General features: G+C 65.9%; 53 protein-coding genes and 4 tRNA genes (1 of these 57 cut by a window edge). 41 read left to right on the top strand and 16 right to left on the bottom strand.

Features of this window, described 5'->3' with window-relative positions; translation table 11 throughout:
- The 4 genes from WS49_RS29670 to ftsB all read left to right on the top strand — a co-directional run.
- Positions 1–589, top strand: the final stretch of a protein-coding gene (locus WS49_RS29670; RefSeq protein WP_059535827.1) for a CTP synthase. Its footprint begins 1,070 nt before the window's first position; the window shows 589 of its 1,659 coding nt (coding positions 1,071–1,659); its start codon lies off the left edge, out of view; the stop codon is at positions 587–589.
- Positions 586–1,440: a 3-deoxy-8-phosphooctulonate synthase gene (gene kdsA, locus WS49_RS29665; RefSeq protein ID WP_014896643.1), complete on the top strand. Its 855-nt coding sequence runs from the start codon at positions 586–588 to the stop codon at positions 1,438–1,440. The genes WS49_RS29670 and kdsA overlap by 4 nt, the downstream gene beginning before the upstream one ends.
- 106 nt (positions 1,441–1,546) lie before the next feature.
- Complete coding sequence (eno, locus tag WS49_RS29660) at positions 1,547–2,830, top strand: phosphopyruvate hydratase (protein ID WP_011885396.1); 1,284 nt, start codon at positions 1,547–1,549, stop codon at positions 2,828–2,830.
- Between the two features lie 82 nt (positions 2,831–2,912).
- Positions 2,913–3,338, top strand: coding sequence for a cell division protein FtsB (gene ftsB, locus WS49_RS29655; RefSeq protein WP_059535825.1), 426 nt, complete (start codon positions 2,913–2,915; stop codon positions 3,336–3,338).
- Positions 3,339–3,432: 94 nt separating this feature from the next.
- Here ftsB and WS49_RS29650 read toward each other — a convergent pair whose 3' ends face one another.
- The 3 genes from WS49_RS29650 to WS49_RS29640 all read right to left on the bottom strand — a co-directional run bounded on the left by WS49_RS29650 (position 3,433) and on the right by WS49_RS29640 (position 5,431).
- Complete coding sequence (locus tag WS49_RS29650; protein WP_059535824.1) at positions 3,433–3,792, bottom strand: hypothetical protein; 360 nt, start codon at positions 3,790–3,792, stop codon at positions 3,433–3,435.
- A 138-nt stretch (positions 3,793–3,930) separates the two neighbouring features.
- On the bottom strand, positions 3,931–4,881 hold the full coding sequence (gene hslO / locus WS49_RS29645) for an Hsp33 family molecular chaperone HslO (protein WP_059535822.1): 951 nt from the start codon (positions 4,879–4,881) through the stop codon (positions 3,931–3,933).
- 25 nt (positions 4,882–4,906) lie between these two features.
- The gene (locus tag WS49_RS29640; protein ID WP_059535820.1) at positions 4,907–5,431 is read right to left on the bottom strand and encodes a gamma carbonic anhydrase family protein; all 525 of its coding nucleotides are present in this window, start codon (positions 5,429–5,431) and stop codon (positions 4,907–4,909) included.
- Between the two features lie 144 nt (positions 5,432–5,575).
- Here WS49_RS29640 and WS49_RS29635 point away from each other — a divergent pair, with 144 nt between their 5' ends.
- From WS49_RS29635 to WS49_RS35780, 11 genes are all read left to right on the top strand, one after another.
- The gene (locus WS49_RS29635; protein ID WP_059535818.1) at positions 5,576–6,433 is read left to right on the top strand and encodes a ferritin-like domain-containing protein; all 858 of its coding nucleotides are present in this window, start codon (positions 5,576–5,578) and stop codon (positions 6,431–6,433) included.
- Between the two features lie 199 nt (positions 6,434–6,632).
- A complete protein-coding gene (locus tag WS49_RS29630) occupies positions 6,633–7,523 on the top strand; it encodes an alpha/beta fold hydrolase (RefSeq protein WP_059535816.1) in 891 nt (296 codons plus the stop codon).
- Positions 7,524–7,605: 82 nt separating this feature from the next.
- Entirely contained in the window at positions 7,606–8,436 is an 831-nt protein-coding gene (locus tag WS49_RS29625) for a 3',5'-nucleoside bisphosphate phosphatase (protein WP_059535814.1), read from the top strand.
- Between the two features lie 72 nt (positions 8,437–8,508).
- Positions 8,509–9,141, top strand: coding sequence for an L-threonylcarbamoyladenylate synthase (locus WS49_RS29620; RefSeq protein ID WP_059535812.1), 633 nt, complete (start codon positions 8,509–8,511; stop codon positions 9,139–9,141).
- Positions 9,142–9,186: 45 nt separating this feature from the next.
- Entirely contained in the window at positions 9,187–9,849 is a 663-nt protein-coding gene (locus tag WS49_RS29615; RefSeq protein WP_059535810.1) for a site-2 protease family protein, read from the top strand.
- 8 nt (positions 9,850–9,857) lie between these two features.
- On the top strand, positions 9,858–11,060 hold the full coding sequence (locus WS49_RS29610; RefSeq protein WP_059535808.1) for a tryptophan--tRNA ligase: 1,203 nt from the start codon (positions 9,858–9,860) through the stop codon (positions 11,058–11,060).
- Positions 11,061–11,069: 9 nt separating this feature from the next.
- Positions 11,070–11,672 carry a class I SAM-dependent methyltransferase gene (locus tag WS49_RS29605; RefSeq protein ID WP_059535806.1) on the top strand — a complete coding sequence of 201 codons (603 nt, stop codon included), beginning with the start codon at positions 11,070–11,072 and terminating at the stop codon, positions 11,670–11,672.
- A 47-nt stretch (positions 11,673–11,719) separates the two neighbouring features.
- Positions 11,720–12,622, top strand: coding sequence for a 4-hydroxy-tetrahydrodipicolinate synthase (gene dapA, locus WS49_RS29600; protein ID WP_059464169.1), 903 nt, complete (start codon positions 11,720–11,722; stop codon positions 12,620–12,622).
- A gap of 111 nt (positions 12,623–12,733) precedes the next feature.
- Positions 12,734–13,879 carry an outer membrane protein assembly factor BamC gene (gene bamC, locus WS49_RS29595; RefSeq protein WP_059535804.1) on the top strand — a complete coding sequence of 382 codons (1,146 nt, stop codon included), beginning with the start codon at positions 12,734–12,736 and terminating at the stop codon, positions 13,877–13,879.
- A 4-nt stretch (positions 13,880–13,883) separates the two neighbouring features.
- Entirely contained in the window at positions 13,884–14,660 is a 777-nt protein-coding gene (locus WS49_RS29590; RefSeq protein WP_059535802.1) for an MBL fold metallo-hydrolase, read from the top strand.
- 114 nt (positions 14,661–14,774) lie between these two features.
- Positions 14,775–14,957 (top strand): hypothetical protein, encoded by a 183-nt coding sequence (locus WS49_RS35780; protein WP_162499716.1) that lies wholly within the window; start codon positions 14,775–14,777, stop codon positions 14,955–14,957.
- Between the two features lie 20 nt (positions 14,958–14,977).
- Here WS49_RS35780 and WS49_RS36595 read toward each other — a convergent pair whose 3' ends face one another.
- Together WS49_RS36595 and WS49_RS29585 are read right to left on the bottom strand one after the other, a co-directional pair.
- Entirely contained in the window at positions 14,978–15,223 is a 246-nt protein-coding gene (locus WS49_RS36595) for a hypothetical protein (protein ID WP_011657350.1), read from the bottom strand.
- 54 nt (positions 15,224–15,277) lie between these two features.
- A complete protein-coding gene (locus WS49_RS29585; protein ID WP_059535800.1) occupies positions 15,278–16,498 on the bottom strand; it encodes a cupin domain-containing protein in 1,221 nt (406 codons plus the stop codon).
- Positions 16,499–16,530: 32 nt separating this feature from the next.
- On the opposite strand from WS49_RS29585, the gene WS49_RS29580 reads away from it, so the two are divergent.
- On the top strand, positions 16,531–17,073 hold the full coding sequence (locus tag WS49_RS29580; RefSeq protein WP_059535798.1) for an FKBP-type peptidyl-prolyl cis-trans isomerase: 543 nt from the start codon (positions 16,531–16,533) through the stop codon (positions 17,071–17,073).
- On the opposite strand, the gene WS49_RS29575 is transcribed toward WS49_RS29580, so the two are convergent.
- Together WS49_RS29575 and mutS are read right to left on the bottom strand one after the other, a co-directional pair.
- Positions 17,053–18,324 carry a hypothetical protein gene (locus WS49_RS29575; RefSeq protein ID WP_059535796.1) on the bottom strand — a complete coding sequence of 424 codons (1,272 nt, stop codon included), beginning with the start codon at positions 18,322–18,324 and terminating at the stop codon, positions 17,053–17,055. The genes WS49_RS29580 and WS49_RS29575 overlap by 21 nt on opposite strands.
- Complete coding sequence (gene mutS, locus WS49_RS29570) at positions 18,305–20,962, bottom strand: DNA mismatch repair protein MutS (protein ID WP_059535793.1); 2,658 nt, start codon at positions 20,960–20,962, stop codon at positions 18,305–18,307. Before mutS ends, WS49_RS29575 begins: the two co-directional genes overlap by 20 nt.
- 450 nt (positions 20,963–21,412) lie before the next feature.
- Between mutS and WS49_RS29565 the strand changes: the two genes are divergently transcribed.
- Positions 21,413–22,303, top strand: a complete 891-nt coding sequence (locus WS49_RS29565; protein ID WP_059535791.1) for an amino acid ABC transporter substrate-binding protein — start codon at positions 21,413–21,415, stop codon at positions 22,301–22,303.
- A gap of 116 nt (positions 22,304–22,419) precedes the next feature.
- On the opposite strand, the gene WS49_RS29560 is transcribed toward WS49_RS29565, so the two are convergent.
- The 3 genes from WS49_RS29560 to WS49_RS29550 form a co-directional block, all read right to left on the bottom strand.
- Positions 22,420–23,325 carry a helix-turn-helix transcriptional regulator gene (locus WS49_RS29560; protein WP_059535788.1) on the bottom strand — a complete coding sequence of 302 codons (906 nt, stop codon included), beginning with the start codon at positions 23,323–23,325 and terminating at the stop codon, positions 22,420–22,422.
- Between the two features lie 237 nt (positions 23,326–23,562).
- Positions 23,563–25,185 (bottom strand): NAD(P)/FAD-dependent oxidoreductase, encoded by a 1,623-nt coding sequence (locus tag WS49_RS29555; protein ID WP_059535785.1) that lies wholly within the window; start codon positions 25,183–25,185, stop codon positions 23,563–23,565.
- A 123-nt stretch (positions 25,186–25,308) separates the two neighbouring features.
- Positions 25,309–26,112 carry an inositol monophosphatase family protein gene (locus WS49_RS29550; protein ID WP_059535783.1) on the bottom strand — a complete coding sequence of 268 codons (804 nt, stop codon included), beginning with the start codon at positions 26,110–26,112 and terminating at the stop codon, positions 25,309–25,311.
- A 279-nt stretch (positions 26,113–26,391) separates the two neighbouring features.
- Here WS49_RS29550 and WS49_RS29545 point away from each other — a divergent pair, with 279 nt between their 5' ends.
- Together WS49_RS29545 and cysE are read left to right on the top strand one after the other, a co-directional pair.
- Positions 26,392–27,216: an RNA methyltransferase gene (locus tag WS49_RS29545; protein WP_059535781.1), complete on the top strand. Its 825-nt coding sequence runs from the start codon at positions 26,392–26,394 to the stop codon at positions 27,214–27,216.
- Positions 27,217–27,529: 313 nt separating this feature from the next.
- The gene (cysE, locus tag WS49_RS29540) at positions 27,530–28,303 is read left to right on the top strand and encodes a serine O-acetyltransferase (RefSeq protein ID WP_059535780.1); all 774 of its coding nucleotides are present in this window, start codon (positions 27,530–27,532) and stop codon (positions 28,301–28,303) included.
- A gap of 39 nt (positions 28,304–28,342) precedes the next feature.
- Here cysE and WS49_RS29535 read toward each other — a convergent pair whose 3' ends face one another.
- The 4 genes from WS49_RS29535 to WS49_RS29520 form a co-directional block, all read right to left on the bottom strand.
- Positions 28,343–29,143 (bottom strand): UDP-2,3-diacylglucosamine diphosphatase, encoded by an 801-nt coding sequence (locus WS49_RS29535; RefSeq protein WP_059535778.1) that lies wholly within the window; start codon positions 29,141–29,143, stop codon positions 28,343–28,345.
- A 27-nt stretch (positions 29,144–29,170) separates the two neighbouring features.
- Positions 29,171–29,662 (bottom strand): peptidylprolyl isomerase, encoded by a 492-nt coding sequence (locus WS49_RS29530; RefSeq protein WP_006483987.1) that lies wholly within the window; start codon positions 29,660–29,662, stop codon positions 29,171–29,173.
- A gap of 88 nt (positions 29,663–29,750) precedes the next feature.
- Complete coding sequence (locus WS49_RS29525) at positions 29,751–30,326, bottom strand: peptidylprolyl isomerase (RefSeq protein ID WP_012364186.1); 576 nt, start codon at positions 30,324–30,326, stop codon at positions 29,751–29,753.
- A 39-nt stretch (positions 30,327–30,365) separates the two neighbouring features.
- Positions 30,366–31,088: a tetratricopeptide repeat protein gene (locus tag WS49_RS29520; protein WP_059535775.1), complete on the bottom strand. Its 723-nt coding sequence runs from the start codon at positions 31,086–31,088 to the stop codon at positions 30,366–30,368.
- Between the two features lie 234 nt (positions 31,089–31,322).
- Here WS49_RS29520 and cysS point away from each other — a divergent pair, with 234 nt between their 5' ends.
- The 8 genes from cysS to WS49_RS29480 all read left to right on the top strand — a co-directional run bounded on the left by cysS (position 31,323) and on the right by WS49_RS29480 (position 41,493).
- Entirely contained in the window at positions 31,323–32,720 is a 1,398-nt protein-coding gene (gene cysS / locus WS49_RS29515) for a cysteine--tRNA ligase (protein WP_059535773.1), read from the top strand.
- 43 nt (positions 32,721–32,763) lie between these two features.
- A complete protein-coding gene (locus WS49_RS29510; RefSeq protein ID WP_059535770.1) occupies positions 32,764–33,633 on the top strand; it encodes a DNA-3-methyladenine glycosylase family protein in 870 nt (289 codons plus the stop codon).
- Between the two features lie 99 nt (positions 33,634–33,732).
- Positions 33,733–34,704: an acetyl-CoA carboxylase carboxyltransferase subunit alpha gene (locus WS49_RS29505; protein ID WP_006478433.1), complete on the top strand. Its 972-nt coding sequence runs from the start codon at positions 33,733–33,735 to the stop codon at positions 34,702–34,704.
- A gap of 43 nt (positions 34,705–34,747) precedes the next feature.
- A complete protein-coding gene (gene tilS / locus WS49_RS29500; RefSeq protein WP_059535768.1) occupies positions 34,748–36,154 on the top strand; it encodes a tRNA lysidine(34) synthetase TilS in 1,407 nt (468 codons plus the stop codon).
- Between the two features lie 341 nt (positions 36,155–36,495).
- Positions 36,496–37,749: an aspartate kinase gene (locus tag WS49_RS29495; protein WP_040144529.1), complete on the top strand. Its 1,254-nt coding sequence runs from the start codon at positions 36,496–36,498 to the stop codon at positions 37,747–37,749.
- Positions 37,750–37,859: 110 nt separating this feature from the next.
- A tRNA-Ser gene (locus WS49_RS29490) sits at positions 37,860–37,953 on the top strand.
- Positions 37,954–38,138: 185 nt separating this feature from the next.
- Positions 38,139–39,512, top strand: a complete 1,374-nt coding sequence (locus WS49_RS29485; protein WP_059535766.1) for a hypothetical protein — start codon at positions 38,139–38,141, stop codon at positions 39,510–39,512.
- A gap of 454 nt (positions 39,513–39,966) precedes the next feature.
- A complete protein-coding gene (locus WS49_RS29480) occupies positions 39,967–41,493 on the top strand; it encodes an NADH-quinone oxidoreductase subunit M (RefSeq protein ID WP_059535763.1) in 1,527 nt (508 codons plus the stop codon).
- Positions 41,494–41,750: 257 nt separating this feature from the next.
- Here the strand turns inward: WS49_RS29480 and WS49_RS36270 are convergent, their stop codons facing one another.
- On the bottom strand, positions 41,751–41,954 hold the full coding sequence (locus WS49_RS36270; RefSeq protein ID WP_223965077.1) for a hypothetical protein: 204 nt from the start codon (positions 41,952–41,954) through the stop codon (positions 41,751–41,753).
- Between WS49_RS36270 and cyoA the strand changes: the two genes are divergently transcribed.
- From cyoA to WS49_RS29425, 10 genes are all read left to right on the top strand, one after another.
- Positions 41,854–42,660 (top strand): ubiquinol oxidase subunit II, encoded by an 807-nt coding sequence (gene cyoA, locus WS49_RS29470; RefSeq protein WP_223965072.1) that lies wholly within the window; start codon positions 41,854–41,856, stop codon positions 42,658–42,660. The genes WS49_RS36270 and cyoA overlap by 101 nt on opposite strands.
- 3 nt (positions 42,661–42,663) lie before the next feature.
- The gene (gene cyoB, locus WS49_RS29465; RefSeq protein ID WP_059535761.1) at positions 42,664–44,670 is read left to right on the top strand and encodes a cytochrome o ubiquinol oxidase subunit I; all 2,007 of its coding nucleotides are present in this window, start codon (positions 42,664–42,666) and stop codon (positions 44,668–44,670) included.
- On the top strand, positions 44,670–45,278 hold the full coding sequence (gene cyoC / locus WS49_RS29460; protein ID WP_059535759.1) for a cytochrome o ubiquinol oxidase subunit III: 609 nt from the start codon (positions 44,670–44,672) through the stop codon (positions 45,276–45,278). The genes cyoB and cyoC overlap by 1 nt, the downstream gene beginning before the upstream one ends.
- The gene (cyoD, locus tag WS49_RS29455) at positions 45,279–45,611 is read left to right on the top strand and encodes a cytochrome o ubiquinol oxidase subunit IV (RefSeq protein WP_059535756.1); all 333 of its coding nucleotides are present in this window, start codon (positions 45,279–45,281) and stop codon (positions 45,609–45,611) included.
- 575 nt (positions 45,612–46,186) lie between these two features.
- Positions 46,187–46,549: a hypothetical protein gene (locus tag WS49_RS29450; RefSeq protein WP_059535918.1), complete on the top strand. Its 363-nt coding sequence runs from the start codon at positions 46,187–46,189 to the stop codon at positions 46,547–46,549.
- 201 nt (positions 46,550–46,750) lie between these two features.
- A complete protein-coding gene (locus tag WS49_RS29445; protein ID WP_059535754.1) occupies positions 46,751–48,634 on the top strand; it encodes an extracellular solute-binding protein in 1,884 nt (627 codons plus the stop codon).
- 52 nt (positions 48,635–48,686) lie between these two features.
- The gene (locus tag WS49_RS29440; protein ID WP_059535752.1) at positions 48,687–49,730 is read left to right on the top strand and encodes a microcin C ABC transporter permease YejB; all 1,044 of its coding nucleotides are present in this window, start codon (positions 48,687–48,689) and stop codon (positions 49,728–49,730) included.
- A gap of 75 nt (positions 49,731–49,805) precedes the next feature.
- A complete protein-coding gene (locus tag WS49_RS29435; protein ID WP_059535750.1) occupies positions 49,806–50,903 on the top strand; it encodes an ABC transporter permease in 1,098 nt (365 codons plus the stop codon).
- Positions 50,900–52,522, top strand: a complete 1,623-nt coding sequence (locus WS49_RS29430; protein ID WP_059535748.1) for an ABC transporter ATP-binding protein — start codon at positions 50,900–50,902, stop codon at positions 52,520–52,522. The genes WS49_RS29435 and WS49_RS29430 overlap by 4 nt, the downstream gene beginning before the upstream one ends.
- A gap of 128 nt (positions 52,523–52,650) precedes the next feature.
- Entirely contained in the window at positions 52,651–53,325 is a 675-nt protein-coding gene (locus WS49_RS29425; protein ID WP_059535746.1) for a C40 family peptidase, read from the top strand.
- A 129-nt stretch (positions 53,326–53,454) separates the two neighbouring features.
- Here the strand turns inward: WS49_RS29425 and WS49_RS29420 are convergent, their stop codons facing one another.
- Entirely contained in the window at positions 53,455–54,381 is a 927-nt protein-coding gene (locus WS49_RS29420) for a patatin-like phospholipase family protein (protein ID WP_059535744.1), read from the bottom strand.
- Between the two features lie 280 nt (positions 54,382–54,661).
- Between WS49_RS29420 and gltX the strand changes: the two genes are divergently transcribed.
- From gltX to WS49_RS29400, 4 genes are all read left to right on the top strand, one after another.
- Complete coding sequence (gltX, locus tag WS49_RS29415; RefSeq protein WP_059535742.1) at positions 54,662–56,071, top strand: glutamate--tRNA ligase; 1,410 nt, start codon at positions 54,662–54,664, stop codon at positions 56,069–56,071.
- Positions 56,072–56,198: 127 nt separating this feature from the next.
- Positions 56,199–56,274: transfer RNA gene (locus WS49_RS29410), tRNA-Ala, on the top strand.
- A gap of 140 nt (positions 56,275–56,414) precedes the next feature.
- Positions 56,415–56,490, top strand: a tRNA-Glu gene (locus WS49_RS29405).
- Positions 56,491–56,573: 83 nt separating this feature from the next.
- Positions 56,574–56,650, top strand: a tRNA-Asp gene (locus WS49_RS29400).
- Positions 56,651–56,767 lie beyond the last annotated feature (117 nt).

Here is a 56,767-nt window from a genome sequence, read left to right as displayed (position 1 = left end):
CGGCCGTCGCGGCACGGAAGGCAAGATCGCCGCGATCCGCTACGCGCGCGAGTCGAAGGTGCCGTACCTCGGCATCTGCCTCGGCATGCAGCTCGCGGTGATCGAATTCGCACGCGACGTCGTCGGCCTGAAGCAGGCGAACAGCACGGAATTCGATCCGGACACGCCGGAACGCGTGGTCGCGCTGATCACCGAGTGGTACGACCGCGAAGGCAAGGTCGAGACGCGCACCGAGGAATCCGATCTCGGCGGCACGATGCGCCTCGGCTCGCAACGTTGCCCGATCAAGCCCGGCACGATGGCCGAAGAGATCTACGGCAAGGACGTGAACGAGCGCCACCGCCACCGTTATGAAGTCAATAACCGCTTCGTGCCCCAGCTCGAAGCCGGCGGCCTTATCATCAGCGCCCGTACCCCGAGCGAGGATTTGCCGGAAATGATGGAGCTGCCGCGTTCGATGCACCCGTGGTTCGTCGGCGTCCAGTTCCACCCGGAATTCACGTCCACGCCGCGTGACGGTCATCCCCTGTTCAAGTCGTTCGTCGAAGCCGCGCTCGCCAACAAGCAGGCGCGTGGAGTGCAAGCATGAAGCTGTGCGATTTCGAGGTCGGTCTCGACCAGCCTTTCTTCCTGATCGCGGGTACCTGCGTCGTCGAATCGGAGCAAATGACGATCGACACGGCGGGCCGCCTGAAGGAGATCTGCGAGAAGCTGAACGTTCCGTTCATCTACAAATCGTCCTACGACAAGGCGAATCGCAGCTCGGGCAAGTCGTTTCGCGGCCTCGGAATGGACGAGGGGCTGCGGATCCTCGGCGAGGTGAAGCGCCAGCTCGGCCTGCCGGTGCTGACCGACGTGCATTCGATCGAAGAGATCGAGCAGGTCGCATCGGTCGTCGACGTGCTGCAGACGCCCGCGTTCCTGTGCCGCCAGACCGACTTCATCCACGCGTGCGCGCGCTCGGGCAAGCCCGTCAACATCAAGAAGGGCCAGTTCCTCGCGCCGCACGACATGAAGAACGTGATCGACAAGGCGCGCGACGCGGCGCGTGAAGCCGGTCTGTCGGAAGACCGCTTCATGGCGTGCGAGCGCGGCGTCTCGTTCGGCTACAACAACCTCGTGTCCGACATGCGTTCGCTCGCGATCATGCGCGAGACGAGCGCGCCGGTCGTGTTCGACGCGACCCACTCGGTGCAACTGCCGGGCGGGCAGGGCACGAGCTCGGGCGGCCAGCGCGAATTCGTGCCGGTGCTCGCGCGTGCCGCGGTCGCGACGGGCGTCGCGGGCCTGTTCATGGAAACGCACCCGAATCCGGCCGAAGCGAAGTCCGACGGCCCGAACGCGGTGCCGCTGAACCGGATGGGCGCGCTGCTGGAGACCCTCGTCACGCTCGACCAGGCGGTGAAGCGCAATCCGTTCCTGGAAAACGATTTCAACTAAAGATCGAATGAACCTTGCGGCGGCTTCGCGCGTCAGTAGCGTAGGCGGTTTCGGCGCGCGTGCCATCGCAGTTTGAAGAATCCATCGTCATTCTCAGAGGAAACCCATGAGTGCAATCGTAGATATCATCGGCCGCGAGATTCTGGATTCGCGCGGCAACCCCACCGTCGAATGCGACGTGCTGCTCGAATCGGGCACGATGGGCCGCGCGGCGGTGCCGTCGGGCGCGTCCACCGGCTCGCGTGAAGCGATCGAACTGCGCGACGGCGAAGCCGGCCGCTACAACGGCAAGGGCGTGCTGAAGGCAGTCGAGCACATCAACACCGAAATCTCCGAAGCCATCATGGGCCTCGACGCGTCGGAACAGGCGTTCCTCGACAAGACGCTGCTCGAGCTGGACGGCACCGACAACAAGTCGCGCCTCGGCGCGAACGCGATGCTGGCCGTGTCGATGGCCGTCGCGAAGGCAGCGGCTGAAGAAGCCGGCCTGCCGCTGTACCGCTACTTCGGCGGCTCGGGCGCGATGCAGCTGCCCGTCCCGATGATGAACATCGTCAACGGCGGCGCGCACGCGAACAACAGCCTCGACATCCAGGAATTCATGATCGTCCCGGTGAGCCAGCCGACGTTCCGTGAAGCCCTGCGTTGCGGCGCGGAAGTGTTCCACGCGCTGAAGAAGATCCTGAGCGACCGCGGCATGAGCACGGCAGTCGGCGACGAAGGCGGCTTCGCGCCGAACTTCGGCAGCAACGACGAGTGCCTGTCGACGATCCTGCAGGCGATCGAGAAGGCCGGCTACCGTGCCGGCGAAGACGTGCTGCTCGCGCTCGACTGCGCGGCATCCGAGTTCTACCACGACGGCAAGTACCAGCTCGCGGGCGAAGGCCTGCAACTGTCGTCGGCCGAATTCACCGACTACCTCGCGACGCTCGCCGACAAGTTCCCGATCGTGTCGATCGAGGACGGCATGCACGAAGGCGACTGGGACGGCTGGAAGCTGCTGACCGAGCGCCTCGGCAAGAAGGTGCAGCTCGTCGGCGACGACCTGTTCGTCACGAACACGCGCATCCTGAAGGAAGGCATCGAGAAGGGCATCGCGAACTCGATCCTCATCAAGATCAACCAGATCGGTACGCTGACCGAAACGTTCGCGGCAATCGAAATGGCGAAGCGCGCCGGCTACACGGCCGTGATCTCGCACCGCTCGGGCGAAACGGAAGATTCGACGATCGCGGACATCGCGGTCGGCCTGAACGCCGGTCAGATCAAGACGGGTTCGCTGTCGCGCAGCGACCGCATCTCGAAGTACAACCAGCTGCTGCGCATCGAGGAAGACCTCGGCGATATCGCGAGCTACCCGGGCAAATCGGCTTTCTATAACCTGCGCTAACGCGCTACTATCGGGTTCGTCATCTCGACGCCGCTCTGTGCATGTTGCGCGGAGCGGCGCTTCTTATATCTGCGTCTCCTACATGCGGCTTGTCACTGTCGTCCTGATTGCCTTGCTGGCGCTCATTCAGTACCCCCTATGGTGGGGACACGGCGGCTGGTTGCGGGTGCACGAATTGCGCCAGCAGCTCGGCGATCAACTGCAGAAGAATGCGGACGAGAAGCTGCGCAATGAACGGATCGCGGGCGAAGTGCAGGATCTGCAGGGCGGTACCGCGGCCATCGAGGAGCGCGCGCGCTACGAGATGGGCATGGTCAAGGACGGCGAAGTATTCGTGCAGTTCGTGTCGCCGAATGCGCCGGCCGCGCCGCTGAACAACACGCCTTCGAGCACGTCGACGCGCGGTACGGTGTCCGCGGCGCCCGTGCGCGTCGTGCCGAACCCGCAATCGATCGCGAAGCCGTCGCGGCATCACGGCGGCGAGAAGGGCAAGGCCGCGCATCACTGAGCGCGGGAGTCCGAACCATTGAAAAAGCGCGGGAAATGCCGCGCTTTTTTATTTCCTGTCAGTCTTCAATCGAGTCGGTCGACGCGATCACGCATCACCACCACCAGCCCGGGTAACCGTAGCCATAACCGATGCCGGTGCCCCACCGGTTTCCCCAACCGCCGCCGTAATAGCCGCCGTAGACGGTCACGGGGGGCGGCGAGTAATACGCCCAGGCGCGCGCGGCGGCCTCGGCCGCCATCGCGTCGTTCTGCTCGCGCAGCACCTGCCGGTCGATTTCGTCGTAGCGTTTGCGCTCCGCGCTCGACAGCGCGGGCGGCTGGCCGCCCGATGCGCCCGGTTCGGGCAGCCGGCTCAGGATCGTCGACGAAGGCGGCTGCACCGCGCAGCCGGCGAGGGCCAGTGTGCTGGCGGCGACACTGGTCAGGACGAGGGTGCGGAATGGGCGATTCATGTATTTCTCCAGCAGCGCGCCGACAGCGGAAAGCGGTTTGCGCCAAAGGCGGGACCTCCGGCGCCTGAGCCGTGCGTGCGACGCTCGTGCGTCATTATGCGCCCGCGCGCGCATGGCTCGCACGGGCGCGCCGCTCACTCAGTGACGCTGATCGGTCGCGGGCGTGATGCCGGTCGCGAGTTCCGGCGCGGCGAACAGCTGCGCGACGTCGACGGGATCAAACTCGTAGCGCTGGTTGCAGAACTCGCAGTGGATCTCGACGTGACCGCGCTCGACGATCACGCTGTCGACTTCGTCGCGGCCGAGCATGCGCAGCATCGCGCCGACCTTCTCGCGCGAGCATGAGCACTGGAAGCGCGTACCGGCCGGGTCGAAGTGCTGCACGTTTTCCTGCCAGAAGAGCCGGCGGAACACGACTTCCGGTTCGACCTCGAGCAGTTCCTTCGCGGACAGCGTGCCGCCGAGCGTGCAGACGCGCTCCCACGTGTCGGCGTCGGTCTCGGCGTTGCGCGGCACGATGCCGCCGTCGCCCGGCAGCTTCTGCAGCAGCATGCCGACCGCGCGGTCGCGATCGGCCGCGAGCCACAGCCGCGTGTCGAGCTGCTCCGAGTGATGCATGTAATGCTCGAGCACTTGCGACACCGATTCGAGCGGACCGTCGACGCCGTTCAGCGGCACGATGCCCTGATACGGCTGCTGGCCCGGCAGCTTCTCGGCCGGATCGAGCGTGATCACGCAACGGCCGTGGCCGCTCGCGTTGACGAGCGACGCGAAGTGCGTGTCGTCGCCGATCGTCTGCGCAACGTCGCCGGCGAACTTGGCCGTGGCGCGCATCGACAGGTCCGAGCCGCACTGGACGACCAGCATCTGGACCGGCCCGTCGCCGAAGATCTGCATGATCAGGGTGCCGTGAAATTTCAGGTTCGCGGACAGCAGCGCACACGCGGCCATCATCTCGCCGAGCACCGTGCGCACCGGGGCAGGGTAGTCACGGCGGGAAAGCACCTCTTGCCACGTGTTGCGCAGCGACACGATCTCGCCGCGCACGGGTGCCGAATTGAACATGAATTTCTGTAACTGGTCGCTCACTCTTCTTCCTTGAAATCCGCGCGAATCAGCCGATTCGCACGAGTTGCTCCTTGAAATGCGCGCGTCGTTCGACGTACGTCTTCGCATTTGCGCGCAGCCGCGCGACGTCGTCCGCCGACAGCTCGCGCACGACCTTCGCCGGGGCGCCGAGAATCAGCGAATTGTCCGGGAACGTCTTGCCTTCCGTCACCACCGCGCCGGCACCAACCAGACAATTGCGGCCGATGACCGCACCATTCAAGACCACCGCCTGAATCCCGATCAGCGAACCTTCGCCGATCGTGCATCCGTGCAGCATCGCCTGGTGCCCGATCGTCACGTTCTCGGCAATCGTCAGAGGAAAGCCGGGGTCCGTATGCAGGACCGCGCCTTCCTGGACGTTGCTGCCGGCACCGACCGTGATCGTCTCGTTGTCGCCGCGAATCGTCGCGCCAAACCATACGCTCGCGTTTTCCTCGAGCACGACCTTGCCGATGATGGCCGCCGTATCGGCGACGAATACGCTTTCGTGGATCGTCGGGGCCGTCTCGCCCAGTTTGTAGATCGTCACGGAGTCTCCTGGTCTCTTCGGTGATGGGCGCCGGTAGAATGGCGCGTCTGGCGTGCCGGGCGCATTGCGTGACGGCACAAACGCATATTGTAAACCGTCACGTGCATGCGCTCCCGCGATGCGCACGGGCGGTGCCCCCGCTTGATGAACATGGAGCCTTCTACTTTCATGGCTGCGCCGCACTGCGTGCGACGCACCGCGCTCGACGCGCTGCGGATGTCCGAGCCGGCCGCGAAGGCCGCTCGGGTCCGCGCGCTGCACGACGCGCTGCTGGCCGGGCAGGCCGCGATCGCACCGGTGCTCGATCTGGACGAACCGACTGACCTGCCCGGCCGTCCGGCGCGCCCGCCGCTCGTCGAGCCGCGCCAGCTCGAGCGCCGCAGCATGCGCTCGCCCGCGGGGCGCGCGGTGCTGCTGCACGCCCTCGCGCATATCGAATTCAACGCGATCAACCTCGCGCTCGATGCTGTGTGGCGCTTCGCCGGGATGCCCGACGCATTCTATGCGGACTGGCTGCAGGTCGCGGCCGAGGAGGCCCATCACTTCACGCTGCTGTCCGAGCGGCTTGCCGAATTCGGGCATGCATACGGTGATTTTCCCGCGCACAACGGGCTGTGGGAGATGTGCGAGCGGACCAAGGCCGATGTGCTCGCGCGGATGGCGCTCGTGCCGCGCACGCTCGAGGCGCGCGGGCTCGACGCGTCGCCGCCGATCCGTGCGCGGCTCGTGCAGGCGGGCGACGACGCGTCCGCGGCGATCCTCGACGTGATCCTGCGCGACGAGATCGGCCATGTCGCGATCGGGAATCGCTGGTTCCGGTACTTGTGCGACGAGGCAGGCCGTGATCCGGTGTCGGCCTACCGCGAGCTCGCCGAGCAGTACCATGCGCCGCGACTGCGCGGCCCGTTCAATTTCGACGCGCGTCGCATCGCGGGGTTCGAGCAGGCGGAGCTGGACGAACTCGCCGCGCAGGACGCGGCGGACGGCAAGGCGGCCGGTTAGCGCGGCCGGCCGCCGCGGGCTCCCGACGGGCGGGCGAAGGCTGTCGCGCGCCGGCCTCGCGGATCGTTCGGCGGCATGTCCGCGGTGTCCGACATGCCGATTCCAGACGCCGGCGCTAGAGAGCTGCCTCGACTGCCAGGCGCCGGAACGGAAGCGCCATCGCTATAATCGAACGATCATTCTTTTTTTGGCGGCTGCAATGAGTGCCTCGAGTTCTGTTTCCGATTTCGTCACGGTGCGCGGCGTCAAGCTGCATGTGCGGCGCTGGGGCCGGCCCGATGCGCCGACGCTGTTCATGCTGCACGGCTGGATGGACGTCGCGGCATCGTTCCAGTTCGTCGTCGACGCACTCGCGGGCGACTGGCAGGTGATCGCGCCGGATGCGCGCGGCTTCGGCCTGTCCGACTGGCCGGTCGCGAGGCAGGGCGGCGGTCATTACTGGTTCCACGAGTACCTGGGCGACCTCGATGCGCTCGTCGATCACTATGCGCCCACCGGCGAAGTCAATCTGATCGGGCACAGCATGGGGGCGAACGTCGTGTGCCTGTATGCGGGCGCGCGCCCGGAGCGCGTGCGGCGCGTGGTCGACCTCGAAGGGTTCGGGCTCGCCCCCGCGCGGGCCGAACAGGCGCCGCGCCGGCTGCGTGGCTGGCTCGACGAGCTGCGCGAGCCGCCGGTGTTGCGCCCGTACGCGTCGCTCGACGACGTGGCGGCCCGGCTGATCAAGACCAATCCGCGGCTCGAACCGCGCAGGGCCGCATTCCTTGCCGCGCACTGGTCGAAGCGTGGCGACGACGGCCTCTACCACCTGCTGGCGGATCCCGCGCACAAGATGGCGGGCCCGCAGCTGTACCGGCTCGACGAGGTGATGGCCGTCTGGAAGCAGGTGCGTGCGAAGGTGCTGCACGTCGAGGCCGTCAATTCGCCGACGCTCGCGTATCTCGCCGGCGACATCCCGCTGCCGGAGTTCAAGGCGCGCTTCGACGCGTTCCCCGACTGGCGCGAAAAGCTCGTCGAGGATGCCGGCCACATGGTTCATCATGACCAGCCGGAGCAGATCGCGGCGCTGATCGAGGCGTTTTGCGCGTAGGCCGGCGGCGGCGGCGGCGGGGCAGGCGGGCGGCGCAATTGCCGCATTGCAGTAGAATGAAGCTTCACCTGCCATACCGACAATGAACGCTGATCTCCACTGCCATTCGAATGTTTCCGACGGGTTGCTGTCGCCTGCCGACGTCGCGCGCCGCGCCCATGCCGGCGGCGTGACCCTGTGGGCGCTGACCGATCACGACGAAATCGGCGGCCAGGCGGCGGCGCGCAGCGAGGCGGAGGCGCTGGGGATGCGCTACCTGAGCGGCGTCGAGATTTCGGTTACGTGGGCGTCGCGCACCGTGCATATCGTCGGGCTGCACATCGATCCGTCGAACCCGACGCTCGTGGACGGCCTCTACCGCACGCGCCACGGCCGCGCCGCCCGTGCGCGGGCGATCGCCGCGCAACTCGAGACGCTCGGCATTCCCGGCGCGTACGAAGGCGCACTCAAGTACGTATCGAATCCCGACCTGATCTCGCGCACCCACTTCGCGCGCTTCCTGGTTGAGAACGGTCATGCCGAATCGACCTCCGATGTGTTCGACCGCCTGCTCGGCGACGGCAAGCCCGGGTTCGTCCCGCACCGCTGGGCGACGCTGTCCGACGCCGTTGCATGGATTCGCGCGGCGGGCGGCGAGGCCGTGGTCGCGCACCCGGGCCGCTATCGCTACACGCCGGTCGAATTCGATGCGTTTTTCGGCGAATTCATCGATCTGGGCGGCCGCGCGATCGAGGTCATTACGGGCAGTCACACGCCCGACCAGTACCGCGAATACGCGGACGTCGCGCGCCGCTTCGGCTTCGAGGTGTCGCGCGGCTCGGATTTCCATGCGCCGGGCGAGGGCCGCATCGAGCTCGGTAGCCTGCCGCCATTGCCGCCCGACCTGAAACCGCTCTGGGAGCGCTGGCTCTGACGTACCGCGGCCGCTTGCCGCCGGCGCTGCCGCCCAGGCGCGCATCCGACTTCTCCCTCTTTACGTGTCCCCATGTCCCAGTTCTTCAGGATTCATCCGGATAATCCGCAGCCGCGCCTGATCAAGCAGGCCGCGGACATCGTCAGCAAGGGCGGCGTGATCGCGATGCCGACCGATTCGAGCTACGCGCTCGCGTGCCACCTCGACGACAAGGACGCGGTCGAGCGCGTGCGTCGCATCCGTGGCCTCGACGAGAAGCAGCATCTTTCGCTGCTCGTGCGCGACCTGTCGGAACTGGCGAACTTCGCGATGGTGGACAACCGTCAGTACCGGCAGATCAAGTCGGTGACGCCGGGCCCGTACGTGTTCATCCTGCAGGCGACGAAGGAAGTGCCGCGCCGGCTGTCGCACCCGTCGCGCAAGACGATCGGGCTGCGCGTGCCCGACCACGCGATCACGCTCGCGCTGCTCGAGTCGCTCGGCCAGCCGCTGCTCGGCACGACGCTGATCCTGCCGCCGGACGACGAGCCGCTCAACGATCCCGACGACATCCGCGCGCGGCTCGAGAAGCAGGTCGATCTCGTGATCGACGGCGGCGCGTGTCCGCGCGAGCCGTCGACGGTGATCGACCTGACGGGCGACGAGCCGCAACTCGTGCGCGCGGGGCGCGGCGCGCTCGAACCGTTCGGGCTTTCGGCCGCGTAAGCGCCTTTCATTTTTGCGCGAGTGCGCTTGTTACAATAACGCGATATGGACGCTTCCCTGATACAGACCATCGCCGTCTACGCGCTGCCCGTGATCTTCGCGATCACGCTGCACGAGGCCGCGCACGGCTATGCCGCACGCCTGCTCGGCGACAACACCGCCTACATGATGGGGCGCGTGTCGTTCAACCCGATGCGCCACATCGATCCGATCGGCACGATCGCGATCCCGCTCGCGATGTATTTCCTGACGGGCGGCGCTTTCCTGTTCGGCTATGCGAAGCCGGTGCCGGTGTCGTTCGGCAACTTGCGCGATCCGCGCTGGGGCAGCCTGTGGGTGTCGCTGGCGGGCCCGGCCTGCAACTTCGTGCAGGCACTGATCTGGGGCGTGCTGACCATCGTGCTGCCCGCTGCCGGCATCGACGAGCCGTTCTTCACGCGGATGGCCTACGCAGGCGTCAGCGCGAACCTGGTGCTCGGCGTGCTGAACCTGTTTCCGCTGCCGCCGCTCGACGGCGGCCGCATCCTGGCGGCGCTGCTGCCGCCGAAGCAATCGATCGCGCTGTCGCGCATCGAGCCGTATGGTTTCCTCATCGTCCTCGTGCTGGTCATGACGGGCGTGCTGACGAACTTCTGGCTGCGTCCGCTCGTGAACGCCGCGGCCGGCGTGCTGAGCGCCATCCTGTCTCCCTTCGCCTCGCTTTTCTAACGACAATCATGTTCCCAGATCGTATTTTCTCCGGCATGCGACCCACCGGGTCGCTGCACCTCGGCCACTACCACGGCGTGCTGAAAAACTGGGTGAAGCTGCAGTCCGAGTACCCGTGCTTCTTCTGCGTGGTCGACTGGCATGCGCTGACGACGCACTACGAAACACCCGAGGTCATCGAGAAGAACGTGTGGGACGTGCTGATCGACTGGCTCGCGTCCGGCATCGATCCGGCGCAGGCGACGCTGTTCATCCAGAGCAAGGTGCCCGAGCATGCGGAGCTCGCGCTGCTGCTCGGCATGAGCACGCCGCTCGGCTGGCTCGAACGCGTGCCGACCTACAAGGAGCAGATGGAGAAGCTGAAGGACAAGGACCTGTCGACCTACGGCTTCCTCGGCTACCCGGTGCTGATGGCGGCCGACATCCTGCTGTATCGCGGCTCGCTCGTGCCGGTCGGCGAGGACCAGGTGCCGCACGTCGAGATGACGCGCGAGATCGCGCGCCGCTTCAACTACCTGTACGGCCGCGAGCCGGGCTTCGAGGAGAAGGCGCTCGAAGCCGCGAAGAAGCTCGGCGGCAAGCGCGCGAAGCTTTATCACGAGCTGCGCAACGCGTATCAGCAGGAAGGTGACGACGAGGCGCTCGAACAGGCGCGCGCGATGCTGCAGGAATCGCAGAGCCTGTCGATGAGCGACCGCGAGCGCCTGTTCGGCTATCTCGAAGGCGCGCGCAAGATCATCCTGGTCGAGCCGCAGGCGATGTTGACCGAAGCGTCCCGGATGCCGGGCCTCGACGGCCAGAAGATGTCGAAGTCGTACGGCAATACGATCGGCCTGCGCGAGGATGCGGAGACGATCACGAAGAAGGTGCGCACGATGCCGACCGATCCGGCGCGCGTGCGCCGCACCGATCCGGGCGATCCGGACAAGTGCCCGGTGTGGCAGCTGCATCAGGTCTATACGGACGAAACGACGCACCAGTGGGTGCAGAGCGGCTGCCGCTCGGCGGGCATCGGCTGCCTCGACTGCAAGCAGCCGGTCGTCGAAGGGATCCTGAGCGAACAGCAGCCGATGCTCGAGCGCGCACAGAAGTACATGGACGATCCGTCGCTGCTGCGTGCGATCGTCGCGGACGGCTGCGACAAGGCGCGCAAGCACGCGGTCGAGACGATGCGCGACGTGCGCGAGGCGATGGGCCTGTCGTACACCTGACCTGACGGCATGCGCGAACCTGTCATTGCCGCCGCGGGCGGCCACGTCGCCCAGACCGAACCGTCGCGCTGGGTCGCCCGCTGGTCGCGGCTCGTCCCGGCGGGCGGCGCGGTGCTCGACGTCGCCGCGGGCGGCGGCCGCCATGCACGCTGGTTTGCGTCGCAAGGGCATCCGGTCGTCGCGCTCGACCGCGATCCGGCCGCGCTGGCCGCATTGCGCGCGATTGCCGGCGTCGATGTGCGCGACGCCGATCTCGAAGGCGCGCCCTGGCCGCTGCCGGCCGGCGCGTCGTTCGCGGCAGTGATCGTCACCCATTATCTGCATCGCCCGCTCTGGCCCCAACTGCTCGATGCGGTGGCGCCGGGTGGCGTGCTGATCTACGAAACCTTCGCGCAAGGAAACGAAACGGTCGGCAAGCCGTCCAATCCCGCGTTCCTGCTCGCCCCGGGCGAGCTGCTGGACGCGGTGCGCGGCCGCCTGCGGGTGGTCGCGTACGAGGACGGATTCGTCGCCGCGCCGCGCGAGGCGTTCGTGCAGCGCGTCTGCGCGGTACGCGAGGGCGCGACCCCGACGGCGGGGGCGGGAATTCCACGTTACGAACTGCCCGGCTAATCCGCTACAATCTCAACGTTTACCGGTACATCAATCAATCGCGTTTCATGGCTAACGGCACCCAAGACGGCATTCAAATCCGCGGCAGCATCCCCGCGATCGTCACCCCGATGCTCGAAGACGGCAGTCTCGACCTGCCGGCGTTTCGCAAACTGATCGACTGGCACATCGCGGAAGGCACCGACGCACTCGTCGTGGTCGGCACAAGCGGCGAGTCGGCAACGCTCAACGTCGAAGAGCACATCCTGATGATCCGCACGGCGGTCGAGCATGCGGCGAAGCGCATCCCGATCATCGCGGGCGCGGGCGGCAATTCGACCGCCGAGGCGATCGAACTGACGAAGCATGCGAAGGCCGTCGGCGCCGACGCGACGCTGCAGGTCGTGCCGTACTACAACAAGCCCACGCAGGAAGGGATGTACCGGCACTTCAAGACGATCGCCGAAGCGGTCGACCTGCCGGTGATCCTCTACAACGTGCCCGGCCGGACGGTCGCGGACATGGCGCACGAGACGACGCTGCGCCTCGCGCAGGTGCCGGGCATCATCGGCGTGAAGGACGCGACCGGCAACATCGATCGCGCCGCGCACCTGATCAAGGCCGCTCCGAAGCATTTCGCGATCTACAGCGGCGACGATCCGACCGCGATCGCGTTGATGCTGCTCGGCGGCCACGGCAACATTTCGGTGACGGCGAACGTCGCGCCGCGCGCGATGAGCGACCTGTGCCGCGCGGCGCTGGCCGGCGACGTCGCAACGGCGCGCGAGCTGCACATGAAGCTCCTGTCGCTGCACAAGAATCTGTTCGTCGAGGCGAACCCGATTCCGGTGAAGTGGGCGCTGCAGGCAATGGGCAAGATGCAGGGCGGCATCCGCCTGCCGCTCACGCCGCTCGACGAGCGCTGTCACGATGTCGTGCGTTCGGCCCTCGTCGAGGCCGGCGTCCTCTGATGCTCAGGCGGCCGTGTCCTGCGGCCGCCGGCTCGACCCCTCATCAACCCGCACCGGCCGGCTCCGTCCGGCGCCGCTCCTGACGAGCGTTCTAGCAAGACGAAGGATTTCATGAAACGTTTCGCCTTTTCCTCTCGCGCCATCCAGGTTTCGGTGGTGGCGCTGGCGCTGGGCGCGCTCGCCGGCTGCGATACGCTGAACGATTATCTGGCTCCTGACCGGGTCAACTACAAGAACACGGGTTCGGCGCCGCCGCTCGCGGTGCCGAGCGACCTGAAGCCGGTGCCGACGACCCAGCAGTTCGTCGCGCCGCCGAGCAACGCCGGTCTCGGCACGCTGCCGCCGCGGGCGACGACCGCCGCCGGCAACGCGACCGACGGTGTCCCGAGCGCGCAGGATCCGCTCGGCATGCATATCGAGCGCGACGGCGACCGCCGCTGGCTCGTCGTGGACGGGCGCACGCCCGAGCAGCTGTGGCCGATCCTGAAGGAATTCTGGCAGGAGAACGGCTTCTCGCTGAAGACCGACGCACCGTCGACCGGCATCATGGCCACCGACTGGGCCGAGAACCGCGCGAACATTCCCGACGACTGGTTCCGTCGCACGATCGGCAAGGTCATCGACTTCGCTTACTCGTCGGGCACGCGCGACCGTTTCCGCACGCTCGTGAACCGCACGCCGGACGGCAACACCGACATCTCGATCACGCACAGCGCGATGGAGGAAATGATGGTCGGCCCGCAGGGCGGCACGTCGTCGCGCTGGGAAGAGCGTCCGCGCAATCCGGTGCTCGAGGCCGTGTTCCTGTCGAAGCTCATGCAGAAGTTCGGCCTGAGCGACGCGCAGGCGAAGCAACTGCTGACCGATGCGCGTCCCGCGACGGCGCCGGCGCAGGTCAGCGATACGAGCAGCGGTGCCGCGACGCTGCAGCTGGCGGAATCGTTCGACCGTGCATGGCTGCGCGTCGGTCTCGCGCTCGACCGTACCAACTTCGCGGTCGACAATCGCGACCGCGAGAAGGGCGTGTACACGGTCCGTTATGCGAATACGATGGAAGAGCTCAAGCGCGACGGGCTGTTCGGCAAGCTGTTCTACGGCGGCCCGTCGGCGGCCAAGCCGGGCAAGGAATACCTGGTCAACGTGCGCGCGCAGGGCAGTGGCGGCACGCAGGTCGCGGTGGTCGACGCGAACGGCAAGGTCGACAACTCGTCGGACGCGCAGCGGATCATTTCGCTGCTGCACGCCCAGTTGAACTGATCGCGTGCGCTTCGCCAGCCTCGGTAGCGGCAGCGAAGGCAACGCGCTGGTCGTCGAGGTCTCGAGCGGCACGACGACCACCCGCGTGCTGCTCGACTGCGGTTTTTCAGCGAAGGAGGTCGAGCGCCGCCTCGGCCGCCTGAATCTCGCCATCGACGATCTCGATGCGATCCTCATCACCCACGAACACAGCGACCACGTTGGCAGCGCGCTGACGCTCGCGCGGCGCGGGTCGCTGCCGCTCTACATGAGCTGGGGCACGGCACGCGCGGTGGGCGCGGACGAAGCCGATGTCGATCTCCACGTATTGTGGGGTGACGAGACGGCCGCGATTCGCGATCTGGCCGTGATGCCCTATACGGTGCCCCATGACGCGCGGGAACCGCTCCAGTTCGTCTTCATGGACGGTTGCAGCCGACTCGGCGTGCTGACCGACGTCGGAATGGCCACACCGCATATCACGGCCGTTCTGAGCGGTTGTGACGCGCTGGTGCTCGAATCCAACCACGATACCGAGATGCTCGCCGGGAGCCGCTATCCGCAGTCGCTGAAGGCGCGGATCGGCGGCAATCACGGCCACCTGAGCAACGACGCCGCCGCGGGCATCCTCGCATCGCTCGAACGCAGCCGCCTCCAGCACTTGGTCGCGGCGCACCTGAGCCAGCAGAACAACCGGCCCGAGCTGGCCCGCCAAGCATTGGCCGGCGTGCTGGGAACGGACGGGGAGGAAGTCGTCGTGGCCACGCAGGACGCGGGCTTCGACTGGCTGACGCTCGGCTGAGCGGGTGCAGGTAGGGCGTACAGGACGGCTCCTGGCCGGCCTGGCTGCCGGAAATGATGCGCGTAACCGACAGACGTAAAAAAACCGGCCCGAAGGCCGGTTTTTTTTCAGCTGATGCTGAGGCTTACTGGCTTGCGCCCGAAGCCGGAGCAGCCGTCGCTGCCGAAGCAGCCGACGCCACAGCAGCAGCTGCGTCGCTCGCAGCAGCCGTCGCCGACGAAGCAGCAGCCGAAGCGTCGCTCGCAGCACCAGCAACTGCCGAAGCAGCCGACGAAGCAGCAGCCGATGCGTCGCTAGCAGCCGACGAAGCAGCTTGATCAGCGCTCTTGTTGCAAGCAGCCAGTGCAACAGCAGCCAACAGGGAAGCTACGAGGAGGGATTTCTTCATGATCACGTCCTTTTATGGTTAAAGGTAAGCAACAGCGCGAAACAATACCGGTAATGTGCTCCAACACCGACCTGGGCCGCTGGTGGAGACGCACTTCTAGAGCGTGAATCTTCCCTACGGCTTGGGCGGAAATTATATGCACTTTCCTATCGACCGTCGACAAATGCGGGGTCAATACGTTGTCTTTCCCATACAGAATTTGATCTGCACGGGCATACGGGGAGGCTCACTAAATCCGGTTTCCGACCCGTATCCAGCCCGCACAATACCACTCGTGCAGCAAGGCTGTCATTGAGGGAACCCGGGATAGTGTTACAAACCGTTTCGCCTCCATGTGGCGCAGATTGGCCAGTTCGGGCAGCCATTCGCCGGCCTGCTCGAGCGGTTCTTCCTCGCCATTAATGAAGTACGAGCGCGCGTTATACATCAATGCGGCCCGTCTGTCGAGATACACGCCCCGGCGCGACGCCTGTGCGACGAACGCGGCCTCCGACAGCGGACGCGCCGGCGGCTCGAATACGACGTTTGATTTCGGTTCGCTCAGGTAGCAACCGAGGAATTCGGCGACGTCGCGCTTGCGCCAGCGGATCGCATCGACGATCTCGGCGACGCGATCGACCATCGCCGGCGGCAGTTGCGCAGGGATGTCGACTGCCGGCTGCTTCGGGTCGCGGTAAAGCGCGTCGCCACGCTCGTCCCGCAGGCCGCCGCGTTCCGCGAGGTAGTACAGGAATTGCGCGCCCAGCTCCCCGGCGGACGGCGCCCGAAAGCCGATCGAGCACGTCATGCATTCGCCTTCGGCCACGCCGTCGTGCGCGATGTGCGGCGGCAGGTACAGCATGTCGCCCGGCTCCAGCACCCACTCGTCGCTCGGCTCGAAATGCTCGAGGATCTTCAGCGGGACGTCCGGCTGCAGCGACAGGTCCTTCTGCGCACCGATGCGCCAGCGGCGCCGGCCCTCGACCTGCAGCAGAAATACGTCGTACGAGTCGAAGTGCGGGCCGACGCCGCCGCCGTCGGTCGCGTACGAAATCATCAGGTCGTCGAGGCGCGCGTCCGGGATGAAGCGGAAGCGGTCGAGCAGCGCGCGCGCCGCGTCGACGTGCAGGTCGAGCCCCTGCACGAGCAAGGACCAGGACTTGCGCGAAACGGCAGGCAGCGCGCCCGGCTCGAACGGACCGTGGGCCAGTTGCCACTTGTTACGAAAATGGGTGATCAGTCGCGATTCGGCGTCATAGTCGGCTGCGAGCTCGAACAGGGCGTCGCGCGTGACCGGCGGCTTCACGCCGGGGATCGCCTGACGGATCAGCAGCGGCTTCTTCTGCCAGTAGCGGCGCATGAATTGCGCCGGCGAGAGGCCGCCGAGCAGCGGCGTGGGAAGATCGGAAGGCGGCGCGCCGAGCGGGGCGGCAGCGGTATCCCGCGGTTCGGCTTGAGACCGGTTGCGCATCGTATAATGAGACTTGTATTTGGGAGAATTGGATGAAAATCGCAAAAAACACCGTCGTGTCGGTCACTTACAAGCTGTCGGATGCGCAAGGCAATCTGATCGAGGAAAGCGACGAGCCGATGGTTTATCTGCACGGCGGCTATGATGGCACGTTCCCCAAGATCGAGGAACAGCTCGACGGCCAGGAGCCTGGTTACCAGGCGCAGATTCAGCTCGAGCCGCAGGACGCGTTCGGCGACTACGATCCCGAACTCGTGAAGATCGAGCCGCGCGATCGTTTTCCCGAGCCGATCGAAGTGGGCATGCAGTTCGAAGGCACGCCGGAAGACGGCGACGAGGAAGTGGATTCGCTGATCTACACGGTCACCGACATCGCCGAGGACAAGGTCGTGCTCGACGGCAACCATCCGCTCGCGGGCATGGCGCTGCGTTTCGCGCTGACGGTCAAGGACGTTCGCGAAGCGACCGAGGACGAGATCGAGCATGAGCACGCGCATGGCGCGGAAGGCCTCGAAATCGTCGACGAGGACGAAGACGAGGACGGCGAAGCGCCGTCAGGGCGTACCCTGCACTGAGCTGGCGGGCAGGCCCGGCGCCGGCCCTGAAGCAGGGGGCGGCGCGGGCCACGAAGCGCCGCCCGGAGTCGTGCCGTCGCCCTGCAGCGGCGGCGCGACCGACGACGAGTCGGGCAATGCCGGCAAGGCCGGGATTTCCGGCATCTGCGGCAGCGGGACCTCGTCGCGCGGCACGGCCGGCAGCGCGGGCGGAATCGGCAGATTCTTCGGGACGTCCTGGACGCTCACGTTGAAGATGGTCTGCCGCGCCGGCGACACGTTGACCTTCACCCACTGATTCGCCGGATGACGCGGTCCGATCGCGACACGCGTCACATTTCCCACCAGCACGCCGTCGTCCGCATGCAGCGGGCGATCGATCAGGAAGCCGTTCGCAAGCGGCTCGCCGCTCGCGTGCATCACCAGGATCGGGCCGCGGAATGTCGCTGCCGCCTTCACCAGCGTTCGTTTCAGTTCACGAAAGCCGTCGCGGACGCGCGGCCGGTTGAAACGCAACCACGCAAAGCGTTCGGCACGCTCATAGCGATCGAACTGCGGATCGCCTTCGAACATCACCACCATCGCGCGCGCTTCGCGCCGCTTCGCATATTCGGCCGCGTGGTCGATCCAGAAGCCATTCGCGATGATGCGGTCCTCGAATTCGCCGTTGCGCCCGCCGGCCGTCAGATAGTGATTGTTCGGCGCCGGTGCGTTCAGCGTGACGTAGACGACGTCGTCATGCAGCCAGCGCGCGTTTTCACGATAGGGCCGGAAGCGGGCGACTTCGCTTTCGCGCGTGATCTGCAGCGCGCCGGGGTCGGGCTGCGCCGCGTCGGCCAGCAGCGTCTGACGCAGGAAGTCCAGGCGTTCGACCGGGTCGTAGCTGCCGCCTGCCGCCGTGTTGCACGTCACCCAGTCGTCGTGACCGGGAATGAACACGAGCGGCACGCGCGATGCATCCAGGATCGCGCCGCGCTGCGTATACAGCGAATCGCGGCACGCTTCCTTCGCCCCCTTGATGTTGCCTGCATAGACGACGAAGGCCAGATTGCGTTCGCGCGCGATCGATTCGAATAGTCGCTGTGCGGCAGGTTCGTCGGCCGGTGCGTCGATGACGCCCGACACGACCGCGAACGAATAGGGGGCGGCGGCTCGTTTGGGCGGCGTGGCCAGCGCGCCGGCCTGCGCCAGCGCGAGCATCGCCGCGACCAGTGCAGCGGTGGCCCGGGCCGGCCAGCCCGACGGGGTGCGTTTATGCGTGCCCGTCGGCATCGTGCGAGCGGACGAGCGTGCGCAGTTCGTACAGCAGGTCGAGCGCGTCGCGCGGCTTGAGGTCGTCGGGATCGATGTCGCGCAGCCTTTCGAGTGCCGGATGCGAAGTGTCGGACGGCGCGGGCGCATCCGCGCATTCGAGTTCGTCGGCCGCGGCGGGCGGCGCGCTGAACAGGTCGAGCTGCGGCGTATGCTGCGTGGCCGACTGCTGTTCGAGATATGCGAGATGCTTGCGCGCGGCGCGGATCACCGGTGCCGGCACGCCCGCGAGTTGCGCAACCTGCAGCCCGTAGCTCTGGTTCGCCGGGCCTTCGTTGACCGCATGCAGGAATACGATGCCGTGACCGTGCTCGACGGCTGACAGATGGACATTGGCCGCTTGCGGGAATTCCGCGGGCAGTTGCGTCAACTCGAAGTAATGCGTCGCGAACAGCGTGTAGCAGCCGTTTTGCGCCAGCAGATGGCGCGCGATGGCCCATGCGAGAGCGAGGCCGTCGAACGTCGACGTGCCGCGGCCGATTTCGTCCATCAGCACGAGGCTCTGCGGTGTCGCGTCGTTCAGGATCGCAGCCGCTTCGGTCATCTCGACCATGAAGGTCGAGCGGCCGCCGGCGAGGTCGTCGGCCGCGCCGATCCGCGTGAAGATCCGGTCGATCGGGCCGAAGCAGGCCGACTTCGCCGGCACGTAGCTGCCGACGTACGCCATCAGCGCGATCAGCGCCGTCTGCCGCATGAAGGTCGACTTACCGCCCATGTTCGGGCCGGTGATCAGCAGCAGTTTGCGCTCGGCGCCGAATCGGCAGTCGTTCGCAATGAACTGCTCGACCTGCGCTTCGACGACGGGGTGACGCCCCTGTTCGATCTCGATGCCGATTTCGTCGGTGAAGGCGGGCGCAACCCAGTCGAGCGTGCGGGCGCGCTCGGCGAACGCGGCGAGCACGTCGAGCTCCGCGAGCGCCGACGCGACGCGCTGACACTCGGCAATGAACGGCAGCAGTGCCTGCAGCACGCCGTCGTACAGCGCGCGCTCGCGGGCCAGCGCGCGTTCCTGCGCGGACAGCGCCTTGTCCTCGAAAGTCTTCAGCTCGGGCGTGATGTAGCGCTCGGCGTTCTTCAGCGTCTGGCGGCGGCGATAGTCGTCCGGCACCTTGTCGGTCTGGCCGCGCGTGACCTCGATGTAGAAGCCGTGCACCTTGTTGTATTCGACGCGCAGGTTCGCGATGCCCGTGCGGGTACGCTCGCGCGCCTCGAGATCGATCAGGAACTGCCCGCAGTTCTCGGAGATGTCGCGCAGCTCGTCAAGCTCCGCATCGTAGCCGCGCGCGATCACGCCGCCGTCGCGCACCATCGCGGCAGGCTCGGGGGCGATCGCGCTCGTCAGCAGGTCGAGACATTCGGCGGGCGGCGCGAGCGCCGCATCGACGCGCGCGAGCGCATCCGCGTTCGCGACGATCGCGCTGATGCGTTCGCGCAGCGCGGGCAGCGCCGCGAACGTGTCGCGCAGGCTCGACAGATCGCGCGGGCGTGCGGACAGCAGCGCGAGACGCCCGGTGATCCGTTCGACGTCGGCGATCTGACGCAGGGCGGTTCGCAGCGCGTCGAGGCTCGCGTTCACGGGCGCCTCGAGCAGCGCGCCGATCGCTTGCTGGCGTGACTGCGCGGCGACGGACGCGCGCGGCGGGTGATGCAGCCAGTGGCGCAGCAGTCGGCTGCCCATCGTCGTGCAGCAGGTGTCGAGCAGCGAGTACAGCGTCGGCGATTCGGTGCCGCGCAGCGTTTCGGTCAGTTCGAGGTTGCGGCGCGTTGCCGGATCGAGCCCGATGTATTCGGTTTCGTTCTCGACCTTCAGACTGCGCACGTGACGCAGTTGCTGCCCCTGTGTGGCGGCCGCATACAGCAGCAGTGCACCGGCAGCGCCGCATGCGCTCGTCAGCGAATGCGCGCCGAAGCCGTCGAGGCCCGCGACGTCGAGCTGGTCGCACAGGCGCTGCGTGCCCGACGCGATATCGAAGTGCCATGCCGGCACGCGCTTGATCGCGCCGGCGCCGGCGGGCACGGCGTCGGTCGCGCCGTCCGCCGTGAGGATCTCGGCCGGCCGGATGCGTTCGAGCGCGGCACCGAGCTGCTCGGGTTCGATTTCGGCGAGCCTTAGCGCGCCGCTTGCGAGGTTCAGCCACGCGAGGCCGATGTTGACCGCCACGCCACGCTTGTTGTGCCCCGTGCACATCGCGAGCAGGTAGACGTCGTTCTTGTCGGACAGCAGCGCCGCGTCGGTCAGCGTGCCGGGCGTGACGACGCGCACGACCTTGCGTTCGACCGGCCCCTTCGACGTCGCGGGGTCGCCGATCTGCTCGCAGATCGCGACCGATTCGCCCATCTTCACGAGCTTCGCCAGATACTGTTCGACCGCGTGATGCGGGACGCCGGCCATCTTGATCGGCGTGCCGGCCGATGCGCCGCGTTGCGTCAGGGTCAGATCGAGCAGACGCGCCGCTTTCTCCGCATCCTCGAAGAACAGCTCGTAGAAGTCGCCCATCCGGTAAAAGACGAGCGTGTCGGGGTGATCGGCCTTGATGCGCAGGTACTGCTGCATCATCGGAGTGTGGCCTGCAAAGGCCTCGGGCGACAGCGTGGTCATAGATCCGGCATGAATTTGTTGCTTGAGTTGCCCCGAGTTTACCAGTGGCTTCGACGAATTCGGTCGAAGTTGGCCGATAGGCCAGCAGATCGCGCGATACGGCTCCGTGTCCGGCATCGATTCCTGGCCGCTCGGATGGTCCCAAGGGATGGCGCCGGTGTTTGTCTTGCCGGCATGACGCTGATGAATCAGCCAAGGCGGGCAGGCGGCCTGTCGGCCAACCGGATCTCGATAGGACTTGCAGCGTCGTGCTGAAACCCTCTCCGGGCACTCGTTCCAAGACGGCCGCGCTGTTGACCTGAATCAATCGGGGGCGATCGACTCCGCTTAAAGTGAATTCACGTCGGAATCGATGGACGCGCGGCAAGGGATACGACGTGCGGTCCGCTACTGACGGAGACGGCTCGGCAAATCGAGCTTCTGCAGAGAAAACGTCGTGAAAGAGGCATCATGAGATCCCCATCATTTGCCATGCTCGCCGCGTTATTCGCGGGGTACGCCGTGTCGATGACTGCCAATGCGCAGACGTTGGACAAAATCTCCCGGTCCAATCAAATCGTCGTTTCGTACAGGGAAGCCGCCGTGCCGTTCAGCTATCTGCTGACACCGCATAAAGCCGTCGGTTTTTCGATGGACGTAACGGAAGCAATCGTCGACGACGTTCGCAAGGCACTTCGCAGACCGGATCTGAAGGTCGCTTATGTGCCGGTCACCGGTCAAAATCGAATTCCGCTGCTCGTCAATGGCACCTACGATCTGGAGTGCGGGTCGACGACCAACACGTCGGCGCGTGGCAAGGACGTCGCGTTTTCGATCAATTACTTTTATGCCGGCACGCGGCTGATGGCCAAACGAGCGTCGGGCATTGGCGACTATGCCGACCTCGCGCATAAGGCCGTCGCGACAGTCGGCGGGAGTACGAACGAAAAAACGCTGCGGCGCCAGCTCGAAGCGCAGCACATCGATGCCGAAGTCGTGCTGACAAGGGACTACGCCGACGCACTAAAAATCGTCGCGGACGACAAAGCGGCAGCGCTCGCCCTCGATGACGTGCTGCTTTACGGGCTCAGGGCCAACGCGGACGACCCGAGTGCGTGGGCCGTGGCGGGAGACGCGCTGCAGGTGGAGCCGTACGCATGCATGGTGCGCAAAGACGATCCGGCGTTCAAGCGACTCGTCGACGGCACGCTCACTCGGCTCATGAAGAGCGGCGAATTCACTCGCCTGTACGCAAAGTGGTTTGAATCGCCGATTCCGCCACGCGGCGCGAATCTCGACATGCCGATGAGCGCGGCGCTAAAGGGAAATCTGGTCACGCGAAGCGATCGACCTGCACAGTGACGAGCCATCGGCCGGGCGCAGGTCTTGGCGTAGCGTCGTGCGCCAGGACTTGTCGAATCATGCCGGAGAACAAGGAAATACCTGCTTGCGAAAGCGGGGCGTCGCTCCTGCGATCCTCAAGCGTTGTCCGTGCGCCAACGACGCGGCGTCACGCCGGTGACGCGCGTGAATGTTCTCGTGAAGTGGCTCTGGTCGGCGAAGCCGCATGCGTCCGAGATCATTTGCAGGGGCATGGACGACGTGCGCATGTACATCATCGCTCGCTCGATACGCTGGTTGATCAGCCAGCGATGGGGCGGTAACCCGGTGGTCTGATGAAAGGCTTTGACGAAATGGCCGCGAGACAGGCCGCATGCTCTCGCCACGTCGGCAATCGAGATGTTCCCGGTAAGGTGTTCGAGAAGAAGTCCTTTCGCCATTCGCTCCTGCCACGCCGTGAGTTTGCAGGTCGACTTCTCCCGGCGCTCGCTGACGCCGCCATACAGGCGCGCGACATGCGCCTGGAAGGCGAGCGCGACATGGTCGATAAAGAGCTGAGACGCATGCTCGGGCCGCGCTAAAGCGGGGAGCAGAGCCTGGCCCAGGCGATGGATGATCGGATCCGTCGCACTCAAGTGCGGCGGCAAGTAAAGCTGTGGTCGCTGTCTGCCGCCGATTTCATCGACTGTCTCCTCCAGCGTTCGGCGAGGGAGGTGAAAATGGATGCAGTCGAACGCTCCCTTGAGATCGGAAACCCATCTGCGATCGAGGTCATGAATCGTGACGGTCCCCACGTCGTAGGGGACGAAACGCGCAACACGTCCGTCAAGCCACAATTCCTGTTCGCCGAACGCGCGCAATTGCAGCACGATGAGATCGGCGTCTTCGAGTTCATATGGCGCAGTTCGGCCAATATTTCTACGAGATGTCTTCAGTCGGCTGATGCCGACCTGGGAATGCGGCAAGGTTTGCGTGACCACGCTTTGCCTGAGGTCAGCCGGCATGAAATCAGATGACGCGTTGTCCGACTGTGCGGCGGCCATGGATGCGGGGAAACGTAGAGGGCTCGGCCGCGAAGTATACCAAAGCGAAATTTGGCCCGGCGCCGGTCGTGTCCGGCACATCGGCCTCTGAATGGCCGCGGCGCATCGCAAAGGTCGGCGACCGATATCCGAGACCGTCGGTCCGACGCGGCGATTCGAACTCGCCCCGGGCAGGCATTGAAAATGCCGGCTTCACTCGGCGCACGGACGTACGTGCGCCGAGTCCGTCCTGCAATATCAGGACGTGTGCGCCGACATCAGATCGAGCGCCACCGCCTGCGCGACTTCGATACCGTCGATCGCTGCCGAATAGATGCCGCCCGCATACCCGGCGCCTTCGCCGGCCGGATACAGCCCTTCGACGTTCACGCTCTGGTAATCGTCCTTGCGCCGGATCCGGATCGGGGACGACGTGCGCGTCTCCACGCCGGTGAGCACCGCGTCGTGCATCGCGAAGCCGGCGATCTTCTTGTCGATCTGCGGCAGCGCTTCACGAATGGCTTCGATCACGTAGTCGGGCAGCGCGGTGCTGAGATCGGTCGGGCGCACGCCCGGTTTGTACGACGGCACCACGGAGCCGAGCGACGTCGACGGCCGGCCCGCGATGAAATCGCCGACCAGCTGCCCGGGCGCGCTGTAATCGCCGCCGCCGAGCTCGAACGCGCGTTCTTCCCATTTGCGCTGGAACGCGATGCCCGCCAGCGGGCCGCCCGGATAGTCGTCCGGCGTGATGCCGACGACGATGCCCGCATTCGCGTTGCGCTCGGCGCGGGAATACTGGCTCATGCCGTTGGTGACCACGCGGCCCGGCTCGGAGGTCGCCGCGACCACCGTGCCGCCGGGGCACATGCAGAAGCTGTAGACCGCGCGGCCGTTGCTGCAGTGATGGACGACCTTGTAGTCGGCCGCGCCGAGTTGCTTGTGACCGGCGAACTTGCCGAAGCGGCTGCGATCGATCAGCCCCTGCGGATGTTCTATCCGGAAGCCCAGCGAGAACGGTTTCGCTTCGACATACACGCCGCGATCGTGCAGCATCTGGAACGTGTCGCGCGCGCTGTGGCCCACGGCCAGCACCACGTGATCGCACCGGAGCGTTTCGCCATTCGACAGCGTCAGCGAGCGCACCTTGCCCTGGTCGATTTCGATGTCCTCGACCCGGGTTTCGAAGCGCACTTCACCGCCCAGTTCGTGGATGGTCGCGCGCATCTTTTCCACCATGCTCACGAGGCGGAACGTGCCGATGTGCGGCCGGCTCAGGTACAGGATGTCTTCCGGTGCACCGGCCTTGACGAATTCGTCGAGCACCTTGCGGCCGTAGTGATGGGGATCCTTGATCTGGCTGTAAAGCTTGCCGTCGGAAAACGTCCCGGCGCCGCCTTCGCCGAACTGCACGTTGGACTCGGGATTGAGGACGCTCTTGCGCCACAGGCCGAAGGTGTCCTTGGTGCGCTCGCGCACGGCCTTGCCGCGCTCGAGGATGATGGGGCGGAAACCCATCTGCGCGAGGATCAGGCCGGCAAACAGGCCGCACGGCCCCATGCCGATGACGACCGGGCGCAGGAAGTCGGCGTGCTCGGGCGCCTTCGTGACGAAGTGGTACGCCATGTCGGGCGTCACGCCGCAATGCGGCGTGCCGGCGAGTCGCGGAAGCACGGCCGCTTCGTCCTTGACTTCGACGTCGACGATATACGTGAGCTTGATGTCGGCGCGCTTGCGCGCATCGTGCGCACGGCGGAACACCGTGTAACGGAGGAGCCCGTCTGCCGGCACGCCAAGCTCCGCGAGGCGCGCGCGGATCGCGGCTTCGAGGGCGCTCTCGGGGTGGTCGAGCGGGAGTTTAAGTTCGCTTAGCCGTAACATGAGTATTCGGATACGGTCGCCACGAAGTCGTGGCGGTGTTGAGACGGGCGGGGCGGCGCGCTGGCGGCAGGGGTGCTGCGTCAGCCGCGCCGCGCGGGCGCGCCGCGCGGGCGCGGCCCGGATTTACTCCGCTGCCGGATGCACGCGGCTGTAGCGGTTCAGGATCGGGATCATCTGCGCGTAGATCTTCGGGTTCGCCGCGACGATCTCATGACGATGCAGGAAGTCGGCGTCGCCCGTGTAGTTGCCGACGAGGCCGCCGGCTTCGGTGATCAGCAGGCTGCCCGCCGCCATGTCCCACACGTTGATGCCCTGCTCGAAGAACGCGTCGAGACGGCCGGCCGCGACGTTCGCGAGATCGAGCGCGGCCGCGCCCGGACGGCGCAGCCCCGTGCAGGCTTGCGTCATTTCGGTGAACAGGCGCGCATATGCGTCGAGGCCGTCCTTCTCGCGGAACGGGAAGCCGGTGCCGACCAGCGCGTCCGCCAGTCGGTCGCGACGGCCGACGCGGATGCGGCGGTCGTTCAGGTACGCGCCGCGGCCGCGGGTGGCCGTGAACAGGTCGTTCTTGTTCGGATCGTAGACGACGGCCTGCGTGACGACACCCTTGTGCTCGAGCGCGATCGACACGCAGTAGTACGGGAAGCCGTGGATGAAGTTGGTCGTGCCGTCGAGCGGATCGATGATCCACTTGAATTCGGATTCGTTCTCGGATTCGCCCGATTCTTCCGCGAGGATCGCGTGGTCGGGGTAGGCGGTCTTCAGCGTCTCGATGATCGCCTCTTCGGCGGCCTTGTCCACTTCGGTGACGAAGTCGTTCTGCTGTTTCCTGCGGATCTCGATCAGGTCGAGGTCGAGCGAGGCACGGTTGATGATCTGTCCGGCGCGGCGCGCAGCCTTGACAGCGATGTTGAGCATGGGATGCATGAGCCTGGATCCTGTAGCCGGCGGCATGGGCCGCCACGAAGTGGAACACACCGCCCGGAACGGCGCAAACGTGTCGGGCGAGATGAGACGCGAATTGACAAAGAGCAGGGTACGACCCGTGTCGCACGGAATGCGACACGTAAACGCATGATTTTACCCGATTTTCGAGAGTTTCAGGTGGCCGGAATGCGGGGAAACCCCACTGGCCGTCCGGACGAGTGGGTTTGCCGGGGCGATGGCGATACCATACTGCCATTCTGATGAACCGAGTCGTATGTAGTGGAAACCCCGCAGAACCCCGCCGCGCCGTCCGAATCGGGCGCGGCCTCGTCCCCGCCGCCGTCCGGCGGCTTCACGTCCACCCGCTTCGTGCTCGTCGAGCCGAGCCATCCCGGCAATGTCGGGGCGGCCGCCCGCGCGCTGAAGACGATGGGTTTCTCCAGGCTCGTACTGGTCGCGCCGCGCGTGCCGCACGTGCAGAGCGACCCCGAGGCGATCGCGATGGCGAGCGGCGCGGATGACGTCCTCGCGTCCGCGCATGTCGTGCCCACGCTCGGCGACGCGCTGTCCGGCGTCCAGTGGTCGATCGCGCTGACTGCCCGCGCGCGCGAATACGGGCCGCCGCGCCTTGCGCCGCGCGCGGCCGCCGAACAGGCGCGCGCGCAGGTCGGCACCGGCGACATCGCGCTCGTGTTCGGCAACGAGCGCACGGGCCTCGCGAACGAGCACGTCGAGCAGTGCAGCGCGCTCGCGCACATCCCGGCGAATCCGGCTTACAGTTCGCTGAACCTCGCGCAGGCCGTGCAGGTGCTCGCGTATGAACTGCGCGTCGCGCTCCTGGAGCAGGGGAGCGGGCCGTCGCATCAAGCGCAGGCCGAAGCCGGCACGCTCGCGCAGAGCGACGAGATCGAGCGGATGTACGCGCACCTCGAGAACGCGCTGATCGCGCTCGATTTTCTCGATCCGCGCAACCCGAAGAAGCTGATGCCGCGGCTGCGGCGCCTGTTCGCACGCACCGGCCTCGAGCGCGAGGAAGTCAACATCTTGCGCGGCATCGCAAAGCACATCCTGCTGAAATCCGGCACGCCCGACGGCGACGCGTAAGCGGCCCGGCACGCCGGCTGCCGGGCGCTCGCGCGCTGCACGGCTGCGTCTCCGCCCGCGAACGCCGCATTGCATCGTCCGCTCGATGTCGGTGACCTGATGCGCGCCGATCCAACGGAAGGCTGCGTCGATCCGTCGCGACGGGCGGTCCGCACGAATACCCGTGCCGCCGGCGGGGTGAACGCGCGACGCCGTGCGGCCGCGCGCGAGTGGCCCTACAATCGCCGGACGTCATAAGCAAATTACCCGGTGCGATAACGGCCGGCCTTTGCCGGCGGGGCACGCCGGCCTTTTCCCCAGCCCAGACCAGATCATGTTCACTAGACTGCGCGAAGACGTTGCGACGATTCGCGAGCGGGATCCCGCCGCTCGCAGTGCCTGGGAAGTGCTGACCTGTTATCCGGGGCTGCACGCGCTCGTGCTGCATCGCTTCGCGCATGCGTGCTGGCGCGCGAAGCGCTACTGGCTCGCACGCTTCGCGTCGCAGGCCGGGCGCTTCCTGACGGGTATCGAGATTCACCCGGGCGCGACGATCGGCCGGCGCGTGTTCATCGATCACGGGATGGGTGTCGTGATCGGCGAAACCGCGATCGTCGGCGACGACTGCACGATCTATCAGGGCGTGACGCTCGGCGGCACGTCGCTCACGCGCGGCGCGAAGCGCCATCCGACGCTCGAGGCCGGCGTGATCGTCGGCGCGGGCGCGAAGGTGCTCGGCGGTTTCACGGTCGGCGCGGGTGCGAAGATCGGTTCCAACGCGGTTGTCGTGAAGCCGGTGCCTGCAGGCGGCACCGCGGTCGGCAATCCGGCGCGCATCGTGATGCCGGCGCAATCGAAGCCGCAGCCCGAGCGCGCCGCGTTCTGCGCGTACGGGATCACGCCGAACGCGGACGACCCGATGTCGCTCGCGATTCACGGCCTGATCGACCACGCGGCGAAGGAAAGCCGGCGCGTGGACGAGATCGTCGCGGCGCTCGAGCAACTCGGCACGCATCTGGAAACGCTGCAGGGCGCGGACGCGGCGCGTCTCGACCTGCGCAGGCTGTCGGCGGTGCTGGAAGGCAAGGCGCTCGAGCGCCAGTCGTAACGCGGCGCATGCCGGCGGCCGCCGGCAGCGCCGATCGCGTCAGTCGAGCGGCATCGCGTGGATGCCTTCGGCGTCGACGCGCAGATAGCCGCCGCGCGGCATGCCGTGGTCGAGATCCCAGTCGGGCAATACCCAGCGAATCCCGCCCGGTTCGGCGTGGCTTGCGGGACGATGCGTGTGGCCGTGAATGATCACGCTCGCGCGGCTCTTCCGGAACAGCGCGGCGATGCCTTCGCGCGTGACGTCGTAGAGCGGCGAGGCGGGGCGCATCCGGCCCGCTTCGCTGTTCGAGCGCATCCGTTGCGCGAGCGCGCGGCGCCAGCGGAACGGCCACGCGAGAAACAGCGCCTGCGCGACGCCATTGCGGGCAAACCGCCGAAATATCTGGTAGCCGCGATCGGCCGTGCATTGCGCGTCGCCGTGGGCGAGCACGATGCGCTGGCCGAACGACGTGATCAGCGCCGGATCGGGCAGCAGCATCGCGCCGGCCGCCTTCATGAAGCGCCGGCCGAGCAGGAAATCGCGATTGCCGTGCATCACGTAGAGCGCGATCCCGCGTTCCGAGAACGTATGCATCAGCGCGGCCATGCGCGCCGCGAACGGATCGTGGTCGAGCACGTCGTCGCCGATCCAGTATTCGAACAGGTCGCCGAGGATGAACACCGAGTCGGCGCTGTCGGCCGTGTATTTCACGAAATGCTCGAACGCGGCGACCGTCTTCGGAATCGCCTCGCTCAGGTGCAGATCGGAGAGAAACAGGAACGGGCGTGCGGCTTGCGCGTATTCGCGCTCGCCCGGCACGCCCGCGGAGACGCTTCGCGGCGGACTCTCCTGCAACATCGAAGTGCCTCCGTAACGGACTATGCGTCAGACCACCACGGCCTTTTCGATCACGACGTCGTCGGTCGGGACGTCCTGGTGGAAGCCCGCGTTGCCCGTCTTGACGCCCTTGATCTTGTCGACCACGTCCTGGCCTTCGACGACCTTGCCGAACACGGCGTAACCCCAGCCCTGCGGCGTCGGCGACGAGTGGTTCAGGAAGTCGTTGTCGTTCACGTTGATGAAGAACTGGGCGGTCGCCGAGTGCGGATCGTTCGTGCGCGCCATCGCGATCGTGTAGTTGTCGTTCTTCAGGCCGTTGTTCGCTTCGTTGTCGATCGGCGCGTCGGTCGGCTTCTGCTTCAGGCCCGGCTCGAAGCCGCCGCCTTGAATCATGAAGCCGTTGATCACGCGGTGGAACACCGTGCCGTCATAGTGACCCTTCTTCACGTAGTTGAGGAAGTTCTCGACCGTCTTCGGTGCCTTGGCGGCGTCCAGCTCGAGCTTGATCACGCCGTGGTTCGTGTGCAGTTCAACCATGATGAATTCCTTCGGTAAGGCGGTTTAAATGGCACGCGGCCGGTCGTGCGACGCGGCCGCGTGTGGCGCCGGACGTGCCGGCAGGTGCTTATTTCGAGACGATGCTGGCCGATTCGATCAGGACCGGCTGGGCCGGCACGTCCTGCATCGGGCCGCGCGAGGTCGTCGCCACGCCTTCGATCTTCTTCACGACGTCGAGGCCCGACACGACCTTGCCGAACACCGCATAGCCGTTGCCGTCCGGGTTCGGGTAGTCGAGGCCGCTGTTGTCGACCGTGTTGATGAAGAACTGCGCGGTGGCCGAATTCGGATCGCTGGTACGCGCCATCGCGATCGTGCCCGTCAGGTTCTTCAGACCATTGCGGCTTTCCAGCGGGATCGGCGCGCGGGTCGGCTTCTCCTCGAAGTTGGTCTTGTAGCCGCCGCCCTGGATCATGAAGCCCTTGATCACGCGATGGAAGATCGTGCCGTTGTACTGGCCGGCCTTCACGTAATCGAGGAAGTTGGCGACCGTCTTCGGCGCCTTCTCCGGATAGAGCTCGACGCGGATGTCGCCCTGCGAGGTCTTCAGCTGCACGACGGGGTGCGCGGTGGCCGATTGCGCGAACGCGGGCGCGGTCGCGAGAAGGGCGGCGCCGCCAAGCGCCAGCAACAGACGTTTCATTGCGATCCTCAGATTGGGAGGGAAGAAAGGTTGCGCCGCTTACTGCGACGGCGCGACGTACGGCGCTGTCAGCGCGCCGGACGGACCGTTGAACTGGAACGTCGGCGACATCGGCAGCGTGGTGGTGCTCACGTTCGCGGCGGCGCGATCGGTGTACGCGCGCGTCGCAGGCGTGACGGCGCGTGCGTTCGCCGCAGCCTTCGGCGGCGACACGATCTTCTGCAGGTCGGCGAGGCGCTGGGCGGTCGCGCCGCTCGTGCGGCCGAGCGATTGCGCGCGCTTGTACGATTCGGCCGCGAGGCGCAGATAAAGGTCGCCGAGGTTCTCGTACGCGAGCGAGTAGCTCGGGTTCGATTGCGTCGCGGTGACGAGCGCGCTGCGCGCCTCGTCGTAGCGGCCGTGCTTCGCGTAGAGCGCCGCGAGGTTGTTGTACGGTTCGGGCAGTTCGGGGTAGGCCTGCGTGATCGCGACGAACTGCTGGATCGCGTCGTCGTCGCGGTTCAGGCGGGCGAGCACGGTGCCGCGCTTGAACTGCGCCTGCACGTCGTGCGGATTCGACGCGATGCGCGCGTCGAGTTGCGCGAGCGCCTGTTTCCACTGCTTGCCGGCGATCGACCCGTCGATTTCGGGCGTGCCGTCGGCGGTGGCCGGGGCCTTTTGCGCGTATGCCGCGGGAGCCGCGAAAAGCGTCAGTGCGACGCCCATGACGGCGGTCGCAACGAGGGTCGCAGCGCTCGGCGCGCGGCCGCGATGAGGTTTCATAGGCGTAAATCGGAATGTTATACTCCGACCCATTCTAACAAAACGTCTGCGCGTTCCGGCGAGCCGCAGATAGTCTTTCTTTGCCTCTCGTGGCCGTCACCGCTGTGCTTGCAGCCTGACCGCCCCATGTGATACCGAGGACGCGCGGCGTCGTGCCGCGGCAGGTGGTCCGTCCGTTTCGCATGCTGGGCGAGCTTCGCCAGGGCGGTTTCCTTCGGCTCACGGTTCATCTCTATGGAATCACTGCGCATCTACAACACGCTCGCGCGTGACAAGCAAGTTTTCGTGCCGCGCCAGTCAGGCGAAGTGCGGATGTACGTATGCGGGATCACCGTCTACGACTATTGTCACGTGGGCCACGCGCGCATGCTGGTCGTGTTCGACCTCGTCCAGCGCTGGCTGCGTGCGATCGGCTATCGGGTCACGTACGTGCGCAACATCACCGACATCGACGACAAGATCATCCGCCGCGCGGTCGAGAACGGCGAGACGATCAAGTCGTTGACCGACCGGTTCATCGGCGCGATGCACGAGGATGAGGCGGCGCTCGGCATCCAGCGGCCGGACATCGAGCCGCGCGCGACGCAGTTCATTCCGCAGATGCTCGGGATGATCGAGCAGCTCGAGGCGAATGGCTACGCGTACCAGGCGACCGACGGCGACGTCAATTATTCGGTGCGCAAGTTCGCGAACTACGGGAAGCTGTCGGGCAAGTCGCTCGACGATCTGCGCGCGGGCGAGCGCGTCGCCGCGAACGATGCGAAGGAAGATCCGCTCGATTTCGTGCTGTGGAAGCGCGCGAAGTCGGACGACCCGGAAGGCGCATCGTGGGCATCGAAGTACGGGATGGGCCGGCCGGGCTGGCACATCGAGTGCTCCGCGATGGGCTGCACGCTGCTCGGCGAGCATTTCGACATCCACGGCGGCGGCCAGGACCTGCAATTCCCGCACCACGAGAACGAGATCGCGCAGAGCGAAGGCGCGACCGGCCAGACGTTCGTCAATTACTGGATGCACAACGGCTTCGTGCAGGTCGACAACGAGAAGATGTCGAAATCGCTCGGCAACTTCTTCACGATCCGCGAAGTGCTCGAGCGCTACGACGCCGAGGTCATGCGCTTCTTCATCGTGCGCACGCATTACCGGTCGCCGCTCAACTACAGCGACGTGCATCTCGACGATGCGCGCGCGTCGCTCACGCGCCTGTATACGGCGCTGAAGGATGTCGAGCCCGACGCGCTCGCGCTCGACTGGAACGAACCGCATGCGCAGCGTTTCGCGGCCGCGATGAACGACGACATCAACACGCCGGTCGCGGTGGCGACGCTGTTCGAGCTGGCGGGCGAAGTCAACCGCACGCGCGATGCATCGCTCGCGCGGCAACTGAAACAGCTGGCGGGCCTGCTGGGCCTGCTTGGCCGCGAACCGCGCGCGTTCCTGCAGCAGGGCACGGGTGCCGCGCAGGCAGGCGGGCTCGCAGCCGACGAAATCGAAGCGAAGATCGCCGCGCGTGTCGCGGCGAAGCAAGCGAAGGACTATGCCGAAGCGGACCGGATTCGGGCGGAACTGCTCGACGCCGGCATCGCACTTGAAGACAAACCGGGCGGATCGACCGAATGGCGTCGCGTATGAGCGCGGTGCGTTCCACTGACCGATCCGTCAGGTAGGAGGCAAGATGGCAACGGCCAGAAAAGCGCCGGTCAGGCGCGCGACTCCGCTCGCCGCGCGTCCGGCGGCCAAGCGCGCGCCAGCGGCGAAGGCGGATGCGACGCGCGCCGTGCCGAACGGCGCGCTCAACGGTCATGCGAAGCCCGCACGCGGGAAGGGCGCGGACGCGGCACAGCCGGAGGTCGCGATGGCGGCCGCCGACGCGGCCCGCAAGGTGCGTGCTGCCGATGCGGCAATCGACGGCGCCGATGGTGTCGTGCGCCCCGCATACTGGGACAAGGCGTGCGCCGATCTCGTCAAGCGCGACCGCATCCTGAAGAAGCTGATCCCGAAGTTCGGCCCAGCGCATCTCGTGAAGCGCGGCGACCCGTTCGTCACGCTCGCGCGTTCGGTCGTCGGCCAGCAGATTTCGGTGCCCTCCGCGCAGGCGCTGTGGGCGCGCATCGAGGATGCGTGTCCGAAGCTCGCGCCGCAGCCGGTCATCCGGCTCGGGGCGGACAAGCTGATCGCGTGCGGATTGTCGAAGCGCAAGACGGAATATATTCTCGACCTCGCGCAACACTTCGTGTCCGGCGCGCTGCACGTCGACAAATGGACGTCGATGGACGACGAGGACGTGATCGCCGAACTCACGCAGATCCGCGGCATCAGCCGCTGGACGGCCGAGATGTTCCTGATCTTCAACCTGTCGCGGCCGGACGTGCTGCCGCTCGACGATCCGGGCCTGATCCGCGCGATCAGCGTCAATTACTTCAGCGGGGAGCCCGTCACGCGCAGCGAGGCGCGCGAAGTGGCCGCCAACTGGGAGCCGTGGCGTACCGTCGCGACCTGGTACATGTGGCGCAGCCTCGACACGCCGGACGCCGACGCCGATTGACGGCTATCGGGTTTTAAACATCAATAGTTGAGAACCGGTCTTGCACGTCGCCCGCGCGGGTAGAATACGCGCTGCCGCAAGACCCAAGGATTCGAACACATGAAGACCACGTTTCTGGATTTCGAACAGCCGATCGCCGAACTCGAGGCCAAGATCGAAGAGCTGCGATTCGTGCAGGACGACTCGGCTGTCGATATTTCGGAAGAAATCGAGCGTCTGTCGAAGAAGAGCCAGCAACTGACGAAGGACCTCTACGCGAATCTGTCGCCGTGGCAGGTCTCGCAGATCGCGCGGCATCCGCAGCGTCCGTACACGCTCGATTACGTTGCGGAACTGTTTACCGATTTTCACGAACTGCATGGCGACCGCGCATTCGCGGACGATCTTTCGATCGTCGGCGGTCTCGCGCGCTTCGGCGGCCATCCGTGCATGGTGATCGGCCATCAGAAGGGGCGCGACACGAAGGAACGCGCGGCGCGCAACTTCGGGATGCCGCGTCCGGAAGGCTATCGCAAGGCCGAACGCCTGATGCGTCTCGCCGAGAAGTTCGGGCTGCCGATCTTCACGTTCGTCGACACGCCGGGCGCGTACCCGGGCATCGGCGCGGAAGAGCGCGGCCAGTCGGAGGCGATCGGCCGCAACCTGTACGTCATGGCCGAACTGAAGACGCCGATCATCACGACCGTGATCGGCGAGGGCGGTTCGGGCGGCGCGCTCGCGATCGCCGTGGCCGACACCGTGATGATGCTGCAGTTCTCGACCTATTCGGTGATCTCGCCGGAAGGCTGCGCGTCGATCCTGTGGAAGAGCGCGGCGAAGGCGCCCGAGGCAGCGGAAGCGCTGGGCCTGACCGCGCATCGCCTGAAGGCGCTCGGCCTGATCGACAAGATCATCAACGAGCCGCTCGGCGGCGCGCACCGCGATCCGAAGGGCATGGCCGCGCTGCTGCGCCGTGCGCTCGCCGATTCGCTGCGTCAGTTCCAGGGCATGAGCATCGATGCGCTGCGCGAGCGCCGCTTCGAGCGCCTGATGGCCTACGGCAAGTTCAAGGAAACCACGCCCGGCGCATGACCGGCGTGTTCGCATCGCGCGCCGTCCGGCGCGCGTCTGTCTCGTGATCCCCTCGACCGAATTCTCCGCCGACCGCGTCGTTCTCGACGCGGTCGGCGTTGCGCTTGCCGATCTGCCGGCCGATGCGCGCATCGCGATCGCGTACAGCGGCGGCCTCGACTCGACCGTGCTGCTCGACGCGGCCGTGCGCGTGGCGGGCGCATCGCGCTGCGTCGCGCTGCACGTGCATCACGGCCTGAGCGCGAACGCCGACGCATGGGTCGCGCATGCGCAGGAGGAGGCCGAGCGACTCGGCGTCGTGTTCGAATTTGAGCGTGTCGACGTGCCGCGCGACAGCGGCCTCGGCATCGAGGCGAGCGCGCGCGAGCGCCGCTATGCGGCGCTCGACGTGATGTGCGAACGTCATGGCGTGGCCGCGCTCTGGGTCGCGCAGCATGCCGACGACCAGGCGGAGACCGTGCTGCTGCAGTTGCTGCGCGGTGCGGGGATCGCCGGCCTGGCCGCGATGGCGCCGCGATATCGCCCTGACGGTGCGAGCGTCGAGCGCGTGCGACCGCTGCTGCGATTGTTGCGCGCGCAACTGGAGCGCTACGCCGCGCAGCGCGGGCTGACGTGGATCGACGACGAATCGAACGCCGACACGCGCTATGCGCGCAATGCGCTGCGCCTTGACGTGCTGCCGTCGCTTGCCGTGCATTTCCCGGGCTTTCGCGATGCGCTGGGCCGCGCGGCCCAGCATGCGGCCGCCGCGCAGCGGCTGCTCGACGATCTCGCCGAACTGGATTTCGCCGGCGCCGCGCGTGAGGACGGCCGCGCGCTGTCGCGCGATGCGCTGGTCGCGTTCGACGACACGCGCGGCGCGAACCTGCTGCGTTTCTGGATGCGCCGGCTCGGCTTGCCCGGCGCATCGGCAGGGCGGCTCGCGAACATGATGCGGCAACTGCGCGCCGCGCACGACGCGCATGCGCTGCGGGTCGATCACGCCGGGCAGTGTCTGCGGCTCTATCGCGACACCGTGTACTGGGAGGCGGGCGACAGCGCCGAGCCGGCCGACGACGGCACCGGAACGCCGCATCCCGAATCCTCGCTTGCGTGGGACGGCCAGGAAGTCTGGCACGTACCGGCATGGCGTGGCACGTTCGTGTTCGCGCCGGCCGAAGCCGGCAGCGACGGTGCGGTGCCGGAGGCGTTGCTGCGAAGCGCCGCGCTTGCCGCGCGCGCCCGCGCGGGCGGCGAGCGGCTGCGTACGTCACCTGGCGGCCCGGGCCGCACGCTGAAGAATCTGTTCCAGGAGCGCGGCGTGCCGGCCTGGCAGCGCGACGTGCCGCTGCTGTTCGCGGGCGACCGGCTCGTCTACGTGCCGCGGCTCGGCGTGAATCATGGCGACGGGCTGTCCGGCGACGGCGGGTGGCGCCGGATCGAGTGGCGTCCCGACCTGCTGATCGCGTAGCGGCGGCACGCTTCCGGCCGCGCGATCGCGCGCCGGTTTTCACCATTTGGTAAACAGCGCCGGAACGCTTGCCAAACCGGCGGGCGGCTTGTCAAGCGGGCCTCTATCGGGTACGCTCGGTCGTTTGCTCGGCTCGATTTTTGAGCGATTTGTGCAGGTTTTCCGCGTGACGTACCGGTTTGCGCGGCCTGATCGGCCTTCCGGGCAAAATCCGTCACGCTTGCGTGTTGCGTCCCAGCCGTCCCCCTCGTCGTCCGTCCACAGCCACAAGCCGCGTGACCGAACGGCAACTCGGCCTGCCCTGCGCGCCCGTGCGGCTTCTCCTTCAGTTCAGAACGACAATGGCACTCATCGTACACAAATACGGCGGCACTTCGATGGGCTCGGTCGAGCGCATCAAGAACGTCGCGAAACGCGTCGCAAAATGGCATCAGGCCGGGCACCAGATGGTGGTCGTGCCGTCCGCGATGTCCGGCGAAACCAACCGCCTGCTCGGTCTCGCGAAAGAGATTTCGAGCCAGCCGAGCCCGCGTGAGCTCGACATGATCGCGTCGACCGGCGAGCAGGTCAGCGTCGGCCTGCTGTCGATCGCGCTGCAGGAAATCGGCGTCGAAGCCGTGAGCTATGCCGGCTGGCAAGTGCCGATCAAGACCGACAGCGCATTCACGAAGGCGCGTATCCACTCGATCGACGACGAGCGCGTGAAGGCCGATCTGAACGCCGGCAAGGTCGTGATCATCACGGGCTTCCAGGGCGTCGATCCGGATGGCCACATCACGACGCTGGGCCGTGGCGGCTCGGACACGTCGGCGGTGGCGGTCGCGGCCGCGCTGGATGCCGAAGAGTGCCTGATCTACACCGACGTCGACGGCGTCTACACGACCGACCCGCGCGTGGTCGAAGAGGCGCGTCGCCTCGATCGCGTGACGTTCGAGGAAATGCTGGAAATGGCCAGCCTCGGCTCGAAGGTCCTGCAGATCCGCTCGGTCGAATTCGCCGGCAAATACCAGGTGAAGACGCGCGTGCTGTCGAGCCTGACCGATCCGCTGATTGCGCTCGACGAAGAAATGCGCTCGGGCACCCTGATTACTTTTGAAGAAGACGAGACCATGGAAAAGGCAGTCATTTCCGGCATCGCGTTCCAGCGCGACGAAGCCCGCATTGCGGTCATGGGCGTGCCCGACAAGCCGGGCATCGCGTATCAGATTCTCGGCCCGGTCGCCGACGCGAACGTCGACGTCGACATGATCATCCAGAACCAGAGCGTCGAAGGGAAGACGGACTTCACGTTCACGGTTGGCCGCGGCGACTACCAGAAGGCAATGGACATCCTCACCAACCAGGTGCAGGGCCATGTGAGCGCCGAGCGCGTGCAGGGCGACCCGAAGGTGTCGAAGGTGTCGGTCGTCGGCGTCGGCATGCGTTCGCACGTGGGCGTCGCGAGCAAGATGTTCCGCACGCTGTCGGAAGAGGGCATCAACATCCAGATGATCTCGACGTCCGAAATCAAGATTTCGGTGCTGATCGACGAGAAATACATGGAGCTGGCTGTCCGCGCGCTGCACAAGGCATTCGAGCTCGATCAGGCCGCGTGAATTTTTCGTGATGCATTGAAGAAAATGCATCATGGAAATTGACCAACGGCTCCAAACCCTATATGATCTTGTTCTCGTCGCACTGCCTCCCTGGTGCGAGCGAAAGTTTGGGAGACGTGGCCGAGAGGTCGAAGGCACTCCCCTGCTAAGGGAGCATCTGGGCCAAAACCTGGATCGAGGGTTCGAATCCCTCCGTCTCCGCCAAAAGCGGTGACAAAGCCCCGCAAGTTCTCGGACTTGCGGGGCTTTTTCTTTTGCCGCTCCGATTACGGACCTGCCGCCCGGCGCCACGCTTCGTCCGGACAGCCAATCAATGCTCGACTTGAGCGGCGCTCATGCGCTAAATAGGCGTATCGCCTCGCGCGGCTCAACCCGGAGTTCCGGCACGCATGCATTCCGTACTGACCATCCTTTCGCATCGACCCGTCGACGGGCTCGTCGACAATCACGAACGCTACGCGCGGGGCCGCGGCTACCGGCACGCGATCGTCGACGGCACGCACGTATATGGCGAGCGCCAGCAGGTGCTGCACAAGTACCACGCGATCATCGCGCAGCTCGTCGCGATGGAGCAGGGCGCGTTGCTGCTCGTGCTCGATCCGTTCTCGGTGGTGTTCGGCCAGCATGCGTTGCCGGATGTCGCCGACGGTTATGACGCGATCGTCACGACGCAGACGTCGAAATCGCCGCTGCCCGCCGCAAGCGGCATGATCTTTCGCAACGTGCCCGACGTGCGAGAGCGCTTGCGCAAGCTGGTGGTCGAGCTGGGCAAGTGGGCAATGCGCCTGCCCGAGCGGCACCATGCGTGCGAGGCGACGCTGCTTGCCGAGCACTTCCCGCCGCTGCCATTCGATCAGCCGCTCGCGACCGGCTATTTCGCGTCGGCCCAGACGGTGTGGGGCGATGGGCTTGCGATCGACGAGGTCGTCGGTGCGCATCCGCTCGTGGCGCACCAGGCGCCGGAATGGCAGCAGATCGATGGCGTATGGGCACCGACGCCCGACTACGACTTTCGCTATGTGCTCGCGCTCGTCGACGATGCGGCGCGCGTTCAGCGAGGCGAGCAGCCGCGCGCAATGGACGACTGGCGCGCCGCGCAGCAACGAACGCGCGAGCCGGTGCGGCACCTGAACCCGCATGCAGACATCGCGTTCGTGAGTCTGCATACGTCGCACATCGCCGGTTACGGCGATCTTCACGAAGAGAACTTCATTCGCTATTGCACGCGACACGGCTATGCGTACCACGCGTATCGCGAACCGCCCGCGTTCCTGCCGGCCGGCGTCGATGCAAACTGGGCGAAGCTGCACCTGATTCGCGAACATCTGCCGGATCACGCGTTCGTGTTCTGGGTCGACGCCGACATCCTCGCGATCGACCAGCGGCAGACGGTCGACAGCGTGATCGACGGCCGCGATTTCGTGATCGGCACCGACCACACGGCCTGGGCGATCAACTCGTGCATGATCGGCGTGCGCAACGTCGCGCCGATGCGCGAACTGGTCGAGCGCATATGCGCGCGCATCGAGAGCTTCGACGATCGGTCGTCAGTCTATGCGAGCGGCGGCGACCAGCAGGCGATTTATGTCGAACTGCTGGAGGCGGGCATGATCGACGCGCGCTACATCGTCGATGCGACGTCGCTCGCGTCGTCGCCCGTCTATGCGACGCAAGACAGCCGTTTCGTCCATTTCCCCGCGCAACACAACCACTACCGCGCGGTGACGATGCGCGTGTGGGACCGGCTGAGCCATCAGCGCTAACGGAACGGAATGCGCCGCGACTTCCGGATTCCGGATCGCGGAGATCGTCGGTCATTGAAGTAAAAATGAAAGCGTCGATGTAAGGATTGAATCGAGTCCCGTTCATCCTTCCCCGCATTCACCTCCTTGCGCTCCGAAGCATCGGCTTCAGACAAAAATGCGGCATCGCACCGATTCACGCGACCGACGCCGCGTCGCAATACAAAAAATTACTCATAAAAATCAGCGACGTATCTGAGCATCGTGAAACGCAGCTTTGCTGCGATGCAAAAAATAATCAGTCGCCTTATGCTGGTTAACCCGATTGCGCTTGAGCGGCGTCAAACTTTGCGCTGATTCCGCTTTACATTTTGCCAACAATGGCGATCCACGAAATCTATCTGTCGATTTGATTTCGTTCCCTTCGTCACGCCTGTTCCCAATGCAGTGCGCGACCTTCTCAAGGCCTGTTGACATGCATGATTTCCCCTTTCTGAGCCTGGCGATCTGGGTTCCGATCCTGTTCGGCGCGTGCCTGCTGCGCGCCGGTTCCGACCGTCATCTGCGGCGCACGAGGCTGATCGCGCTCGTCGGCGCGTTCGCGGGGCTCGCCGCCGTCGCGCCGCTCGTCGCCGGCTTCGATTCGCACTCGGCCGCGATGCAGTTCGCCGAAACCCGCAACTGGCTGGCGGCGTTCAACGCCGGCTGGCGCGTCGGGATCGACGGCGCGTCGCTGTGGCTCGTCGTGCTGACCGCTTTCACGACGCTCGTCGTCGTGATCGCGTCGTGGGAGTCGGTGACGGTGCGCGTCGCGCAGTACTACGCGTCGTTCCTGATCCTGTCGGGGCTGATGGTCGGCGTTTTCGTCGCGCAGGACGGGCTGCTGTTCTTCATCTTCTTTGAGGCGACGCTGATTCCGCTGTATCTGCTGATCGGCACGTGGGGCAGGGAGCACCGCGTCTACGCGGCCGTGAAGTTCTTCTTCATCTCGTTCGCGGGTTCGCTGTTGCTGTTGATGGCGATGCTGTACCTGTACGCGAAGTCGCATACGTTCGACATGAACGCATGGCGCACGCTGCAGCTCGGCTTCGCACCGCAGTTGCTGGTGTTCCTCGGTTTCTTCGCCGCATTCGCGGTCAAGGTGCCGATGTGGCCGGTGCATACGTGGCTGCGCGACGTCTATACGGACGGCCCGACGGGCGCGGCGCTGATGCTCGCGATGCTCAAGCTCGGCGGCTACGGCTTCCTGCGCTTCGCGCTGCCGATCACACCGGACGCGAGCCACTTCTTCGCGCCGGCCGTGATCGCGCTGTCGCTGTTCGCGATCGTCTACGCGAGCCTGATCGCGCTCGCGCAGACCGATCTCGGCAAGCTGCTCGCATATTCGACGGTCGCGCACATGGGGATCGTCACGCTCGGGCTGTTCCTGTTCAACCAGATCGGCGTCGAAGGCGCGATCGTGCAGCTCGTGTCGTACGGCTTCGTCGCGGGCGCGATGCTGCTGTGCGTGAGCGTGCTGGTCGATCGCACGAAGCAGCGCGAGATCGCCGCGTACGGCGGCGTGGCGGGTGTCATGCCGCGCTTCGCGACGTTCGCGCTGCTGTTCGCGATGGCCAACGTCGGCCTGCCGGGCACGTCGGGCTTCGTCGGCGAGTTCATGGTCATCATGGGCGCGATCCGCGTCAACTTCTGGATCGGCGCGATCGCGGCGCTCACGCTGATCCTCAGCGCGTCGTACACGCTGTGGATGGTCAAGCGCGTCGTGTTCGGCAAGGTCGCGAGCGCGCGCATCGCGAAGCTCGCCGATCTCAGCCGTCGCGAGATCGTGATGTTCGCGTCGCTCGCGCTGATCGTGTTGATGGTCGGCGTCGATCCGAAGCCGTTCACGGACGCGATCGACCCGACCGTCGCGCGGCTGATCGACGACGCCAGCCATTCGAAGCTGCCGGCCGGGGAGGGCGGCGCGACCGCGCAGGCGTACATGGCAGCGACGCACGGCTGATGGCGTGACGTCGCGAGCAACGACCGCATCGCACGACGACGCGGTCGTTGCACGCACATTCATCCGGTCGGGCGCGGGCGGCGTCCGGCCGGCTCGTGCTCGCCTTCCGGATGCGTGAAATTGCCCCGCGACAATCTGTCTCACAGCAGATTTTGCAATGATGATTTGCCGCATCCACCGGTTTTTCGTCGCACCCGCGCGACGTATGATTCGGCCACTTTCGTGGATCGAATGCGCATCGGGCATACGCAACGGATTCAATGACCCTCGGGCTGTGTGATGAAAAGAAAAGCTTCAAGAGGCTGGACGGCGCTGATATCGATCGGCGCGGCGCTGAGCCTGTCAGGCTGTAATTTAGATGTGCTAAATCCGAAAGGAAGCGTCGGCGCGGCGGAAAAGGCGCTGATCGCGACGTCGACATGGGCGATGCTGATCGTCGTCGTGCCGGTGATCCTGCTCACGCTGTGGTTCGCGTGGCGTTATCGCGCATCGAACCGCAACGCCGCGTACGCGCCGAACTGGTCGCACTCGACCGCGATCGAGGTCGTGATCTGGACGGTGCCGACGCTGATCATCCTGTTTCTCGGCGTGCTCACGTGGAAAACCACGCACGAGCTCGATCCGTACAAGCCGCTCGAGTCGTCGGTGAAGCCGATCGACGTCGAGGTCGTCGCGCTCGACTGGAAGTGGCTGTTCATCTATCCGGAACTCGGCATCGCGTCGGTGAACCAGCTCGCGATTCCGGTCGGCACACCGGTGAACTTCCGCATCACGTCGGATTCGGTGATGAACTCGTTCTTCATTCCGCAGCTCGGCGGCCAGGTGTACGCGATGGCCGGCATGCAGACGCGCCTGCACCTGATCGCCGACGAAGCCGGCGACTACGCGGGCACGTCCGCCAACTTCAGCGGCCGCGGCTTCTCCGACATGAAGTTCCGCACGCTCGCCGAGCCGCGCGAGCAGTTCGACGCCTGGGTGCAGAAGGTGAAGGCGTCGCCCGACCGGCTCGACGCGACCGTGTACGGCACCGTCGCGCAGCCCAGCGAGAAGGCGCCCGTGCGCTACTTCTCGTCGGTCGATCCGCGGCTCTTCCACAACATCATCGCGAAATACAACGATGGCCACGTCCTCGACCTGAAGGACGCCGCCTGCGGCACGAAGGGGTAACGCATGTTCGGCAAACTCACACTATCGGCGATCCCGTTCGATCAGCCCATCATCATGGGGGCGGGCGCCTTCATGGGGCTGGTCGTGCTGGGCATCCTCGCCGCGCTGACGATCACCGGCCGCTGGAAGTGGCTGTGGACGGAATGGCTGACGACGGTCGACCACAAGAAACTCGGCGTGATGTACATCATCGTCGCGCTGATCATGCTGCTGCGCGGCTTCGCCGACGCGATCATGATGCGCATGCAGCTCGCGCTCGCGTACAACGCGCCCGGCTACCTGCCGCCGCACCACTATGACCAGATCTTCACGGCACACGGCGTGATCATGATCTTCTTCATGGCGATGGTGTTCATGGTCGGCCTGATGAACCTCGTCGTGCCGCTGCAGATCGGCGCGCGCGACGTCGCGTTTCCGTTCATCAACTCGCTGTCGTTCTGGATGACCGCGGTCAGTGCAATCCTGATCAACGTGTCGCTCGTGATCGGCGAGTTCGCGCAGACGGGCTGGCTCGCGTATCCGCCGCTGTCGGAGCTGCAGTTCAGTCCCGGGGTAGGGGTCGACTACTACCTGTGGGCGCTGCAGATCTCGGGTGTCGGCACGCTGCTGACCGGCGTGAACTTCTTCGTGACGATCATCAAGATGCGCGCGCCCGGCATGACGCTGATGAAGATGCCGGTGTTCACGTGGACGGCCCTCTGCACGAACGTGCTGATCATGGCGTCGTTCCCGATCCTGACCGCGACGCTCGCGCTGCTCGGCCTCGACCGTTACCTCGGCATGCACTTCTTCACGAACGAAGCCGGCGGCAACGCGATGCTGTACCTGAACCTGATCTGGGCGTGGGGCCATCCGGAGGTGTACATCCTGATTCTGCCGGCGTTCGGCATCTTCTCGGAAGTCATCGCGACGTTCTCGAAGAAGCCGCTGTTCGGCTACAAGACGATGGTGTACGCGACCTGCGCGATCATGGTGCTGTCGTTCCTCGTGTGGCTGCATCACTTCTTCACGATGGGTTCCGGTGCGAACGTCAACGCGTTCTTCGGGATCATGACGATGATCATCGCGATCCCGACCGGCGTGAAGGTGTTCAACTGGCTGTTTACGATGTTCCGCGGCCGGATCGAATTCACGACGCCGGTGCTGTGGACGATCGGCTTCATGGTCACGTTCACGCTCGGCGGCATGACCGGCGTGATGATGGCGATCCCGGGCGCGGACTTCGTGCTGCACAACAGCCTGTTCCTGATCGCGCACTTCCACAACGTGATCATCGGCGGCGTGCTGTTCGGGTATCTCGCGGGCTTCAACTACTGGTTCCCGAAGGCGTTCGGCTTCAAGCTGAACGAGAGGCTCGGCAAGGCCGCGTTCTGGTTCTGGCAGGTCGGCTTCTACGTCGCGTTCGTGCCGCTCTACGTGCTCGGCTTCATGGGCATGACGCGCCGTCTGAACCACTACGACAACCCGGCGTGGCATCCATGGCTGCTGGTCGCCGCGTTCGGCGCCGTGCTGATCGCGATCGGCATCGCATGCCAGCTGCTGCAACTGGTCGTCAGCATCCGCAACCGCAACCTGCCGGCATACCGCGACACCACGGGCGATCCGTGGGGCGGCCGCACGCTGGAATGGGCGACCTCGTCGCCGCCGGCCGAGTACAACTTCGCGGTGATCCCGCAAGTGCGCACGCTCGACGCGTACGCCGACATGAAGGCGCGCGGCGACGGCCGGCCGAACCCGGCGACGATCCGCGACATCCACATGCCGTCGAATACGTGTGCGGGTCTCGTGGTCGCGATCTTCAGCCTGGTGCTGGGCTTCGCGCTCGTGTGGCACATCTGGTGGATGGCCATCGGCGGCCTGGTCGGCATCGTCGCGACGCTCGTGGTCTACAGCTCGCGCGACAACGACGGCTACTACATCCCGGCGTCGAAGGTGCGCAGGATCGAAGAGAAGCAACCGGCGGCACGCGTGGCCACGCATGTCGACGACGTGGAACTGGAGGCCAACTGATGTTGCAGAAAACCTTGAGCGCAACCCTGCTCGAGCACGACGACCATCCGCCGTCGCACTCGGTGTTCGGCTTCTGGCTGTACCTGATGACCGACTGCGTGATCTTCGCGGCGCTGTTCGCGACGTTCGCGGTGCTCGGCAACCAGTACGCGGGCGGTCCGACCGCGAAGGACCTGTTCGACATTCCGGGCGTCGCGGTCGAAACGGCCGCGCTGCTGCTGTCGAGCATCACCTACGGCTTCGCGATGCTGGCCGCGTACAAGCAGCGGCGCGGCGCGCTGCTCGCATGGCTCGCGGTGACGTTCGTGCTCGGCGCGGCATTCCTCGCGATGGAACTGCGCGAGTTCTCGCACCTGATCGCGGAAGGCGCGGGCCCACAGCGCAGCGCGTTCCTGTCGGCGTTCTTCACGCTGGTCGGCACGCACGGGCTGCACGTGACGGCCGGCCTGCTGTGGATGATCGTGCTCGGCGGGCAAATCGTATCGCGCGGCGGCGACCTGACCGATCGCGACCTGCGGCGCCTGACGTGCCTGAGCCTCTTCTGGCACTTCCTCGACATCGTGTGGATCTGCGTGTTTTCCTTTGTCTATCTCGCGAGCGTGATCTAAATGGCTCATTCGCATTCGTCTCAACTCGAAGAAGGGCACGGCAGCGTCGGCGGCTATGTCGCCGGCTTCATCCTGTCGGTCGTGCTCACCGCCGCGTCGTTCGGCCTCGTGATGGGCGGCGTGCTGTCGCCGCACGCATCGCTGATCGCGCTGGCCGTGCTCGCATTCGTGCAGATCGTCGTGCACCTCGTGTACTTCCTGCACATGAACGGTTCCTCCGGCCAGCGCTGGAACGTGATGGCGTTCAGCTACACCGTGCTGACCGCGGCGATCCTGATCGTCGGCACGCTGTGGGTGATGCACAACGTCAGCATGAACATGATGTCGCGCTGAACGTCATCGCGGCGCAGCGGACGATCTCCATGCGCTTGGTGCAAAAAAAGGCGGCACGCAAGTGCCGCCTTTTCTCATTTTTCGCGGCCCGATGCCGCATGACGTCAGTGTAGGCGGCGCGCGGGGCCGGGCGGGCGACGCACGGATGAAACATGTTTCACCCGCGTTCGCCCGATGCCGGATGAAGCTATTTTCATCTAACGCCGGATGGCGATCGGGCGTCTACGATAGTCGCGCGCGCATCGGATGCGCGCGTCGTGACATCCGTTGCGAGGACAGGCATGCGAGTACTGACGGTCGAAGACGATGCGGTGACCGCGAACGAGATCGTTGGCGAACTGACCGCGCGCGGATGTCGGGAAGAATGTCGGTCGGCGTGCGCAGTGCCGCGAGCGGCCCGTGCGGCAAGGCGGGCCGGGGAGCGAGGCGCGACGGCCGGGCGCCAATTGTTACAAGACGTTAGCGCGCGCTTCCCGTTGCGATGCTGCGCATCAGTTCTTACAAACTTGAAATATGCCGGGACGGCGCTTGTCGCTATAGTCGAATCACACATGAAACAACTCGAAGAGGAATCCATGAAGACTTTGCGTGTTGCCTCGCTCATGACCGGTATGACGGCCTTGCTCGTGTCGGGCGCAGCAATGGCGGGAGTCAATGTCGGGATCAACGTCGGCGTGCCGGCTCCGGTCTACGTCGCGCCCGCGCCCGTGTATGCGCCGCCGCCTCCGCCGGTCGTCTACCAGCCGGCGCCCGTGTATGCACCGGCGCCCATCTACGCGCCGGCACCGGCGATCGTGATCGGCTGGCACGGCGACCGTTACTGGGACGGCCGCCGCTACTGGGGCCGCGACGAGTGGTATCGCCATCATGGCCGCGGCTGGGACGGCGATCGCGGTCACGGCCATTGGGATAACGGCCGCCACAACGGCTGGCGTTGACCGACATGCGACGCACGCGTGCCGCGTGCGCGCATCAGACGAAGACCGCCCGCGTGGCGGTTTTCTTTTGCCTGCACGGGCCGCGCGCGGCGCTAGCGATGCGCCGGCACCACGCACCAAAAGCCGCAGGCTGGCTCGACGTCGAATTGAATGGGTAGAATCGACCCACGTTCCATCCCTCAATCGACCGACAGGGCCTCTATGACGAAGGGTTCGCCCCGGGCCGCCGCCGCGCGCACCCGCTTCGGCGCCGCGCGTGTAGTACGTGCCGCCGGCCGCACGGCGGCAGCATGGACAATACAGGCGGTACTCGCCGCGACGGCCGCACACGCGGCCCATGCGATCGCGCAGTACGGCGAGCCGAAATATCCGCCGGGCTTCAAGCATTTCGACTACGTGAATCCGGACGCGCCGAAGGGCGGCACGCTCGTGCTCGCGAATCCGAACCGGCTGACATCGTTCGACAAGTTCAATCCGTTCACCATGCGCGGCAACCCTGCGCCGGGCATCGACTTGCTGTTCGAGAGCCTTGCGACCGGCAGCATGGACGAACCGGCCTCCGCCTACGGGCTGCTCGCCGACGACATCGCGATCGCGCCGGACCGCCGCTCGGTCACGTTCCATCTGAACCCGCGCGCGCGCTTCTCGAACGGCGATCCCGTCACGGCCGAGGACGTCAGGTTCTCGTTCGACACGCTGAAGAGCAAGCTGGCCGCACCGCAGTTCGGCGCGTATTTCGCCGAAATCGCGAAGGCCGTGGTGATCGATCCTGCGACGGTGCGCTTCGAATTCCGCAGCGCGAACCGCGAGCTGCCGCTGATCGCCGGCGGCGTGCCGGTGTTCTCGCGCAAGTGGGGGCTGCGCGCGGACGGTTCGCGGATTCCGTTCGACCAGCTCGCGTTTGAACAGCCGATCGGCAGCGGTCCGTACCTGATCGAGCGCTACGACAACGGCCGCACCATTACGTACCGGCGCAATCCCGCGTACTGGGGCGCCGATCTGCCGGTGCGGATCGGCACCGACAACTTCGAGCGGATCGTCTACAAGCTGTACGGCGACGGCGTCGCGCGGCTCGAGGCGTTCAAGGCCGGCGAGTACGACGTGCTGGTCGAATACATCGCGCGCAACTGGACGCGCCGCGACGTCGGCAAGCGCTTCGACAGCGGCGAGCTCGTCAAGCGCGAATTCCGCCAGCACAACGGCGCGGGCATGCAGGGTTTCTTCATGAACCTGCGCCGGCCGCAGTTTCGCGACGTGCGCGTGCGCCAGGCACTCGATCTCGCGTTCGACTTCGAATGGCTGAACCGCCAGCTGTTCTATAGCGCGTACACGCGCCTCGACAGCTATTTCGCCGATACCGACCTGCAGGCGACCGGCACGCCGGGCCCGGGCGAGCTGAAACTGCTGGAGCCGTTGCGCGCGCAGCTCGACCCGGCCGTGTTCGGGCCGATGGTCACGCAGCCGAACACGAACCCGCCGGGCTCGCTGCGCGCGAATCTGCTGAAGGCGCGCGCGCTGCTCGCGCAGGCCGGCTGGACCTACCGGGACGGCGCGTTGCGCAACGCGCGGGGCGAGCCGTTCACGTTCGAGATCCTCGACGATTCGGGCGCGGCGATGGAAGGCGTCGTGACCGCCTATCAGCGCAACCTCGCGAAGCTCGGCATCGACGCGCGTTTTCGCACGGCCGATTACGCGCTGCTGCAGAAGCGGCTCGACGCATTCGACTACGACATGACGACAGTCCGTCTGCCGGGCGTGCAGGTGCCGGGCGCCGAGCAGTTCTCGCGCTACGCCAGCAAGTTCGCCGACGAGCCGGGCTCCGACAACATCATCGGATTGAAGTCGCCGGCCGTCGACACGCTGCTGCATGCGCTCGGCGCCGCGCAGACGCGCGACGACCTGCTCGACGCGACGCATGCGCTCGATCGCGTGCTGATGCACGGCTATTACGCGATCCCGCAGTGGTACAGCACCACGCACCGGATCGCATACAAGCGCACGCTCGGCTATCCGCAGACGCTGCCGCTGTACTATTCGGCCGAGGGCTGGGTCGTGTCGACCTGGTGGGCCAAGCCCGATCACTGAAGCCTGCCGGCCCTTCGTTCAACCCAGCCTATCGATCGCGAGTCGACGCCCTATGTGGAGCTACATCCTCAAACGCCTGCTGCTGATGATCCCGACGCTCGTCGGCGTGCTCACGCTCACGTTCGCGGTGATCCAGTTCGTGCCGGGCGGCCCAGTCGAACAGGCCGTGCAGGAACTGCGCAAGGGCGCGACGGAGCAGGGCGCGGCGCCGTTCGGGATGCGTGCGCATACCGGCGTCGACGCGCAGCAGCTCGCGCAGCTCAAGGCGCTGTACGGCTTCGACAAGCCGCCGCTCGAGCGTTACTGGCTGATGCTGAAGCGCTTCGCGCGTTTCGATCTCGGCGACAGCTACTTCCGCCACCAGAGCGTGTGGTCGCTGATCGTGCAGAAGCTGCCGGTGTCGATCAGCATCGGGTTGTGGACGTTCTTCGTCACCTATCTGATCTCCGTGCCGCTCGGCATCGCGAAGGCCGTGCGCAACGGCTCGCCGTTCGATGTCGCGACGAGCCTCGTCGTGCTGGTCGGCTACGCGATTCCGGGCTTCGTGCTCGGCGTGCTGCTGCTCGTGCTGTTCGGCGGCGGCTCGTTCTGGCAGTTGTTCCCGCTGCGCGGGCTCACGTCGGACAACTTCGCCCAGCTGTCGCTCGCCGGCAAGGTGCTCGACTATCTGTGGCACATCGCGCTGCCGATCACCGCATCGGTCGTCGGCAGTTTCGCGGTCATCACGATGCTCACGAAAAACGCGTTCCTCGACGAAATCCGCAAGCAGTACGTGCTGACCGCGCGCGCGAAAGGGCTCGCCGAGCGCACCGTGTTGTGGAAGCACGTGTTCCGCAACGCGATGCTGCCGCTGATCGTCGGGTTTCCGGCCGCGTTCATCGGCGCGTTCTTCACGGGCAGCCTGCTGATCGAGACGCTGTTCTCGCTCGACGGCCTCGGGCTGCTGTCGTACGAGTCGGTCGTGCGGCGCGACTACCCGGTCGTGCTCGGCACGCTGTACCTGTTCACGCTGATCGGACTCGCGACCAAGCTGATCTCCGACCTCTGCTACGTGTGGGTCGACCCGCGCATTCAATTCGACAATCTGGAGCGCTGACATGAAACCGTCCGCCAGCACGCCGCTCGCCGGCGCGCCCGTCCGCCTGCCCGCGCTCGCCGGGCGAGGTGCGCGATGAACCGGGCCGTCGTGTCGTCCCGCATCGACGCGGCGCGCGCGCGCGTGTCGCCATCGCCCGCGCGCCGTGTCTGGCAGCGCTTTCGCCAGCAGCGTCTCGGCTACTGGAGCTTCGTCATCTTCGTCGTCGCGTTCGCCGCGAGCCTCGCGGCGCCGCTATGGTCGAACGACAAGCCGCTCGTCGTGCACTACGACGGCCAGACCTATTTCCCGATGTTCCATGCGTATCCGGAGACGACCTTCGGCGGCGACTTCCCGACGCCGGCCGACTATCTCGATCCGTACGTCCGCAAGCGGCTCGAGGCGCCGGGCAACTTCGTCGTCTATCCGCCGAACCGCTATTACTACGACACGCTGAATTACTTTTCGACCGTGCCGAACCCGGCGCCGCCGTCGCGCGCGAACTGGCTCGGCACCGACGCGCAGGGGCGCGACCTGCTCGCGCGGCTCGTGTACGGGTTCCGCGTGTCGGTCGAGTTCGGGCTGATCCTGACCGCGATCGGCACGCTGCTCGGGATCGCCGCGGGCGCGGTGCAGGGCTTCTTCGGCGGGCGCATCGACATCGTCGGGCAACGGCTGATCGAGATCTGGAGTTCGCTGCCCGAGCTGTACCTGCTGATCATCTTCGCGTCGATCTTCGAGCCGAGCTTCCTGCTGCTGATCGTGCTGCTGTCGCTGTTCGGCTGGATCGGCCTGGCCGACTACGTGCGCGCCGAATTCCTGCGCAACCGCACGCAGGACTACGTGCGCGCGGCCCGGGCGATGGGCCTCACGAACTGGCAGATCATCTGGCGCCACGTGCTGCCGAACAGCATGACGCCCGTGATCACGTTTCTGCCGTTCCGGATGAGCGGTGCGATCCTCGCGCTCACGAGCCTCGACTTCCTCGGGCTCGGCGTGCCGCCGCCGACGCCGAGCCTCGGCGAGCTGCTCGCGCAGGGCAAGGGCAATCTCGACGCATGGTGGATCTCGCTGTCGACGTTCGGCGTGCTGGTCGCGACGCTGCTGTTGCTGACCTTCATGGGCGACGCGCTGCGCAACGCGCTCGACACGCGGATCGCCGACTCGGTGCGCGCGGCGGGAGGCCAGCGATGAGCGACACGGTCGTATCGAACGCGGGCGAACCGCTGCTGTCGCTCGAGCATCTGCACGTGCGCTTCGGCGACACGGTGGCCGTCGACGACGTGACGCTCGCGATCGGCCGCGGCGAGCGCGTCGCGCTCGTCGGCGAGTCGGGGTCGGGCAAGAGCGTGACCGCGCTGTCGATCCTGCGGCTGCTGCGCGACGCCGACGTGAGCGGCACGATCCGCTTCGCCGGGCACGACCTCGCCGGCAAGAGCGAGCGCGAGATGCGCGGGCTGCGCGGCTCGGACATTGCGATGATCTTCCAGGAGCCGATGACGGCGCTCAACCCGCTGTACACGATCGGCGCGCAGATCGGCGAGACGATCGTGCTGCACGACGGCGTGACGGCGGGGGAGGCGCGCAAGCGCGCGATCGCGCTGCTCGCGCGCACCGGCATCGCGGAGCCGGAGAAGCGGGTCGACAGTTACCCGCATCAGTTGTCGGGCGGCCAGCGGCAGCGCGCGATGATCGCGATGGCGCTCGCGTGCCGGCCGCGCCTCTTGCTCGCGGACGAGCCGACCACCGCGCTCGACGTGACGATCCGCGCGCAGATCGTCGATCTGCTGCTCGAGCTGCAGCGCGAGGAGGCGGAAAAGCGCGGGATGGCGATCCTGCTGATCACGCATGACCTGAACCTCGTGCGGCACTTCGCCGAGCGGGTCGCGGTGATGGAGCACGGCAAGCTGGTCGAAAGCGGGCCGGTCGAGCGGATCTTCGCGGAGCCGGAGCATCCGTATACCCGGCGGCTGCTGAACAGCCGGCCGCAGCGCACGGTCGCGCCGGTGCTGCCGATCGCGCCCGTCGTGCTCGATGCGCGTCACGTCAGCGTGCAGTTCGCGCGCAAGCGGCCGGGCTTCGCGGGCTGGTTCGGCACGATGCCCGTGACGGCGGTCGCGGATGTGTCCGTGTCGGTGCGGCAGGGCGAGACGCTCGGGATCGTCGGCGAATCCGGCTCCGGGAAGTCGACGCTCGCGATGGCGCTGCTCGGGCTGCAACGGACGGTGCACGGCGAGATCGAATTCCAGGGGCGCGCGCTGTCGACCTACCGCGGCCGCGAACAGACCGCGCTGCGCTCGAACATGCAGGTCGTCTTTCAGGATCCATTCAGCTCGCTGTCGCCGCGTCACACGATTGAGCGGATCGTCGGCGAGGGGCTCGAACTGCATCGCCCGGAACTGACGCCGGACGCGCGTCGCGCGAAGTCGCTGGCCGTGCTGCGCGAAGTCGGCCTCGACCGCACGGTGCTGCATCGTTATCCGCACGAATTCTCGGGCGGGCAGCGCCAGCGGATCGCGATCGCGCGCGCGCTCGTGCTGGAGCCGCGCATCCTCATCCTCGACGAGCCGACTTCGGCGCTCGACGTGTCGATCCAGCAGCAGGTGCTGAAACTGCTCGCGAATTTGCAACAGAAATACAACCTCGGCTATGTATTCATCAGCCACGACCTGGAGGTGATCGGCGCGATGGCGCATCGGGTCGCGGTGATGCAGGGCGGGGCGATCGTCGAGTCCGGCGACGTGGCCGATATCTTCACGAAACCGTCACATCCTTACACACAAAAGCTGTTGAAAGCGGTCTGGAAAGCGTGATAAGCGTCCAATGGTCTGACTATCTCGATTGTATTTTTTAATTTGTTTTGACAAACGATTACGCGCTGGCTAGTATCGACCGAAATTTTCCGCCAATCAGCTGATTTTTAAGCACATTCCATCGACCAATGCAGCATCGATCCCTGACCCAGGCATGCGCGCGCACCCTCGCCGGGCTGTTCATCGGCGCCCTGTTCGCAGCAGCTCCCGGCGCGTTCGCCGACGAAGTCAGCAGTTTTAACCAGAATGTCACGAATTCGACTCAAATCGGGGCGAATTCCTCCCTCCAGCAGACCAGCGCCCAGCCGTCGAGCGGCGGCGCGAAGTCGTTCCTCGCCGGCATGGCCGGCAAGGCAGGCGACGTGGTCGTGGGCGCGCTGAACATGATCGGCGTGCGCTACCGCTGGGGCGGCAACTCGCCGGATTCCGGCCTCGACTGCAGCGGTTTCGTGCGCTACGTGTTCCAGGACACGCTCGGCATGTCGCTGCCGCGTCGCGCGGAAGAGATGAGCCGCGTCGGCGAGAAGGTCAGCATGAGCAACCTGAAGCCGGGTGACCTCGTGTTCTTCAACACGATGCGCCGTACGTTCTCGCACGTCGGCATCTACATCGGCGACAACAAGTTCGTGCATTCGCCGTCGACGGGCAGCACGGTTCGCGTCGACGATCTCGACAGCGGCTACTGGGAAAAGCGTTTCACCGGTGCGCGCCGGATCGAATCGGCCTTCCCGATGAAGGCCGACGACCTGCGTCAGCGCGTGCGCGCGACGCTCGGCGACGACGCGGCGAACGGCAGCAACTGACGCTCGCCGGCGATCGGCCCGGATCAAAAAACCCTGTCACCGAAAGGCGGCAGGGTTTTTTGCTTTGGGGCGCGCGAAAGTGGCGGGGAGGCGGTGCCTTCGTCGGCGCCGCGCCCCGCGTGCGTCCGCTTATGCCGCTACTGCCCCGCGGGCTGCGGCAAGCTTGCGCTGCAACTCGGGCATGATGCGCGCGACCGCTTCCTCGCCGGCGAGGATGGCCGCGTTGCGCTGGTTGAAGTCGCTGCCGCCCATCGCCGCGAGGTTCGGGCGGATCACGACGTCCGCGTATTTGTCGAGCTCGTAGGTCTTGATCGTCTGACCCATGATCGTGAAAGTCTGCAGCAGCATCTCGATCGGGTTGGTGGTCGCCGCGCCGTCCGGTCGCGACGAGATGTCGACCGCGATCACGAAGTTCGCGCCCATCTTGCGCGCGAACGACGCGGGCACCGGGCTCACGAGGCCGCCGTCGACGTATTCGCGGTTGCCGATCTTCACGGGCTCGAACACCGACGGCACGCTGCACGACGCGCGTACCGCAAGCCCCGTATTGCCCTGCTGGAACAGGATCGGCTGGCCGTTCTGCAGGTCGGTCGCGACGACGCCGAGCGGCTTCGCCATCTTTTCGATCGGCCGGTTGTTGAGCGTCTTGTTCAGGAAGTTCTGCAGCGCGATGCCCTGCAGCAGCCCGCGCGAGCGGAACGGCAGCGCCCAGTCGCTGATCGCCGCCTGATCCATGTCGAGCGCGATCTTGTTGATCTGCAGTCCGCTCATCCCCGCCGCGTACAGTGCTCCGACCACCGAGCCCGCGCTCGTGCCGGCGACGATCTCGACCGGGATGCCGCGCGCCTCCAGCGCCTTCAGCACGCCGATGTGCGAGAAGCCGCGGGCGGCGCCGCCGCCGAGCGCGATGCCGATCTTCACGGGCTTCTCGCGCGATTGCGCGGGATTCGCGGCGTTGTCGGGGCGGGACTTGTCGCCGAACGACGTGCAGGCGGCGAGGCTGGCGGATGCGCATGCGATCGTGAAGTGGCGGCGCGACAGGCGAGGGGACGACATCGAGTGGTTCTCCGGCGGCTTGGCGGCGGGCCGGACGGCCCGCGGCGGCGATAGGTTCCGAGCGGCCGTGCGGCGGAAACCGGGCGGCCGGCGCGGCGCCGGCTGGCGGCCGCGGCGCGCACATCATAAAGCAAGCGGCGCGCTTGGCGCGAAGACCGGCGCGAGTATAATTCCGGCTTCTTTCCCGTTCCGGGCGCGGCCGGCCCCATTGCTGTCCGGGCTGTCGCCGTCGATCCCGCGTCGAATCATTCATGCGCCCCAGGCGTTCGAGTTACCGTTTATGACCCGTCCTGTCCGTACCCGCTTCGCGCCGAGTCCCACCGGCTTCATCCACCTCGGCAACATCCGCTCCGCGCTCTATCCGTGGGCGTTCGCGCGCAAGATGAAAGGCACATTCGTGCTGCGTATCGAGGATACCGACGTCGAGCGCTCGTCGCAGGAAGCCGTCGACGCGATCCTGGAAGGGATGCAGTGGCTCGGCCTGGATTTCGACGAAGGCCCGATCTACCAGATGCAGCGGATGGACCGCTATCGCGCGGTGCTCGCGCAGATGCTCGAGCAGGGGCTCGCGTACCCGTGCTACATGTCGGCCGAGGAACTCGACGCGTTGCGCGAACGCCAGCGCGAGGCCGGCCTCAAGCCGCGCTATGACGGCACGTGGCGTCCGGAGCCGGGCAAGGTCCTGCCCGAGCCGCCGGCCGGTGTGAAGCCTGTGCTGCGGTTCCGCAACCCGCTGACCGGCACGGTCGTGTGGGACGACGCAGTGAAGGGGCGCGTCGAGATCTCGAACGAGGAACTCGACGACCTCGTGATCGCGCGTCCGGACGGCACGCCGATCTACAACTTCTGCGTGGTCGTGGACGACATGGACATGAACATCACGCACGTGATCCGTGGCGACGACCACGTGAACAACACGCCGCGCCAGATCAACATCCTGCGCGCGCTCGGCGGCGAGCCGCCCGTCTACGCGCACCTGCCGACCGTGCTGAACGAGCAGGGCGAGAAGATGAGCAAGCGGCATGGCGCGATGAGCGTGATGGCGTACCGCGACGCGGGCTTCCTGCCGGAGGCCGTCGTCAACTACCTCGCGCGTCTCGGCTGGTCGCACGGCGACGCCGAAATCTTCTCGCGCGAGCAGTTCGTCGAATGGTTCGACCTCGAGCATCTCGGCAAGTCGCCCGCGCAATACGACCACAGCAAGCTGAGCTGGTTGAATGCCCATTACATCAAGGAAGCGGACAACGCGCGCCTCGCCGCGCTGGCGAAACCGTTCCTCGACGCGCTCGGCATCGACGACGCGGCGATCGCGACGGGCCCGGCGCTCGACGCGGTGGTCGGCCTGATGAAGGACCGCGCGACGACGGTCAAGGAGATCGCCGAAGGCGCCGCGATGTTCTACCGCGTGCCTGCGCCCGACGCCGACGCGCTCGCGCAGCATGTGACCGACGCCGTGCGCCCGGCGCTGGCCGATCTCGTCGCCGCGCTGAAGACGGCCGACTGGACGAAGGAAGCGGTGTCCGCGGCATTGAAGGCGACGCTCGGCGCGCACAAGCTGAAGATGCCGCAGCTTGCGATGCCGGTGCGCCTGCTGGTGGCGGGCACGACGCATACACCGTCGATCGATGCGGTGCTCGTGCTGTTCGGTCGCGACGTCGTGGTGTCGCGTATCGAGGGTGCGCTGGCCTGAGGTTCGGGCGGGGCGAAGCCGCCCGTGCATGAGGTCACGACGGCTTCGCAAAAAAATTCGCTCGAATCGCAAAAAGGGTATTTACAAGTTTAAATTCGGTCCATATAATCTCATTTCTGTTCTGCAAGGGGGTATAGCTCAGCTGGGAGAGCGCTTGCATGGCATGCAAGAGGTCAGCGGTTCGATCCCGCTTACCTCCACCATCAGAGCAGAATAGATTGATTTGCGAAGCAGTGGTGGTAGTAATAAATGCTTCACAAAATGATTTAAAGCAGTTAGAATTTCGGCCTTCGCTGTTGATGATGAATGAATAGCGGAAGTCAGACAGATCTGAAAAGATTATGTCCCCTTCGTCTAGAGGCCTAGGACATCACCCTTTCACGGTGAGTACAGGGGTTCGAATCCCCTAGGGGACGCCAGATTCAGCGGCGTTTCGTAGTAGAAGTGTCGCGAGGCTTGCAGGAACGTAACCGACGTCCTGCAGGTAACGGTGCAGAAAGTTGGAGCGGTAGTTCAGTCGGTTAGAATACCGGCCTGTCACGCCGGGGGTCGCGGGTTCGAGTCCCGTCCGCTCCGCCAGAACGAAGCCCGTTCAAGACGTTTTTGAGCGGGCTTTTGTATTAAAGATGTAAGCAGTACGTTGTCCCCTTCGTCTAGAGGCCTAGGACATCACCCTTTCACGGTGAGTACAGGGGT

Source organism: Burkholderia sp. RF7-non_BP4, assembly GCF_001521935.1.
Classification (GTDB): Bacteria; Pseudomonadota; Gammaproteobacteria; order Burkholderiales; family Burkholderiaceae; genus Burkholderia; species Burkholderia diffusa.
The sequence above is the reverse complement of the archived record's forward strand: the minus strand, read 5'-3'. Positions and strand labels throughout refer to the sequence as shown.

Bases quoted from the DNA above. Each gene is read 5' to 3' on its own strand.
- WS49_RS29650 (WP_059535824.1), bottom strand. From the start codon at position 3,792: ATGAATCGCCCATTCCGCACCCTCGTCCTGACCAGTGTCGCCGCCAGC.
- WS49_RS29635 (WP_059535818.1), top strand. From the start codon at position 5,576: ATGAACATGGAGCCTTCTACTTTCATGGCTGCGCCGCACTGCGTGCGA.
- WS49_RS29535 (WP_059535778.1), bottom strand. From the start codon at position 29,143: ATGTTGCAGGAGAGTCCGCCGCGAAGCGTCTCCGCGGGCGTGCCGGGC.
- WS49_RS29420 (WP_059535744.1), bottom strand. From the start codon at position 54,381: ATGTCGTCCCCTCGCCTGTCGCGCCGCCACTTCACGATCGCATGCGCA.
- cyoC (WP_059535759.1), top strand. From the start codon at position 44,670: ATGTTGCAGAAAACCTTGAGCGCAACCCTGCTCGAGCACGACGACCAT.
- WS49_RS29620 (WP_059535812.1), top strand. From the start codon at position 8,509: ATGTCCCAGTTCTTCAGGATTCATCCGGATAATCCGCAGCCGCGCCTG.
- WS49_RS29520 (WP_059535775.1), bottom strand. From the start codon at position 31,088: ATGAAACCTCATCGCGGCCGCGCGCCGAGCGCTGCGACCCTCGTTGCG.
- WS49_RS29615 (WP_059535810.1), top strand. From the start codon at position 9,187: ATGGACGCTTCCCTGATACAGACCATCGCCGTCTACGCGCTGCCCGTG.
- WS49_RS29450 (WP_059535918.1), top strand. From the start codon at position 46,187: ATGAAGACTTTGCGTGTTGCCTCGCTCATGACCGGTATGACGGCCTTG.
- WS49_RS29565 (WP_059535791.1), top strand. From the start codon at position 21,413: ATGAGATCCCCATCATTTGCCATGCTCGCCGCGTTATTCGCGGGGTAC.
- WS49_RS29530 (WP_006483987.1), bottom strand. From the start codon at position 29,662: ATGGTTGAACTGCACACGAACCACGGCGTGATCAAGCTCGAGCTGGAC.
- WS49_RS35780 (WP_162499716.1), top strand. From the start codon at position 14,775: ATGCTGAGGCTTACTGGCTTGCGCCCGAAGCCGGAGCAGCCGTCGCTG.
- WS49_RS29445 (WP_059535754.1), top strand. From the start codon at position 46,751: ATGACGAAGGGTTCGCCCCGGGCCGCCGCCGCGCGCACCCGCTTCGGC.
- WS49_RS29630 (WP_059535816.1), top strand. From the start codon at position 6,633: ATGAGTGCCTCGAGTTCTGTTTCCGATTTCGTCACGGTGCGCGGCGTC.
- WS49_RS29625 (WP_059535814.1), top strand. From the start codon at position 7,606: ATGAACGCTGATCTCCACTGCCATTCGAATGTTTCCGACGGGTTGCTG.
- WS49_RS29435 (WP_059535750.1), top strand. From the start codon at position 49,806: ATGAACCGGGCCGTCGTGTCGTCCCGCATCGACGCGGCGCGCGCGCGC.
- WS49_RS29440 (WP_059535752.1), top strand. From the start codon at position 48,687: ATGTGGAGCTACATCCTCAAACGCCTGCTGCTGATGATCCCGACGCTC.
- WS49_RS29560 (WP_059535788.1), bottom strand. From the start codon at position 23,325: ATGGCCGCCGCACAGTCGGACAACGCGTCATCTGATTTCATGCCGGCT.
- WS49_RS29430 (WP_059535748.1), top strand. From the start codon at position 50,900: ATGAGCGACACGGTCGTATCGAACGCGGGCGAACCGCTGCTGTCGCTC.
- WS49_RS29525 (WP_012364186.1), bottom strand. From the start codon at position 30,326: ATGAAACGTCTGTTGCTGGCGCTTGGCGGCGCCGCCCTTCTCGCGACC.
- WS49_RS29610 (WP_059535808.1), top strand. From the start codon at position 9,858: ATGTTCCCAGATCGTATTTTCTCCGGCATGCGACCCACCGGGTCGCTG.
- bamC (WP_059535804.1), top strand. From the start codon at position 12,734: ATGAAACGTTTCGCCTTTTCCTCTCGCGCCATCCAGGTTTCGGTGGTG.
- WS49_RS29585 (WP_059535800.1), bottom strand. From the start codon at position 16,498: ATGCGCAACCGGTCTCAAGCCGAACCGCGGGATACCGCTGCCGCCCCG.
- cysE (WP_059535780.1), top strand. From the start codon at position 27,530: ATGTTCACTAGACTGCGCGAAGACGTTGCGACGATTCGCGAGCGGGAT.
- WS49_RS29550 (WP_059535783.1), bottom strand. From the start codon at position 26,112: ATGCATCCCATGCTCAACATCGCTGTCAAGGCTGCGCGCCGCGCCGGA.
- WS49_RS29510 (WP_059535770.1), top strand. From the start codon at position 32,764: ATGGCAACGGCCAGAAAAGCGCCGGTCAGGCGCGCGACTCCGCTCGCC.
- WS49_RS29425 (WP_059535746.1), top strand. From the start codon at position 52,651: ATGCAGCATCGATCCCTGACCCAGGCATGCGCGCGCACCCTCGCCGGG.
- WS49_RS29580 (WP_059535798.1), top strand. From the start codon at position 16,531: ATGAAAATCGCAAAAAACACCGTCGTGTCGGTCACTTACAAGCTGTCG.
- cyoD (WP_059535756.1), top strand. From the start codon at position 45,279: ATGGCTCATTCGCATTCGTCTCAACTCGAAGAAGGGCACGGCAGCGTC.
- WS49_RS29555 (WP_059535785.1), bottom strand. From the start codon at position 25,185: ATGTTACGGCTAAGCGAACTTAAACTCCCGCTCGACCACCCCGAGAGC.
- cysS (WP_059535773.1), top strand. From the start codon at position 31,323: ATGGAATCACTGCGCATCTACAACACGCTCGCGCGTGACAAGCAAGTT.
- eno (WP_011885396.1), top strand. From the start codon at position 1,547: ATGAGTGCAATCGTAGATATCATCGGCCGCGAGATTCTGGATTCGCGC.
- cyoB (WP_059535761.1), top strand. From the start codon at position 42,664: ATGTTCGGCAAACTCACACTATCGGCGATCCCGTTCGATCAGCCCATC.
- WS49_RS29605 (WP_059535806.1), top strand. From the start codon at position 11,070: ATGCGCGAACCTGTCATTGCCGCCGCGGGCGGCCACGTCGCCCAGACC.
- kdsA (WP_014896643.1), top strand. From the start codon at position 586: ATGAAGCTGTGCGATTTCGAGGTCGGTCTCGACCAGCCTTTCTTCCTG.
- WS49_RS29485 (WP_059535766.1), top strand. From the start codon at position 38,139: ATGCATTCCGTACTGACCATCCTTTCGCATCGACCCGTCGACGGGCTC.
- gltX (WP_059535742.1), top strand. From the start codon at position 54,662: ATGACCCGTCCTGTCCGTACCCGCTTCGCGCCGAGTCCCACCGGCTTC.
- WS49_RS29495 (WP_040144529.1), top strand. From the start codon at position 36,496: ATGGCACTCATCGTACACAAATACGGCGGCACTTCGATGGGCTCGGTC.
- WS49_RS29480 (WP_059535763.1), top strand. From the start codon at position 39,967: ATGCATGATTTCCCCTTTCTGAGCCTGGCGATCTGGGTTCCGATCCTG.
- ftsB (WP_059535825.1), top strand. From the start codon at position 2,913: ATGCGGCTTGTCACTGTCGTCCTGATTGCCTTGCTGGCGCTCATTCAG.
- dapA (WP_059464169.1), top strand. From the start codon at position 11,720: ATGGCTAACGGCACCCAAGACGGCATTCAAATCCGCGGCAGCATCCCC.
- WS49_RS29505 (WP_006478433.1), top strand. From the start codon at position 33,733: ATGAAGACCACGTTTCTGGATTTCGAACAGCCGATCGCCGAACTCGAG.
- mutS (WP_059535793.1), bottom strand. From the start codon at position 20,962: ATGACCACGCTGTCGCCCGAGGCCTTTGCAGGCCACACTCCGATGATG.
- WS49_RS29575 (WP_059535796.1), bottom strand. From the start codon at position 18,324: ATGCCGACGGGCACGCATAAACGCACCCCGTCGGGCTGGCCGGCCCGG.